General features: G+C 65.0%; 56 protein-coding genes and 1 tRNA gene (1 of these 57 cut by a window edge). 33 read left to right on the top strand and 24 right to left on the bottom strand.

Features of this window, described 5'->3' with window-relative positions; genetic code table 11:
• Positions 1-246 precede the first annotated feature (246 nt).
• Both Q0982_RS04790 and Q0982_RS04785 read left to right on the top strand, forming a co-directional pair.
• Positions 247-1,449 (top strand): MFS transporter, encoded by a 1,203-nt coding sequence (locus tag Q0982_RS04790; RefSeq protein WP_299392338.1) that lies wholly within the window; start codon positions 247-249, stop codon positions 1,447-1,449.
• A 43-nt stretch (positions 1,450-1,492) separates the two neighbouring features.
• Positions 1,493-1,894: a VOC family protein gene (locus Q0982_RS04785; RefSeq protein WP_322096948.1), complete on the top strand. Its 402-nt coding sequence runs from the start codon at positions 1,493-1,495 to the stop codon at positions 1,892-1,894.
• A 61-nt stretch (positions 1,895-1,955) separates the two neighbouring features.
• On the opposite strand, the gene Q0982_RS04780 is transcribed toward Q0982_RS04785, so the two are convergent.
• The 4 genes from Q0982_RS04780 to Q0982_RS04765 are packed head-to-tail and all read right to left on the bottom strand — an operon-like array spanning position 1,956 to position 5,811.
• A complete protein-coding gene (locus tag Q0982_RS04780; protein WP_299392337.1) occupies positions 1,956-3,242 on the bottom strand; it encodes an O-acetylhomoserine aminocarboxypropyltransferase in 1,287 nt (428 codons plus the stop codon).
• 14 nt (positions 3,243-3,256) lie between these two features.
• On the bottom strand, positions 3,257-3,760 hold the full coding sequence (locus Q0982_RS04775; RefSeq protein WP_299392334.1) for a CoA-binding protein: 504 nt from the start codon (positions 3,758-3,760) through the stop codon (positions 3,257-3,259).
• Positions 3,761-3,778: 18 nt separating this feature from the next.
• Entirely contained in the window at positions 3,779-4,951 is a 1,173-nt protein-coding gene (locus Q0982_RS04770; protein WP_299392331.1) for a mechanosensitive ion channel family protein, read from the bottom strand.
• 53 nt (positions 4,952-5,004) lie between these two features.
• Positions 5,005-5,811 carry an enoyl-CoA hydratase gene (locus tag Q0982_RS04765; protein ID WP_299392329.1) on the bottom strand — a complete coding sequence of 269 codons (807 nt, stop codon included), beginning with the start codon at positions 5,809-5,811 and terminating at the stop codon, positions 5,005-5,007.
• A 56-nt stretch (positions 5,812-5,867) separates the two neighbouring features.
• On the opposite strand from Q0982_RS04765, the gene Q0982_RS04760 reads away from it, so the two are divergent.
• The 3 genes from Q0982_RS04760 (at position 5,868) to rpsI (ending at position 7,547) form a co-directional block, all read left to right on the top strand.
• Complete coding sequence (locus Q0982_RS04760) at positions 5,868-6,395, top strand: PaaI family thioesterase (protein ID WP_299392326.1); 528 nt, start codon at positions 5,868-5,870, stop codon at positions 6,393-6,395.
• A gap of 193 nt (positions 6,396-6,588) precedes the next feature.
• Positions 6,589-7,053 carry a 50S ribosomal protein L13 gene (gene rplM / locus Q0982_RS04755; protein WP_299392323.1) on the top strand — a complete coding sequence of 155 codons (465 nt, stop codon included), beginning with the start codon at positions 6,589-6,591 and terminating at the stop codon, positions 7,051-7,053.
• 2 nt (positions 7,054-7,055) lie between these two features.
• Positions 7,056-7,547 carry a 30S ribosomal protein S9 gene (rpsI, locus tag Q0982_RS04750; protein ID WP_299392320.1) on the top strand — a complete coding sequence of 164 codons (492 nt, stop codon included), beginning with the start codon at positions 7,056-7,058 and terminating at the stop codon, positions 7,545-7,547.
• 185 nt (positions 7,548-7,732) lie between these two features.
• Here the strand turns inward: rpsI and Q0982_RS04745 are convergent, their stop codons facing one another.
• From Q0982_RS04745 to Q0982_RS04735, 3 genes are all read right to left on the bottom strand, one after another.
• Entirely contained in the window at positions 7,733-8,416 is a 684-nt protein-coding gene (locus tag Q0982_RS04745) for a DUF1826 domain-containing protein (RefSeq protein WP_299392317.1), read from the bottom strand.
• A gap of 32 nt (positions 8,417-8,448) precedes the next feature.
• Positions 8,449-9,666, bottom strand: a complete 1,218-nt coding sequence (zigA, locus tag Q0982_RS04740) for a zinc metallochaperone GTPase ZigA (RefSeq protein WP_299392315.1) — start codon at positions 9,664-9,666, stop codon at positions 8,449-8,451.
• 456 nt (positions 9,667-10,122) lie between these two features.
• On the bottom strand, positions 10,123-10,500 hold the full coding sequence (locus Q0982_RS04735) for a hypothetical protein (RefSeq protein WP_299392311.1): 378 nt from the start codon (positions 10,498-10,500) through the stop codon (positions 10,123-10,125).
• 314 nt (positions 10,501-10,814) lie between these two features.
• Between Q0982_RS04735 and Q0982_RS04730 the strand changes: the two genes are divergently transcribed.
• The 5 genes from Q0982_RS04730 to Q0982_RS04710 all read left to right on the top strand — a co-directional run bounded on the left by Q0982_RS04730 (position 10,815) and on the right by Q0982_RS04710 (position 15,963).
• The gene (locus tag Q0982_RS04730; protein ID WP_299392308.1) at positions 10,815-11,372 is read left to right on the top strand and encodes a gamma carbonic anhydrase family protein; all 558 of its coding nucleotides are present in this window, start codon (positions 10,815-10,817) and stop codon (positions 11,370-11,372) included.
• 224 nt (positions 11,373-11,596) lie between these two features.
• On the top strand, positions 11,597-12,574 hold the full coding sequence (locus Q0982_RS04725; protein WP_299392306.1) for a tripartite tricarboxylate transporter substrate-binding protein: 978 nt from the start codon (positions 11,597-11,599) through the stop codon (positions 12,572-12,574).
• A 43-nt stretch (positions 12,575-12,617) separates the two neighbouring features.
• On the top strand, positions 12,618-14,102 hold the full coding sequence (locus Q0982_RS04720) for a tripartite tricarboxylate transporter permease (RefSeq protein ID WP_299392303.1): 1,485 nt from the start codon (positions 12,618-12,620) through the stop codon (positions 14,100-14,102).
• 20 nt (positions 14,103-14,122) lie between these two features.
• A complete protein-coding gene (locus Q0982_RS04715) occupies positions 14,123-14,560 on the top strand; it encodes a tripartite tricarboxylate transporter TctB family protein (protein WP_299392301.1) in 438 nt (145 codons plus the stop codon).
• Positions 14,557-15,963 (top strand): phenylacetate--CoA ligase family protein, encoded by a 1,407-nt coding sequence (locus Q0982_RS04710; protein WP_299392298.1) that lies wholly within the window; start codon positions 14,557-14,559, stop codon positions 15,961-15,963. Before Q0982_RS04715 ends, Q0982_RS04710 begins: the two co-directional genes overlap by 4 nt.
• Before the next feature lies 1 nt (position 15,964).
• Here the strand turns inward: Q0982_RS04710 and Q0982_RS04705 are convergent, their stop codons facing one another.
• Both Q0982_RS04705 and Q0982_RS04700 read right to left on the bottom strand, forming a co-directional pair.
• Positions 15,965-16,846, bottom strand: coding sequence for a class I SAM-dependent methyltransferase (locus tag Q0982_RS04705; RefSeq protein WP_299392296.1), 882 nt, complete (start codon positions 16,844-16,846; stop codon positions 15,965-15,967).
• A 34-nt stretch (positions 16,847-16,880) separates the two neighbouring features.
• A complete protein-coding gene (locus Q0982_RS04700; RefSeq protein ID WP_299392293.1) occupies positions 16,881-18,686 on the bottom strand; it encodes an alpha/beta hydrolase in 1,806 nt (601 codons plus the stop codon).
• Between the two features lie 203 nt (positions 18,687-18,889).
• Here Q0982_RS04700 and Q0982_RS04695 point away from each other — a divergent pair, with 203 nt between their 5' ends.
• The 7 genes from Q0982_RS04695 to Q0982_RS04665 all read left to right on the top strand — a co-directional run bounded on the left by Q0982_RS04695 (position 18,890) and on the right by Q0982_RS04665 (position 26,457).
• Complete coding sequence (locus Q0982_RS04695; RefSeq protein ID WP_299392290.1) at positions 18,890-19,675, top strand: OmpA family protein; 786 nt, start codon at positions 18,890-18,892, stop codon at positions 19,673-19,675.
• A 118-nt stretch (positions 19,676-19,793) separates the two neighbouring features.
• A complete protein-coding gene (locus Q0982_RS04690) occupies positions 19,794-21,014 on the top strand; it encodes an LL-diaminopimelate aminotransferase (RefSeq protein ID WP_299392287.1) in 1,221 nt (406 codons plus the stop codon).
• Positions 21,011-22,333 (top strand): homoserine dehydrogenase, encoded by a 1,323-nt coding sequence (locus tag Q0982_RS04685; RefSeq protein WP_299392284.1) that lies wholly within the window; start codon positions 21,011-21,013, stop codon positions 22,331-22,333. The genes Q0982_RS04690 and Q0982_RS04685 overlap by 4 nt, the downstream gene beginning before the upstream one ends.
• 82 nt (positions 22,334-22,415) lie before the next feature.
• Complete coding sequence (gene glpX / locus Q0982_RS04680; protein WP_322096952.1) at positions 22,416-23,384, top strand: class II fructose-bisphosphatase; 969 nt, start codon at positions 22,416-22,418, stop codon at positions 23,382-23,384.
• Between the two features lie 5 nt (positions 23,385-23,389).
• On the top strand, positions 23,390-25,213 hold the full coding sequence (gene recJ / locus Q0982_RS04675) for a single-stranded-DNA-specific exonuclease RecJ (protein ID WP_299392279.1): 1,824 nt from the start codon (positions 23,390-23,392) through the stop codon (positions 25,211-25,213).
• A 160-nt stretch (positions 25,214-25,373) separates the two neighbouring features.
• Positions 25,374-26,291 (top strand): DUF1194 domain-containing protein, encoded by a 918-nt coding sequence (locus Q0982_RS04670; protein WP_299392275.1) that lies wholly within the window; start codon positions 25,374-25,376, stop codon positions 26,289-26,291.
• A gap of 90 nt (positions 26,292-26,381) precedes the next feature.
• A tRNA-Glu gene (locus Q0982_RS04665) sits at positions 26,382-26,457 on the top strand.
• A gap of 72 nt (positions 26,458-26,529) precedes the next feature.
• Here Q0982_RS04665 and Q0982_RS04660 read toward each other — a convergent pair.
• Complete coding sequence (locus tag Q0982_RS04660; protein WP_299392271.1) at positions 26,530-27,093, bottom strand: GNAT family N-acetyltransferase; 564 nt, start codon at positions 27,091-27,093, stop codon at positions 26,530-26,532.
• 84 nt (positions 27,094-27,177) lie between these two features.
• Positions 27,178-27,438, bottom strand: a complete 261-nt coding sequence (locus Q0982_RS04655) for a hypothetical protein (RefSeq protein ID WP_299392269.1) — start codon at positions 27,436-27,438, stop codon at positions 27,178-27,180.
• A 406-nt stretch (positions 27,439-27,844) separates the two neighbouring features.
• Between Q0982_RS04655 and Q0982_RS04650 the strand changes: the two genes are divergently transcribed.
• The 8 genes from Q0982_RS04650 to Q0982_RS04615 all read left to right on the top strand — a co-directional run bounded on the left by Q0982_RS04650 (position 27,845) and on the right by Q0982_RS04615 (position 34,555).
• Positions 27,845-28,759 carry a branched-chain amino acid ABC transporter permease LivH gene (locus Q0982_RS04650; RefSeq protein ID WP_299392266.1) on the top strand — a complete coding sequence of 305 codons (915 nt, stop codon included), beginning with the start codon at positions 27,845-27,847 and terminating at the stop codon, positions 28,757-28,759.
• A 3-nt stretch (positions 28,760-28,762) separates the two neighbouring features.
• Positions 28,763-30,097, top strand: coding sequence for a high-affinity branched-chain amino acid ABC transporter permease LivM (livM, locus tag Q0982_RS04645; protein WP_299392264.1), 1,335 nt, complete (start codon positions 28,763-28,765; stop codon positions 30,095-30,097).
• 83 nt (positions 30,098-30,180) lie between these two features.
• Positions 30,181-31,026: an ABC transporter ATP-binding protein gene (locus tag Q0982_RS04640; RefSeq protein WP_299392411.1), complete on the top strand. Its 846-nt coding sequence runs from the start codon at positions 30,181-30,183 to the stop codon at positions 31,024-31,026.
• A 7-nt stretch (positions 31,027-31,033) separates the two neighbouring features.
• Entirely contained in the window at positions 31,034-31,744 is a 711-nt protein-coding gene (locus tag Q0982_RS04635; RefSeq protein ID WP_299392409.1) for an ABC transporter ATP-binding protein, read from the top strand.
• A 39-nt stretch (positions 31,745-31,783) separates the two neighbouring features.
• Positions 31,784-32,131 (top strand): DUF6867 family protein, encoded by a 348-nt coding sequence (locus Q0982_RS04630; RefSeq protein WP_299392262.1) that lies wholly within the window; start codon positions 31,784-31,786, stop codon positions 32,129-32,131.
• A 178-nt stretch (positions 32,132-32,309) separates the two neighbouring features.
• On the top strand, positions 32,310-33,413 hold the full coding sequence (locus Q0982_RS04625; protein ID WP_299392259.1) for a branched-chain amino acid ABC transporter substrate-binding protein: 1,104 nt from the start codon (positions 32,310-32,312) through the stop codon (positions 33,411-33,413).
• A gap of 127 nt (positions 33,414-33,540) precedes the next feature.
• A complete protein-coding gene (locus Q0982_RS04620; RefSeq protein ID WP_299392257.1) occupies positions 33,541-33,990 on the top strand; it encodes a hypothetical protein in 450 nt (149 codons plus the stop codon).
• Positions 33,991-34,141: 151 nt separating this feature from the next.
• The gene (locus Q0982_RS04615) at positions 34,142-34,555 is read left to right on the top strand and encodes a hypothetical protein (protein WP_299392254.1); all 414 of its coding nucleotides are present in this window, start codon (positions 34,142-34,144) and stop codon (positions 34,553-34,555) included.
• A gap of 164 nt (positions 34,556-34,719) precedes the next feature.
• Here Q0982_RS04615 and Q0982_RS04610 read toward each other — a convergent pair whose 3' ends face one another.
• Positions 34,720-34,935 (bottom strand): hypothetical protein, encoded by a 216-nt coding sequence (locus tag Q0982_RS04610; protein WP_299392252.1) that lies wholly within the window; start codon positions 34,933-34,935, stop codon positions 34,720-34,722.
• Between the two features lie 734 nt (positions 34,936-35,669).
• Between Q0982_RS04610 and Q0982_RS04605 the strand changes: the two genes are divergently transcribed.
• Positions 35,670-37,025, top strand: coding sequence for a tetratricopeptide repeat protein (locus Q0982_RS04605; protein ID WP_299392249.1), 1,356 nt, complete (start codon positions 35,670-35,672; stop codon positions 37,023-37,025).
• 86 nt (positions 37,026-37,111) lie between these two features.
• Here the strand turns inward: Q0982_RS04605 and Q0982_RS04600 are convergent, their stop codons facing one another.
• Positions 37,112-38,575, bottom strand: a complete 1,464-nt coding sequence (locus Q0982_RS04600) for a hypothetical protein (protein ID WP_299392245.1) — start codon at positions 38,573-38,575, stop codon at positions 37,112-37,114.
• Between the two features lie 356 nt (positions 38,576-38,931).
• On the opposite strand from Q0982_RS04600, the gene cobU reads away from it, so the two are divergent.
• Complete coding sequence (gene cobU / locus Q0982_RS04595) at positions 38,932-39,465, top strand: bifunctional adenosylcobinamide kinase/adenosylcobinamide-phosphate guanylyltransferase (RefSeq protein WP_299392407.1); 534 nt, start codon at positions 38,932-38,934, stop codon at positions 39,463-39,465.
• A gap of 27 nt (positions 39,466-39,492) precedes the next feature.
• Here cobU and cbiB read toward each other — a convergent pair whose 3' ends face one another.
• The 5 genes from cbiB to ppa all read right to left on the bottom strand — a co-directional run bounded on the left by cbiB (position 39,493) and on the right by ppa (position 43,174).
• Positions 39,493-40,491, bottom strand: a complete 999-nt coding sequence (gene cbiB / locus Q0982_RS04590; RefSeq protein ID WP_299392242.1) for an adenosylcobinamide-phosphate synthase CbiB — start codon at positions 40,489-40,491, stop codon at positions 39,493-39,495.
• Positions 40,492-40,544: 53 nt separating this feature from the next.
• On the bottom strand, positions 40,545-41,045 hold the full coding sequence (locus Q0982_RS04585; RefSeq protein ID WP_299392238.1) for a hypothetical protein: 501 nt from the start codon (positions 41,043-41,045) through the stop codon (positions 40,545-40,547).
• Position 41,046: 1 nt separating this feature from the next.
• A complete protein-coding gene (locus Q0982_RS04580) occupies positions 41,047-41,493 on the bottom strand; it encodes a hypothetical protein (RefSeq protein ID WP_299392235.1) in 447 nt (148 codons plus the stop codon).
• A 107-nt stretch (positions 41,494-41,600) separates the two neighbouring features.
• Positions 41,601-42,635, bottom strand: a complete 1,035-nt coding sequence (locus Q0982_RS04575) for a D-cysteine desulfhydrase (protein WP_299392233.1) — start codon at positions 42,633-42,635, stop codon at positions 41,601-41,603.
• Positions 42,632-43,174: an inorganic diphosphatase gene (gene ppa / locus Q0982_RS04570; protein WP_299392230.1), complete on the bottom strand. Its 543-nt coding sequence runs from the start codon at positions 43,172-43,174 to the stop codon at positions 42,632-42,634. Before ppa ends, Q0982_RS04575 begins: the two co-directional genes overlap by 4 nt.
• Before the next feature lie 397 nt (positions 43,175-43,571).
• On the opposite strand from ppa, the gene Q0982_RS04565 reads away from it, so the two are divergent.
• The 3 genes from Q0982_RS04565 (at position 43,572) to Q0982_RS04555 (ending at position 47,165) form a co-directional block, all read left to right on the top strand.
• Complete coding sequence (locus Q0982_RS04565; protein ID WP_299392228.1) at positions 43,572-45,785, top strand: PAS-domain containing protein; 2,214 nt, start codon at positions 43,572-43,574, stop codon at positions 45,783-45,785.
• A 200-nt stretch (positions 45,786-45,985) separates the two neighbouring features.
• Entirely contained in the window at positions 45,986-46,477 is a 492-nt protein-coding gene (locus Q0982_RS04560; RefSeq protein WP_299392225.1) for a PAS domain-containing protein, read from the top strand.
• A 214-nt stretch (positions 46,478-46,691) separates the two neighbouring features.
• Positions 46,692-47,165, top strand: a complete 474-nt coding sequence (locus Q0982_RS04555; RefSeq protein WP_299392222.1) for a polymer-forming cytoskeletal protein — start codon at positions 46,692-46,694, stop codon at positions 47,163-47,165.
• Between the two features lie 22 nt (positions 47,166-47,187).
• Here Q0982_RS04555 and Q0982_RS04550 read toward each other — a convergent pair whose 3' ends face one another.
• The 3 genes from Q0982_RS04550 to Q0982_RS04540 form a co-directional block, all read right to left on the bottom strand.
• Entirely contained in the window at positions 47,188-48,120 is a 933-nt protein-coding gene (locus Q0982_RS04550) for a fatty acid desaturase (protein ID WP_299392220.1), read from the bottom strand.
• 15 nt (positions 48,121-48,135) lie between these two features.
• Entirely contained in the window at positions 48,136-48,978 is an 843-nt protein-coding gene (gene fghA / locus Q0982_RS04545; protein ID WP_299392217.1) for an S-formylglutathione hydrolase, read from the bottom strand.
• 209 nt (positions 48,979-49,187) lie between these two features.
• A complete protein-coding gene (locus Q0982_RS04540; RefSeq protein WP_299392215.1) occupies positions 49,188-50,297 on the bottom strand; it encodes an S-(hydroxymethyl)glutathione dehydrogenase/class III alcohol dehydrogenase in 1,110 nt (369 codons plus the stop codon).
• A 167-nt stretch (positions 50,298-50,464) separates the two neighbouring features.
• Here Q0982_RS04540 and Q0982_RS04535 point away from each other — a divergent pair, with 167 nt between their 5' ends.
• The 3 genes from Q0982_RS04535 (at position 50,465) to Q0982_RS04525 (ending at position 52,528) form a co-directional block, all read left to right on the top strand.
• The gene (locus Q0982_RS04535) at positions 50,465-51,199 is read left to right on the top strand and encodes an aldolase (protein ID WP_299392212.1); all 735 of its coding nucleotides are present in this window, start codon (positions 50,465-50,467) and stop codon (positions 51,197-51,199) included.
• A 16-nt stretch (positions 51,200-51,215) separates the two neighbouring features.
• Positions 51,216-51,596 (top strand): VOC family protein, encoded by a 381-nt coding sequence (locus tag Q0982_RS04530; protein WP_299392210.1) that lies wholly within the window; start codon positions 51,216-51,218, stop codon positions 51,594-51,596.
• An 89-nt stretch (positions 51,597-51,685) separates the two neighbouring features.
• On the top strand, positions 51,686-52,528 hold the full coding sequence (locus tag Q0982_RS04525) for an alpha/beta hydrolase (RefSeq protein WP_299392207.1): 843 nt from the start codon (positions 51,686-51,688) through the stop codon (positions 52,526-52,528).
• A 14-nt stretch (positions 52,529-52,542) separates the two neighbouring features.
• Here the strand turns inward: Q0982_RS04525 and Q0982_RS04520 are convergent, their stop codons facing one another.
• The 3 genes in view from Q0982_RS04520 to Q0982_RS04510 are tightly spaced (each overlapping or abutting the next) and all read right to left on the bottom strand, a layout consistent with a single transcriptional unit that may run on beyond the window.
• Entirely contained in the window at positions 52,543-54,165 is a 1,623-nt protein-coding gene (locus Q0982_RS04520) for a molybdopterin-binding/glycosyltransferase family 2 protein (protein ID WP_299392203.1), read from the bottom strand.
• Positions 54,162-54,902 carry an XdhC family protein gene (locus tag Q0982_RS04515; RefSeq protein ID WP_299392202.1) on the bottom strand — a complete coding sequence of 247 codons (741 nt, stop codon included), beginning with the start codon at positions 54,900-54,902 and terminating at the stop codon, positions 54,162-54,164. The genes Q0982_RS04520 and Q0982_RS04515 overlap by 4 nt, the downstream gene beginning before the upstream one ends.
• Positions 54,899-55,001 carry the end of an XdhC family protein gene (locus Q0982_RS04510; protein WP_322096947.1) on the bottom strand. It continues 239 nt past the right edge of the window, so only the last 103 of its 342 coding nucleotides appear in the window; its start codon lies beyond the right edge, outside the window — the gene reads right to left on this strand; it ends in the stop codon at positions 54,899-54,901. Before Q0982_RS04510 ends, Q0982_RS04515 begins: the two co-directional genes overlap by 4 nt.

Raw genomic sequence — 55,001 nt, 5'->3', positions numbered from 1 at the left:
CCGGCGGCTGCTCCGGGCGCTTCGCTCTGCGTGGAAATGTCTGTGCCATCGGTTGCCAGTCTGGCGCCTGATCTGGGCCGTAGAAGGTCCGGATCATGGCCCGGCCGTGGCGGATTGGGGCGCAATGGTGGCAGCTGTAATCGGGCTGTTGAGGCTGTCACTGCATGGCAGGTTTGCAGGGCCACGACTTGTCGTCACCGGGATCGATGTATACACCGGTACCCTGGACGGATAAGGGGAGCCGCCGTGAGGGCCGGGTCGGCACAACTGACGCTGCTGTTTTCGTGCTTGGGCCATGCCTACATGCACCTCTTCACGGCATTTTATTTTGTGATCGCCCTGACCCTGGAGGCTCAGTGGAGCATACCCAACCATGAGTTGATAAAGCTCTGGGCTTTGGGGTCTCTGCTCGTGGGCTTCGCGGCGTTGCCGGCCGGGTGGCTGGGAGACCGCTGGTCCACCCCCGGCATGATGACGGTCTATTTCGTCGGCCTCGGCCTTTCCGGCATTCTCTGCGGCCTCGTCAGCACCACCAGCGCGCTGCTGCTCGGCTTGACGTCCATCGGCCTGTTCAGCGCCATTTATCACCCGGTCGGCATCGCTTGGCTGGTGCGTAGCGTCAAAACGAAGCGCGGCATGGCGCTGGCGGTGAACGGGATCTTCGGGTCGCTGGGCGTCGCTTCCGCCGGCCTTGTGGCCGGCCTTCTGATCGATGCGATAAGCTGGCGCGCTGCCTTCATCGTCCCCGGGGTCATCTGCCTGGTCACCGGGCTGGCGCTTTTTGCAGCTCTGCGCCTTGGCTGGATTGCCGATGGGGACGGGGAGCAGGACAGCGATCCGCCGCCCAGCCGGAACGACATGGTGCGGGTCTATGCGATCCTTCTACTCACCATGGCGGTGATGGGCCTGATGTTCCACGCAACCCAGGCCTCTCTGCCGAAGGTCTTCGACCTGCGGCTGCGCGACCTGGCGGGGGAGGGCGCCTTCGGAATCGGCCTGCTGGTGGCGGTTGTCTACACCGTGGGCGGTCTGATGCAGCTCGCCGGTGGCTGGCTGGCCGACCGCTACTCCCTGAAGCTCATCTACCTGAGTGCCTTTGCCTTTCAGATCCCGGTCATGGCGCTGCTGGCCGGCGCCGGCTCGACGCCTCTCATTGCGCTGGCCATCCTCACGGTCCTTCTGAGCTCGGCTGCTCTTCCGGCGGAAAACATGCTGCTGGCGCGTTACACGCCGCAGCGCCACCGCAGCCTCGCCTACGGGGTCAAGTTTGTTCTGGCCTTTGCCATTGCCAATCCGGCAATCTTGCTGGCGTCCTGGGTTGAGGGACGCACGGGCGAGTTTGGCTGGCTCTATGCCCTCATGGCCGCCGCTGCTGCAGCGGCGGCTCTCGTGACACTGTTCCTGCCGAACAAGAGACCGCAGCCAAGCATGGCTGTGCCGGCGGAGTAGAGGAATCGCCAAGTAGACGTTTCAAGAGCGAGTTTGTACCCCTATGACTTCTGTGCCTGTGGAGCTTGATCGTTTCGACCACTTCGTCCTGACGGTTCGCAATGTTGAAGAAACCTGTGCCTTCTATGAGAAGGTTTTCGGCATGCGCCGAGTCGATTGTGGCGAGGGGCGGGTCGCGCTTCACTTCGGACGCCAGAAGATCAATCTGAATCCCAACCCCTCGCCGATCCTACCGAAAGCCGCCGTGCCGGTTCCCGGCTCCGCGGACTTCTGTGTGGTGACGGAGGTCCCGCCGCGCGAGGTTCTCAAACGCCTGCAGGCCTGCAGCGTGGGGATCGAGGAGGGGCCGGTGGCAACCACCGGCGCCCTGGGCGAGATGAGCTCGGTCTATTTCCGCGACCCTGATGGCAATCTGGTGGAAGTCGCCTGCTACGAGACGGGCTGACCCCGCCGTTCCGGCCTCCCACTCTTCGCTGTGAGGGGAAGTTACGCTGCGTTGGCCGGGCTTAGTCTGTGGTGAGGGCCTGATCGAGATCGGCAAGCAGATCTTCGACGGTTTCCAGGCCGATCGACAGGCGGACCACCTCGGGCCCGGCGCCGGCCGCCTGGCGCTGCTCTTCGGTCAGCTGGCGGTGGGTGGTGGAGGCCGGATGCAGGATCAGCGAGCGGGTATCGCCGATGTTGGCGAGGTGGGAGAACAGCTCGCAGGCTTCCACGACCTTCACGCCGGCCTCGTAGCCGCCTTTGACGCCGAACGTGAAAACCGAGCCGGCACCGCGCGGCAGGTACTTCTGTGCGGGCCCGTGATAGGGGCTGGACGGCAGCGCGGCTGAAGACACCCAGTCGACGGCGGGATGGCCTTCCAGAAACTCGGCGACTGCTTTGGCGTTGGTGCAGTGCCGCTCCATGCGCAGGCTCAGCGTCTCGCAACCGAGCAGGGTCTGGAAGGCATTCATCGGCGCCATAGTCGCGCCGAGGTCGCGCAGGCCGACGGCATGGGCCTGCATGGTGAAGGCCATGTCGCCAAAGGTCTCATAGAAACTGAGGCCGTGATAGGCAGGCTCCGGCGCGGCCAGACCCGGAAAGCGGTCGCTGGCCGACCAGTCGAAACGGCCGGAATCGACCACCGCGCCGCCCATCGAGGTCCCGTTGCCGGAGAGAAACTTGGTGGTCGAGTGCACCACCAGGTCGGCGCCCCAGTCGAAGGGCTGGCAGAGGTAGGGGGTGGCCATGGTGTTGTCCACCACCAGCGGAACGCCGGCCTCGCCAGCGACTTCCGCCAAGGCCTCCAGGTCGCTGACCACACCGCCCGGGTTGGCCAGGCTCTCGACGAAGATGGCCTTGGTCTTCGGGGTGAGTGCCTGGCGCACGGTCTCCGGGTCGTCGACGTCGACGAAGTCGACCTGCCAGTCGAACTTCTGAAATGTCTTGCCGAACTGGGTGATGGAGCCGCCGTAGAGGCGGTTGGAAGCGATGAAGCGGTCGCCCGGCCCCATCAGCGCGAAGAACACCAGCATCTGGGCCGCATGGCCGGAAGCGCAGCAGGTGGAGCCGCGCCCGCCCTCAAGGCTGGCCAGACGCTCCTCCAGGGCGGCCACCGTCGGGTTGGTGAGGCGCGAATAGATGAAGCCGAAGGTCTGCAGATTGAACAGCGAGGCCGCGTGGTCGGCATCGTGAAAGACGTAGGAGGTGTTCTGGAAGATCGGCGTCTGCCGTGCCCCCGTCACCGGCTCCGGCTGGGCGCCGGCGTGAATCATGCGGGTTTCGAAGCCCGGGGTCTTGCTGGATTTCATGGGTCAGGTCTTCTTCATGACAACCGCACGCGCCGGCGCTTGGCAGAGATGATGCCGGAGTTGAAGCCGCCCCAGGACAGCTCCGAATGCAGGCGCCCGAACTCGATCTTCGGGCAGCGGTCCATGACCACGGTCAGCCCGGCCGCCTCTGCCTTTGCCGCCGCCTCGACGTTGATCACGCCGAGTTGCATCCAGATCACCTTGATGCCCTTTTCTCCGGCGACGGCGATGGCCTCCTCGGTGATCGGTCCGGCGGCGGCCGAGTTGCGGAAGATGTCCACCATCTCGAACCTGCCCGGAATCTCGGCCAGCGAGGCATAGACGGTCTCGCCCAGGATCTCCGTGCCGGCGGCACCCGGGTTGACCGGGATCACCCGGTATCCCTTTTCCTGCAGGTACTTCATCGCAAAAAAGCTGGGCCGGTTCCACTTGGGCGAGGCGCCGACCATGGCGATGGTGCGGGTACCCTGCAGAATCGCCAGGAGGTCTTTGTTGCTGTAGCTGGGAAGCGCGCTCATGGGGTCTGGTCCGCCGCTCTAGTCCGCTGCCCGCGCAGCGACGGCTGCCGCTGCCTCGCCGTCGTCCTGCGGTGGCACAAAGGGTTCCGGGCGGTCGTCCGGCAGGCTCTCGACATAGAGCGACTGGCTTGGGAAGGCAAAGCCGCTGCCGGCGCCTTCCACGACCTCTTTGATGTGATAGGCCAACTGCTCCTTGATCTCCAGCCACTCGCCCCAGTTCGTCGTCTTCGTGAAGCAGTAGAGCATGATATCGATCGAGGAGTCGTTGAAGCTGTCGATCCGCACGAAGGTCGAGACCTCGGGCGGTTGGGCGAAGGCTTCGTTGCCGATGACGTAGGACTCGATCCCGTCCCGGATCTGCCGCAACTGCTCCACCGTCGTCCGGTACTCGACGCCGATCTTCCAGTAGATCCGCCGATGCGTCATGGCAGAGAAGTTCGTGACCGCGTTGTCCGACAGCTTGGCGTTGGGAACGAAAACAGGCGCTTTGTCGAAGCGGCGCACGCGGGTCGAGCGGAAGCCGATGGTCTCCACCGTGCCCTCGACCACGCCGTCGACGCGGATCCAGTCTCCGGGATGGAAGCGCTTTTCCGCCAGCACCAGGATCCCGGCAATCAGGTTCTTGAAGAGGTCCTGGGCGCCCAGCGCCACCGCGACGCCGAAGAGACCGAGACCGGCGATGATCGGACCGACTTCGATCCCCCAGATCTCCAACACGGTCGCAACGCCGATGAAGACGATGCCGATCTTGGTCGCCTTCACCAGCCATTCGATCATCGGCCGCGTGAAGATGCGCTCCAGCCGCTTGAAGAGGAAGGAGAGGGGGCCGATGGCGTTGAAGAAGCCCCAGAAGATCGTCAGGACCACCAGCGAGCGCAGGAAGTTTTCCGCGATCAGCTCGAAGGTGCCTTCGGGACCCAGGTACTCGATCGCGAAGAAGGCACCCATGACGACGGGGATGAAGCGTACCGGCTGTTCGAGCGCGGCGATCAGCTCGTCGTCGAAGCGCCCTTCGGTCTTTTCGACGAAGCGCTTGAAGCGGGCCAGGATGATCGTCGTGAACAGGCGCCGGAAGATCAGGAACAGCAGGAAGATGCCGAGGGCGATCAGCAGCCGTCCGATCTCAATTCCAAGGAAGCCCTGGTTCCAGACATCCAGGACCAGGGCCCAAAACTCTTGCAGTTGTTGCATAAAGGAAAAGGCTTTCTGTCGGCGGGTGGCTGTCGGCGGATGGCCTGCGCCGGTTAGCGGCCCTGCCAGTCGGGCTTGCGCTTCTCGATAAAGGCGTCGATGCCTTCCTCGGCATCGCGGGCCAGCATGTTGGTGGTCATGACCTGGCTGGTGTAGGCATAGGCCTCCACCAGGCCGTACTCGATCTGTCGGTAGAAGGCTTCCTTGCCGGTCTTCAGCGTCAGCGGCGACTTCGCGGCGATCTTCTGTGCCATCGCTGAAGCAGCCTCCGGCAAAGTGCTGTCCGGGACGGCGCGGTTGATGAGCCCATAGCTGGCGGCGGTTGCCGCATCGATCATGTCGCCGGTCAGCAGCATCTCCATGGCCTGCTTGCGCGGCACGGCCCTGGAGAGGGCGACCATGGGTGTGGAGCAGAACAGGCCGATGTTGACGCCGGGGGTGCCGAAGCGTGCGGTTTCGGCGGCGACCGCCAGGTCGCAGCTCGCAACGAGCTGGCAGCCGGCCGCGGTGGCGATGCCGTGAACCTGGGCGATCACCGGCTTCGGCAGGGTCGTCAGGCGGACCATCAGCTTGCTGCACTGCTGGAACACGGCCTGGAAGAACGCCCGGTCCCCGCTCTGGGCGCGCAGCTCTTTCAGGTCGTGGCCGGCACAGAAGCCCTTGCCCGAGCCCTCCAGGATCACCGCCCGGGTGCCGGCCTCTTCGGCGATGTCGTCAAGGCAGGCAAGCAGCTCCGTCATCAGGGCGACAGAGAGGGCGTTGTAGGCCTGCGGCCGGTTCAGGGTCAGGCGAGCTATCCCGCCGTCGTCGGAACGGAGGAGGAGGGCAGGATCGCTCGCACGCGCGGCTTCGGCTGACATCGCTGATCGTGGTCCCTTTTGATGTGCATGGACGCGCTCTTGTGAGCAGGCCGACTTTGGCGCTTTCGCCAAGCCGATATCAAGCGCTATTACAGTCTTCTAATCCCATGATATCCAAGAAGGAAGGTGCCATCCAGATGGACCACGACAGGCAGGCCCCCCAGATCACGCTCGACGCCTTCAACCGGCTGCTCGAGGAGACGGCGCCTTTTCAGCGGATTTATGGCTTCATCACCGAGGAAATCGGCTTCGGGCGGGCGCGGGCGCGCATGCCGGCCACCGACGATCACGTCCGCCCGGGCGGGACGATCTCGGGGCCGGCCCAGATGGCGCTTGCCGACTTCACCGTCTATGCCGCGGTGCTTGGGGCCATCGGCAATGTGCCTCTGGCGGTTACCACCAATCTCTCGATCAACTTTCTCCACAAGCCCAGGCCGGGGGATATTCAGGCCGAATGCCGCCTGATCAAGCTGGGCAAGCGCCTGGCGGTTGGGGAGGTTTTTGTGACTTCTCAAGGTGTTGAAGGGCCTATCTCGCATGCAACGGCAACCTATTCGATCCCGCCGCGCGACCCGGAGGCCTAAGCGTCAGGTAGCGGCGAAGCTGCCTTGCAAAGCAATATCTTGAAATCAGGTATTATAATACCGTATTGCTAACATATTCTCTCTTCAATGTTTTTTCTGATTGACAGTCAGCCAGCCGCTTTATAGAAACAGCGCGCCGAAGGGCGGGCCTGTCCGCGCCTTCTCCATCATCATTGAAGAAGTGGTTGGCACGATGAAAACCTATTCCGCCACTGCGTCGGATATCGACAAGAAATGGATCTTGGTCGATGCCGATGGCGTCGTGCTCGGGCGTCTTGCCTCGCAGGTCGCGAAGATTCTGCGTGGCAAGCATAAGCCGAGCTTTACGCCGCACATGGACTGCGGCGACAACGTGATCGTGATCAATGCCGGCAAGGTGAAGCTCACGGGCAAGAAGACCAGCGACAAGGTCTACTACTGGCACACCGGTTATCCGGGCGGGATCAAGCAGCGGACCGCCGGGCAGATCCTGGACGGGGACCACCCGGAGCGGGTCGTCATCAAGGCGGTGGAGCGCATGATCACCCGCAACCGCCTGGGCCGTCAGCAGATGAAGAACCTGCGGGTCTATGCCGGCAGCGAGCATCCCCACGAGGCCCAGCAGCCCGAGACCCTGGATCTCGCGGCGATGAATGCGAAGAACAAGAGGAGCCAGTGACCATGGCGGATGAAACCCAGACCCTGAGCGACCTGAGCGACCTGGGTGAGGCGACGGGCGTGGCCGCGGACGCGGCGCCTGAGGTTGCCGAGCCCCAGCGCGACGCTCTGGGCCGTTCCTACGCCACGGGCAAGCGCAAGGATGCGGTGGCCCGGGTGTGGATCAAGCCGGGCAGCGGCAAGGTCACGGTCAATGGCAAGGATCAGGCGGTCTACTTCGCCCGTCCGGTGCTGCGCATGATCCTCGACCAGCCCTTCGTGGTGGTGGATCGGGCCGGGCAGTTCGATGTGGTCTGCACGGTCAAGGGCGGCGGCCTTTCCGGCCAGGCCGGCGCTGTGCGCCACGGCATCTCTAAGGCCCTGACACTTTACGAGCCGGGGCTCCGTCCGGTGCTGAAGCGTGGTGGCTTCCTGACCCGCGACTCGCGTGTGGTCGAGCGCAAGAAGTACGGCCGGGCCAAGGCGCGCCGGAGCTTCCAGTTCTCCAAGCGCTAACCGCGCAAGAACAGCAACGTCACTGTACTGTACGGCGTTCCCAGGAATTGGGGACGCCGTATCTTTATGTCAGTTCCTGTTGCCGTTCGTCCGTCGACACCCAAGGCCCGGTGTCGACCAAGGGCCCAAATGAAACGCTATGCGTCGCCGGGCACGCGAACTGAGTGATTGGAAGGCGCAGGTTTTCAGGCCTTGACCCACGGTTCCGGCGACACATCCGTTTGCATATTGAGGCAGAGAAACAGCCGGGTACGCCCAGTTCCGGCGATCGGCGGCGAACGGTGAACGATCCCACTGTTCGGGCCGGCACGGTTGCCCTTGAACAGCGCGACATCGTGATCCCCGAGGCGCTCCAGCGGACCGTCAAAACCCCTTTGTTCGGCTACGGCGCTCTCGGCGTGCGCCATTTGGACCCACTCCGTCGTTGGTCCGCGATAGGTTGTGACGAGGCGCGCCTCCACGGTGTCGCGATGAAACTTCCAGCAGGCATCGTGATCGACACGCTCCAGCCGAACATCAACCCAGTCGCTGCGGGTGATGTCCGCAAATGCGCTGACGAGATCGCCAATGTCTTCGACCAGGAGATCGCGCATTTCGCCCGGAACGAGCCCAGATTTGTCCAGCAGCGGCACGAGAGCACACTGCAGATCGTCAGGTCGAACGAGGATCCTTAGGTGAGGAAGACCTACAGCGTCTAAGCGATCGATCCAGTCCCTGAAACACGAAGGAAGCGAACGCTGCCAGATCACAAGTTCGGTGGCGGGCTCATTGATGGCGGCGAGGCCGTCCAGTGTATCAACAGCCCTCACTCCGGCGGTCAGCGCGGCGGCCTGACGGGGGGGGCCAAGTTCCTGGGATGCTTGAGCCATGCTGAACTCCACCGGACCTTTCCGAACAGGTCTCACTCCGCTGCTTGCGCGCGCCGCCACGCCGGGAAAGGATCCGGCAAGTCGGGGAGCGCATCGGGTCCACCTGCGAGGTGCTCGGGCAGGAGGCAGGCGTCGAGCCGTGCCGTCAGTTCCGGCCAGTCGATTCCGCTGCCGATGAAGACGATTTCCTGCCGCCGGTCGCCCCAGGGCTCCTGCCATTGCGCCTGCATGTAGGCGCGCGCGCTTTCATGGTCCGGCCAGCGTTCCTTCGGCACGGCAGCCCACCAGATGCCCAGTGGATTGACCGATGACAGCGCGCCCGCGAGGGAGAACTCGGCCACCCAGTCGGGACGCGTGGCGATCCAGAAATGCCCCTTGGCGCGGATAACGCCGGGCAGATCACCGTTCAGCACAGCGTGAATGCGTTCCGGGTCGAATGGACGGCGGGCGCGGTATACGAAGCTCGTGACACCGTATTCCTCGGTCTCCGGCACATGGTCCTCGTAGCCGTAGAGCTCCTTCGCCCACATTGGGTGCTCGTGCGCCTTCTCGTAGTCGAAGAGTCCGGTATCGAGGATCTTTTCCGCGGGAACGTCGGAATGGTTGGTCTCGATAATCTGTGCATCTGCATTGAGGCTGCGGATGATCTTGCGTGCGGCGTCAACCTGATGAGGTTCTGCATCGGCGACCTTGTTGAGGATGACCACATCGGCGAACTCGATCTGGTCCGTCAGAAGATGCACAAGCGTGCGGTCGTCTTCCTCGCCTACGGTCTCGCCCCGATCACGCAAGAAGTCGTGGCTGGAGTAGTCGCGCAGCAAATTCACCGCATCGACGACAGTCACCATGGTGTCGAGACGCGCGACGTCCGACAGGCTCTCGCCCTCAGCATCGCGGAAATCAAATGTGGCTGCGACGGGCAGGGGTTCGGAGATGCCGGTTGACTCGATCAACAGGTAGTCGAAGCGTCCCTCTCCGGCGAGGCGTCGCACTTCGGCGAGCAGGTCATCACGCAGAGTGCAGCAGATACAGCCGTTCGACATCTCTACCAGTGTTTCGTCGGTACGGCTCAGTTCTGTGTCCGCGCGCACCAAGTCGGCGTCGATGTTCACTTCCGACATGTCGTTGACGATGACGGCGACGCGTCGGCCATCGCGGTTGTTGAGCACGCGGTTCAGGAGTGTTGTCTTGCCGGCGCCGAGAAACCCGGAGAGTACGGTGACGGGCAGGCGGGTGGCTTCAGCATTCATAAGTCATGCCTCGTTCGTTTTGGGCTCGATTGCATGAGCGCGTTTCGTCGCGCCCTGGCGCGCGATGTCGAGGAGGGAGCAAGGGAGACTTCCACCGCCGTTCCATCGTGCGGCCCTCAGATCGGCCGATTCCTCTGCCGTAGATACGTTATGTTATAACGTAATTCAAGAGTGCGTGGCGACCTGGGCTTGCGGTGCGCGATAACGCTGGAGATCGAATCGAAAGGGGTTGAGCCGAAGTATTTGATCTGCTCTTTGGAGGAAACTACTTATAGATAACGATAAGAGATCAATACTTGAGTTAGTGAAGTGCTGCGCCGCGCCGGGCTCACCTTCACCACCTAACACCGCCGGCGTCACAGCGGTGCGTTTTCTCTTTGGGCTCGCTCTCGCCCCACCCTGGCATCGTCGGGAAACTCTAGGCGCCGCTCGCTTCGTCGGTCCGCAAGCAGGCGTCTAACGCTCGACGCAGTCGCCCCCGGCGCAGTCGTAGCGGGCCTTCAGATAGTCGATCAGCTTGTCGCGGTCACCCAGGATGGCTTTCGCGTCCTTGGCAAGCCCGCCGCAGGCGGCCCCCCGGATACCGTCGTAGGACCCCCAGTCCCTCAATCCCTTCTGGCCATAGGGGGTCAGCACGGAGAGTTCGCGCATGCTGGCGTGGAGGCTGTACATTCGGCAGACGTTCATGGCGCCGGCGATGTTGCCGATATAATACTCGAGCTTCTGCATCTCGTCCCACTGCGAGGGCGGGCCGAGGTCGGCGGCCTGGGCTGCTGCGGGGCCGCCGCAGGCAAATCCAATGGCAAGGCAGCCTAGAGTGGCCAAGGTTTTCACTCGAACTCTCCCCATGAGCCTCCCCCAAGAGTGAACTTTTCCAAACAAGCCGCCGTTGTCCGCCGGCCGTCAGCACGCGGGCAAGATATCACGTCTGGAAACTGCCCGCTGCTTTTTTCAACGCCCGGCTGTATCGGCTGCGCCCGCCCGGCGGCTCAATCGTCATCTCGCACCGGATGGCTGTGTCCCGCGGCAGGTTTGACCTGCCGGGCCACTCCGGCTATCTCCGGGACCGCAGTGCTTTTCCGCTCACCGGCGCCGGATGGCGGCTTTCCAGCTTCCACACGGCACCGCAAGCTCGATGGACCACACATATGGCCGGCAACATCATCGCCTACCGGGGCATCCTCCCGAAGATTCATCCCGACGCCTTTGTGGCCGAAACCGCAGCGGTGATCGGTGACGTCGAGATCGGTCCGGGGTCGTCGGTTTGGTATGGCTGCGTGCTGCGCGGCGATGTGAACATGATCCGCGTCGGCGCCGGATCAAACCTGCAGGACGGCACGATTGTTCACGTCAATCATGACCGGACCGGCGACTACCGGGAAACGGGCGGCGGGATGCCGACCGTGATCGGCGACAATGTCACCATCGGCCATCAGGCGCTGATCCATGCGTGTACGGTCGAAAGCGGGGCTTTCATCGGCATGGCCGCGGTGGTCATGGACGGCGCAGTGGTGGAAGGACAGGCCATGGTGGCAGCCGGGGCCCTGGTCACGCCGGGCAAGCGCGTCGCCCGGGGCGAGCTTTGGGCCGGCCGCCCGGCAAAGCCGATGCGCGCCTTGAGCGAGGCCGAACTGGCGGACCTGCCCTATCTGGCCAGCCATTACCAAGAGAACGCGGCCGATTATCTGCGCGAACGCAAAGGCTGAGTCAGATAGGTCTATGGTTTGGTTCGGCTCACGGCTGGGGCCGACGCTTTTGGGGCCGACGCATTTGATCCGGTGACAGCCGTCGCCGCAGTATGGTTAAAGCTTCCTTAGCGTCCGGTCCCTAGGCTGCCGGGCGGTGGATCCGTGGGGACCAAAGTGGGGGACTAGCAGTGTTTCGTTTACCGGCGGTTTTGCTCGGGGCCTTGGTTGCGCTTTCGGGGTTCATGAGCGACGCAGCCGCGGAGACCGCGGCAGAGTTTTACAAGGGCAAGGTGGTCAAGCTGGTTGTCGGCTATGGCGCCGGCGGTGGCTACGACACCTATGCGCGGCTCCTGGCGCCGCACCTGGAGGCGCAACTGGGCGCGACTGTGATCGTCGAGAACCGTCCCGGCGGCGGCGGCAACCTGGCGCTCAACCGGCTGATGACGGCCAAGGCCGACGGCCTTACCCTGATGCTGATCAACGGCCGTGCCTCGACGGTGAGCCAACTGGTGGGAACCGAAGGGGTCCGTTTCGATCTGACCCGGCTGACGGTGCTGGGCCGCGTCACATCGGAGCCCAGGGTTATCGTCTTCAGTGCGGCTTCGCCCTACCGCAGCCTCGCCGATGCCCAGGCCACTGCCGAAGTCATCAAGTGGGGAGCGGCGGGCCGGACCGACTCCCTGGCCAGTGTCGCCGCCATGGCGTCGACAGCGCTGGATCTCAATTCCGAGATCATCATGGGCTACAAGGGCTCGAAGGAAGCGGGTCTGGCGGCGATCCGCGGCGAGGTCGACGCACTCGTCCTCTCGGAAAGTTCAGCCGCCAAGTACGCCAAGGGCGGGATGGTCATCCCCATTGCGGTGTTCGGCCGGGAGCGTTCGGAGATTCTACCCGATCTGCCGACCGTCTTTGAGGTTGCATCCTTCGGAGACAATGCCGCCTGGTGGGTGGACTATACCGAACAACTCACCAAAATCGGCCGCATCTTCGTTTCGACCCCTGATGTTCCCGAGGATCGCACCGGGTTTCTGCGGCAGGCCGTACAGGCAGTGCTGGAAGATCCGCAAATCGTCAGCGACATGGCGGCACAAAGGCGCCCGATACGGGCGGAAACCGCAGAGGTGGTTGAACAGTACATCAGCGGTTCTCTTGCGGCTCTCGATGAGGTCACCCTGGCGCGGGTCCGCAGCGTGGTTTTGGAAGAGTATTTCCCGGACTAGGCCGCTGTCCGAGACTGCGTCTTTACCCGAACGGCACGGCTGAATGCTGGCGGACTATCTTCAGGGACTGCAGCTTTTCCTCGACCCGGCGGTTCTGCTGCTGATCGCAGCGGCCGTTCCGGTCGGCTTGCTGCTCGGCGTGCTCCCCGGCATGAGCGGGCTGACGGCACTGGCACTGCTCCTCCCGTTCGTGTTCGGCATGGACCCGATGGCCGGCCTGGCGTTTCTTCTGGCCGCCCATGCCGTGGTCTATACCGGCGGGGCGCTCACGACGATCTTGCTGGGGATTCCGGGGGCGCCACCCAATGCGGCCACGCTGGCGGATGGCTATGCCATGAGCCGGACCGGTCAAACCGGGCGTGCCCTCGGCGCCGCCTTCGCGTCCTCCGGACTGGGCGGCTGCGTCGGTGTGGTGGCACTCGCCGGCCTCTTGCCCTTCCTCCAGCCCATCGTGCTGACGATCGGCTCGCCGGAGACCTTCTTTCTGGCCTTGATGGGTATCGTCTACATCGCCGTCCTGGGCCAGGGCAATCTGACCAAAGGGCTCATCGCCGGAGGCTTGGGCATCTTCCTGGCGATGATCGGCGAGCAGCGGATCACCGCCGTGCCCCGCTTCTGGCTGGGGTTCGACTATCTGCTCGACGGCATCAAGATCGTTCCACTGGTCCTGGGGCTGTTTGCGATCCCGGAGATACTCGACCTCGCGCGGGGCAGGACACTTGCGCACCAGGCCAATGCTGAGCGTCCGCGCTGGGCCGAAATCCGCCAGGGCATGGTCGATGTGCTGCGCCATAAGCTGCTGTTTCTGCGCTCCTCGGTCATCGGTGTCGTCGTCGGGATAATCCCCGGGATCGGGGGCGACACTGCGCCTTTCCTGGCCTACGCCTCCGCGAAGCAGACGTCGGCGCGTCCGGAGCGCTTCGGCAGCGGCATCGTCGAGGGCGTCATCGCGCCGGAAAGCAGCAACAACGCCAAAGAGGGCGGCGCGCTCGTGACGACGCTCGGGCTCGGCATTCCAGGCAGTGCCGGCATGTCGGTGCTGATCGGCGGCTTCCTGATTCTGGGACTGGAACCCGGCCCGGACTTTCTCGCCGAGCACATGGACATCGCCGTTGGTCTGGCCATCGTGCTCGCCGTCGCCAACCTGCTGGCCGTGATCGTCATGCTGCTGCTGTCGCAGTTTCTGGTGCGGATTGTCGAGGTGCCGGGCACCATCCTCGCTCCGGTTCTGCTTTCGCTGGTGGTCCTGGGCGCCTACGGCTACCAGAACGATCCCATGGACGTGGTCTTCGTCTTTGTCTTCGCGGTGCTTGGCTGCGTCATGCGGGCGCTCGACTACAGCCGCCCGGCGCTGCTGCTCGGCTTCGTCCTGGCGCCGCTGTTGGAGACCTACCTGCACATCTCACTCAGGGCCTACGGGCTGGACTTCCTGTTCAGGCCCGGCGCGCTCTTCATCGCTGCCTTGATTGTCGCGGGTCTTCTCTGGCCCTTGATCCGTCAAAGACGAAACGGGGGCGCGCAGCGATGAGGCGGCTGGAACTCGCGTGCTTGGCAGGGGTTGCGCTCGCCACGGTCGCGCTCTGCCTTCTTGGCTGGCTGGCCTACGATTACTCAGCCGTCGTCCTGCGGCTGCCCGTGATGGTGACGGCGGCGATGCTGGTTGTGATCGCCGCACGCGCAGTGGCGCTGCTGCGTGGCCCGGCGCCCGGGGTCGAAGCTGTTGCGGCGCCGCACAGCCAGCCTGAACTCAAGGACGGATGGCCCAAAGCCGTGCTGTGGCTGCTGGCGGTTTTGCCCGCGGTCGTACTGCTGGGCTATCCCCTCGGTCTGGGGCTTTACGTCCTGGCGTTCGTCCGGCTGCACGGACACGGCTGGCGCACGGCGGTTGCGGCCGGCCTGGCGATATCCGGCTTGAGCTATCTGGGCTTCGTACTCCTGCTCTCCGTTCCCTTACCGCTGATGCCGCTATGGATGGAGGCGCCATGAGCGTCTTTCGCCCGCCAACGTCGTTTTATGAGGGCATCGCCTGGCCCGGTTTTCCGTCGACGGCCGCCGCCGTCAGGCTGGCGCTCCTGCGTCAGATGGAGGAAACGCAGTGGCTTTCGCGGCGAGCCATTCTGAGCCGGCAATTGCTGCAGCTCTCCCAACTCCTGCGTCACGTCTGGGCGACGGTGCCCTACTACCGCGATCGTTTGGAGGAAGCCGGGATCGTCCCCGACCGTGCCCTGGACTACGACACCTGGCTGAAGCTGAAGCCGCTGCAGCGCGGAGAGGTGCAGAGCGCTGGCGAGGCGCTGGTCAGTACCGCGGTGCCAAAGGAGCACGGCTCAATCGGCGAGGCTTCCACCTCGGGATCCACGGGCGAGCCGGTGCGCGTGCTCTCGACCCAGGTCACATCGCTGATCTGGGATGTCGTGACCCTGCGCGAGCATCTCTGGCAGCAGCGCGATCTCTCGGCGAAGATGGCGGTGATCCGGCGCATCTCGGGCGGCCGGGCAGCCTATCCGGGGGGGCTTCATCTGGAACGCTGGGGCCGTGCCGTGGGCAGCGTCTTCGGGACGGGCCCCTTGGTTGCGCTTGAGATCGAGACCAGCATCGCGAACCAGGTGGAGTGGCTGCAGCGCGAGGAGCCTGCCTACCTGCGCGTCTATCCGACGAACCTCCTGTCACTGGCCAATCACTGCATCGCCAAGGGCATTGCTCTACCCCGGCTCAAGCAATGCCTGACGTTCAGCGAGCTGCTCCGGCCCGAGGTCCGCGAGGCTTGCCGTGAGGCCTTCGGTGTGACGGTTGCAGATGCCTACAGCTCCCAGGAAGTCGGCTATATCTCGCTTCAGGCGCCGGGGTATGAGCACCATCTGGTTCAGGCCGATTGCGTCCTGGTTGAGGTGGTCGACGAGGACGGACGGCTGTGTAAACCCGGCCAGGTGGGTCGGGTGATCGTCACCGCCCTGCACAACTTCGCCAAACCGTTTCTGCGCTACGACATCGGCGACTATGCCGAGGTCGGGGAGCCCTGTCCGACCGGACGCCAGTTGCCGGTTCTGAAACGCATCCTGGGCCGAGAGCGCAACATGCTCATTGACGCTGCCGGCGGCGAGTACTGGCCCGCCTTCGGCGTCCGGGGTTTGCTGGCCATCGTGCCGGTGCGGCAGTTCCAGCTCGCGCAGACCGGCCTCGGCGAGGTGGAGGCACGCATGGTGGTCGACGAGCCGCTTGCGCCGGAGAAAGAGGCGGAGGTCGCGGCGCATTTCCGCTCCCGCCTGCCGGAGGGCTTTACGGTGGTCCTGAAGTACGTTCGGGACATCCCGCGCAGCGCCGGCGGAAAGTTCGAGGACTTCGTTTGCGAGATCGAGCGGCCGGAAGCGCCAAAGAGCTCTGGCCCTTAACTTAAGGCCTGCGTGCGATGATCCAGGCGTACTCACGTTTCTCCGGCGGGGTCGGTCCGGAGAAGTGGTGGCTGTCGTCGACGCCCAGGCGGCCGAAGCGCTGCTCCTCGATAACCAGTCCGGCGTCTTCGAACAGCGTAGTGATCTCGGCGCGGGAGCGGATCACGTTCGAGACCACGGTGCCGGAGTAGGCAAACGCCATCTCCCCCAGGGTCTCCGGCGCGATGTCCAGCAAGTCCCGGTGGTCTTTTGCAGCCTCTTCGACCCGGCGCCGGTGTTCGGCCCGCCGTTCGGCGTTGTAGCGCACCTGCGCTGGATGATGGGCGGGGCTGATCGCATTGATACAGAGCACCTGGCCGCCGGGTCGCAGCAGGTCGTGCCATCGCCGGGTCAGCAGAGGGCGGTCTTCCGCGCGCACGAGCCCCAGCAGCGAATGCACGCAGATCATGTCGAAGCGGGTCTCGGACTCGTAGGTCAGCAGATCGGCCTGCCGGGTCTCGACCTTGAGGTGGCGCTTTTCGCCATACCATCGGGCCAGCTTCAGAGGGGTCTCGCAGCGGTCGACCAGGGTAACGGCCGGCTCTGCCCCCATCTGCCGAAACGCAGCAGCCACAATGGCCAGCAGCCCGTAGTCAGCGGAACCGGACAGCAGCACCCGGCGACGCAACGGATCGGCCGCGATCCTCTGCAGAGCCTCTGTGTAGAGGTGGGCATGGCGGTCGAGAGTGGTCACCACGCCGATGATGCGCAGGTACTGCCAGATCGCATGATAGGCCTCGCAGCCTGCGCCGCTGTTGCCATCGCGCCAGCAAGCTTCGGCCGCCCAGGCTCGCGCCAGCGGCGCCGAGGCAATCAGCAGGTCCCGGTCGACCGGTTCCGTCATGACAGTTTTTTGCAGGACCAAGCCTTGGCAGCCGCTAGTCGTGCGCCTTGACTTTCACGTAGCTGCCCGGCCCGTCTTCGAGGACCTTCAGCTTGCCGTCTCCAGGCTTGCGGGCCGGCACCTGGCCCCCGCTGAAGCGGCCGATCCACTTGTTCCACTCGGGCCACCACGACCCGGCATGCTCGGCGGCCCCGTTGATCCAGCTCTCCGGCGACTTCGGATTCTTGGCGTTCGTCCAGTAGCCGTACTTGTTGGCCTCCGGCGGGTTCACGACCCCGGCGATGTGGCCGGAACCGGCGAGGATGAACTTCACGGGCCCGCCCAGGAGCTGGGTGGCGGAGTAGGTCGCCTTCCAGGGGGCGATATGGTCTTCCCGCGTGGAGATCAGGCAGCCCGGCACCTTGATTTTCGACAGGTCGACGTCGACCCCCTTCAGTGTGATGCCGCCGGGTTCGACCAGCCGGTTCTCCTGGTACATGTTGCGCAGGTAGAAGCTGTGCATGGCCGCCGGCATGCGCGTCGAATCGGAGTTCCAGTACAGCAGGTCGAAGGGGAAGGGGTCCTTGCCCATCAGGTAGTTGTTGACGACGAAGGACCAGATCAGGTCGTTGGCGCGCAGCATGTTGAAGGTGGTGGCCATGTCGCCGCCTTCGAGATAGCCCTTTTCGCTCATCTTCTCTTCGAGCGCGGCCAGTTGCACCTCGTCGATGAAGACGCCCAGTTCCCCGGCGTCGTCAAAGTCCATCATCGTCGTGAAGAAGGTCGCCGACTTGATGCGCTCGTCCTTCTTCGCCTGCATGTAGGACAGGGTGCAGGCCAGAAGCGTGCCGCCGAGGCAGTAGCCGATGACGTTGGCGTCCTTCTCGCCGGTCGCCTTTTCGACGGCGCTGAGGGCGTCGAGCGGGCCTTCGAGCATGTAGTCTTCGAAGGACTTGGCGGCCAGCTTCTCGTCCGGATTGACCCAGGAGATGACGAAGACCGTGTGGCCTTCGGCGACGGCCCAGCGAATGAAGGAATTTTTGGGCCGCAGATCCAGGATGTAGAACTTGTTGATCCACGGCGGAATGATCAGCAGCGGCCGCTTGTTCACCTGCTCGGTCGTGGGCTCGTACTGCAGGAGCTGCATCAGGTCGTTCTGGTAGACCACCTTGCCGGGCGTAACGGCGATGTTTTCGCCCAGCTCGAAGGCCTCCGTGTCGGTCATCCTGATCTTGAGCCGGCCCTTGCCGCGTTCGAGGTCGTCGAGCAGGTTCTCCAGGCCCTTGACCAGGTTCTCGCCGCCGGACTCCAGGGTCTCGCGCAGGACCTCCGGGTTGGTCATGAGGAAGTTGGACGGCGCCATGGCGTCGACGAACTGCCGGGTATAGAAGTCCACTTTCTGCGACGTCTTGTCGTCCAGGCCCTCGACGTCTTTGACGGTGGTCTGCATCCAGCGCGCCGTCAGCAGGTAGGACTGCTTGACGAAGTCGAAGAGCTCGTTCTCGTCCCATTCGGGATGCTTGAACCGCCGGTCGCCGCGCTCCGGCTCGGCCACCGGCGAGGCCTCCTGGCCCATCATCCGCTGGGCGGTGGTCTGCCAGAGACGCATGTAGTCCTGCCAGAGGGACATCTGCGCCTGCACCAGCTTGGCCGGATCGGCCATCATGCGGCTGGTCATCTCCATAAAGGCAGCGCCGATGTTCATGGGGTCTAAGGCGGAGGAGCCGCCATTGCCGTCCTTGTACTGCCGCTCCAGGAACTCATTCACCAGTTTCTGGCTGCGCTCGGCGATTCCGGCCACCGATTTGGAGATTTCCACCGGGTCGGGCAGTTTGATGTCGGGGGGCTGTTGCTCCGCCATGACGGCTTCCTTATCCTACCGGGAACTGTGGGCCTGAGCCCGGGGTAGGAATCCGGATTCAGGCTGTCGGCGCCGCAAAAACGCCCCGCAAAGTAATAGGGGGGTAGCGCCGATTCAATAGCAGAAAATCCCGCCTCACACATGGCGGTCGGGCCCTGGACGCCGCAGAATCCGGGCTCTTGGCGATGCGAGGAAGAGACGCGATGACAAGGTTGCAGAATGCCGGCGGAACGCCCCTGAGGCCCGGTCCGCAGCGTTGGGCGAAGGGTTTTGCCGGCTTTGCCATGGCCCTGGCGCTGGCTGGTTGTGCTGCCCTGGACGATGCCACCAAGTCCCCTGAGGAGCTGGCGGCCGAACAGCCGCAAAGGGTTACCACGTCCGGTGGAAAGGATGAATTTCCTAGCCTTTCCGAGGTTCCGCGGGAGCCACAGCCGTACAGCTCGCCGGAAGACCGCCAGCAGAGGGTGGCCGAGCTCTCCGCAGACCGCGACAGCGCGACCTTCACCGAGGTCCCGCCGCTGGAAACGGCAGCGTCGGCCGATCCTTTCGCCAACAGCCTGATCATCTCCTCCGGCTCGGTCACCCGCGGCAGCCAGGTTGCCGCTCTTGAGCCGCAGTCATCGGCAAGCGATGCCGGGCAACTGGCGGCGATTATCTTCTTCAGCCACGGGTCGGTCGATCTGGACGGCAACGACCGTGCCGTTCTGCGCGACCTCGTGACCCTGCATCAGCAGCGCGGCGGCAGCTTGCGGGTGGTGGGCCACGCCAGCAGCCGGACCCGCAATACGACGCCGGATGAGCATCAGGTGGCCAATTTCGAGATGTCGCTGAAGCGGGCCGACGCGGTCTCGGCAGAGCTGCAGCGCCTGGGTGTGTCCACTGCGGCCCTGAAGACCGAAGCGCGGTCGGATGCGGAGCCGGTGTATCACGAGTTCATGCCATCGGGCGAAGCGGGCAACAGAAGGGTCGAAATCTTCCTGGAAAAGTAGCGGGCCCACCGGTACAAGAGGCGCGGACGAGGCCCTACAGACATCCCGGCTTTGCGGCCCGCCGGGGAGCCCCAGCAAGCGGTCCAGGCAACGATCCGGCACCACAGACCAAGATCCAATGTCCCAGGACTTCCACCGTATAAAGCGCTTGCCGCCTTATGTCTTTGCCGAGGTGAATGCCTTGAAGTCCAAGGCGCGCGCGGACGGAAAGGACATCATCGATTTCGGGATGGGCAATCCGGACCAGCCGCCGCCCAAGCACGTCATCGACAAGCTGGTTGAAACCCTGAACGATCCGCGGGTCCACCGCTATTCCACCTCACGCGGGATTCCCGGTCTGCGCCGGGCCCTCTGCCGCTATTACGGTGAGCGCTTCGGCGTTGAGCTCGACCCCGAACGCGAGGTGATCGTAACCCTGGGATCCAAGGAGGGGCTGGCCAACCTGGCCCAGGCGATCACCAGTCCGGGCGACATCATCCTGGCGCCGAACCCCAGCTATCCGATCCATGCCTTCGGCTTCATTATTGCCGGGGCGGCCATCCGCAGCATCCCTGTCGGACCCGAATTCGACTTCATGGAACAGTTGGAGCGCGCGGTGCGCCACTCCGTGCCCAAGCCTTCGGCGCTGGTGTTGAACTATCCCGCCAATCCGACGGCGGAGGTCGTCGACCTGGACTTCTATGCTGCGGTGGTGGACTTCTGCCGCGAGCACGATATCTACGTGATCTCCGACCTAGCCTATGCCGAGGTCTACTTCGACGGTGCGCCGCCGCCGTCGATCCTCCAGGTGCCGGGCGCGCGGGAGATCGCGGTTGAGTTTACCTCGCTCAGCAAGACCTATTCGATGCCGGGCTGGCGCATCGGGTTTTGCGCCGGCAACGCCGATCTGGTCGCGGCGCTCAGCCGCGTGAAGTCCTACCTCGACTACGGGGCCTTTACGCCGATTCAGGTGGCGGCTACGGCGGCGCTGAACGGACCCCAGGACTGCATCGACGAAATGCGCCAGCGCTACCGCTCGCGCCGTGATGTGCTGGTCTCCGGTCTTGCCGCTGCAGGCTGGCCGATCCCCAGTCCGCCGGCGACCATGTTCTGCTGGGCGCCGCTGCCGGAGGCTCTGAAGGAGATGGGCTCTTTGGAGTTCTCCAAACTGCTGCTGGAGGAGGCGCAGGTGGCCGTGGCGCCGGGCATCGGCTTCGGCGAATACGGCGAAGGCTTCGTGCGTCTGGGCCTGGTGGAGAACGAGCAGCGCACCCGGCAGGCCATCCGCAACATCAGGTCTTTCCTGCGGTCGTCCGGCATCGGGCCCGCCGATCCCAAGGTTCGGAACATCGCATCTTGACGGAACCTCTGCGCATAGCGGTCGCCGGCCTCGGCACGGTCGGTGCGGGAACGCTTCGGCTGCTGGATCAGAACGCTGTCGCCATCGCTGCCCGGTCCGGGCGCGGGATCAGCGTGGCTGCGGTCTGTGCGCGCGACAAGGGCCGGGACAGAGGGATCGATCTGTCGCCCTACCAGTGGTTTGACGATCCGGTCGCGATGGCCCGGGAGGCAGATGCGGACGTCGTGGTCGAGTTGATCGGCGGGGCCGAGGGAACGGCGCTGGAAACGGTCAAAGCGGCGCTTTCGCAGGGGCGGTCGGTCGTGACGGCCAACAAGGCGCTGCTTGCCCACCACGGAACCGCCCTTGCACGGCTTGCAGAGGACCGGGGCTGCACCATCGCCTACGAGGCTGCCGTCGCCGGCGGCATCCCGATCATCAAGGGCCTGCGCGAGGGCCTGGCGGGCAACCGGATCAGCCGCGTCTACGGTATCTTGAACGGCACCTGCAACTACATTCTCACGCAGATGTCGGCTGCCGGAGGCGGGGCAAACGCGGGTCCGGTACAGGACTTCGCCGACGTCCTGGCCGACGCCCAGCGCCTGGGCTATGCGGAGGCGGACCCCAGCTTCGATGTCGATGGCGTCGACACCGCGCACAAGCTGGCGATCCTGACGGCGCTGGCCTTCGGCTGCGAAGTCGACTTCGATTCCGTCTACGTGGAAGGCATCCGCAACGTCTCTGCCCTCGACGTGGCCTACGCAGAGGAACTCGGCTACTGCATCAAGCTGCTGGGGGTGGCCCAGCAGGTGAACGGTGCGGTGGAGCAGCGGGTCCACCCCTGCATGGTGCGCAAGGGTCGGCCCATCGCCTCGGTCGACGGTGTCTTCAATGCCGTGGTGGCCGACGGCGACTTCGTCGACACCACCATGTACGAAGGCCGCGGGGCAGGGGCCGGGCCAACGGCCTCTGCGGTCGTCGCCGATCTCATCGACCTGGCGCGCGGCACGGCCCCGCCGGTTTTCGGCATTGCGTCCACGCAACTGCGTCAGTTGCCCACGCTGCCGATGGAGCGGCACACCTGTGCCTACTATCTGCGCTTGCTGGTACTCGACAAACCCGGCGTGATCGCCGATGTCTCGGCGGTCTTGCGGGACGCTGACATCTCCATGGAGTCGATGCTTCAGCGCGGGCGTGCGGAAGGCGAGGGTGAGCCGGTTCCGGTCATCATCATGACACATGAGACCAGCGAGGCGTCGATGCAAGCTGCGCTGGCGCGAATCGCGGCGCTCGATGCCACCCTGGAACCGCCGCAACTGATTCGTATCGTGGATTTTTGAGCACTTCATGACCGGCGCTGCCCAAGGCGTGGTGCGGGGCACGGTCCGAAAGGAAGAGGCAGCGATGGCAACCAACAGTGCGATGGATCGAAACCTGGCCCTGGAGACCGTCCGCGTTACGGAGGCGGCCGCCCTGGCGGCGTCGCGGCTGATGGGCCGCGGCGACGAAAAAGCCGCCGACCAGGCTGCGGTCAATGCCATGCGCCAGTCGCTGAACAGCCTGGGCATCGACGGCACCGTGGTGATTGGCGAGGGCGAGCGTGACGAGGCGCCGATGCTCTACATCGGCGAGAAGGTCGGCAGCGGCGGGCCCTCCATCGATATTGCGCTCGATCCCCTTGAGGGTACCACCATCACGGCCAAGGGCGGGCAGAACGCCATGGCCGTCATTGCGATGGCCGAGTCCGGCAACTTCCTCAACGCGCCGGATACCTACATGTCGAAGATCGCCGTCGGCGGCGGGCTGCCGGGCGATCTGGTCGACCTCGACGAGGAGCCGTCCACCAATCTGGCAAACCTTGCCAAGGCCAAGCAGGTCGAGGTTTCCGATCTGGTGGCCTGTATCCTGGATCGGCCACGCCACAGCGAGTTGATCGTCAAGGTCCGCGAGGCGGGAGCGCGGATCATGCTGATCGGCGACGGCGATGTTTCCGGGGTCATGGCCACGAGCAGCCCGGAAAGCGGCGTCGACATCTATATCGGCGTTGGCGGCGCGCCGGAGGGTGTTCTGGCCGCCGCGGCGCTGCGCTGCATCGGCGGTCAGTTCCAGGGGCGGCTCGTCTTTCGCAACGACGAAGAACGGCGCCGTGCGGATCGTTGGGGCATCACCGACTATGACCGGAAGTACAGCCTGGACGATCTGGCGAGCGGCGACGTCATGTTCGCGGCCAGCGGCGTTACCGACGGTTCGATGCTGAAGGGCGTGCGCCGCTACCACGGCGGGGCCATGACCCACTCGGTGGTCATGCGGTCGAAGTCGGGGACCGTGCGCTATGTCGAAGCGCATCACAACTTCCAGCGCAAGACCTGGTACGACGAGCTTGGCGTTTAGCGGCCATGGCGGCCGGGCCATCGAATGCCGCAGCGGCACCGACGGGGGAGGCCCGGCGCGACTGTTTTCTCGGCGTGGAGCGGTCGCTTGCCGGCAAGCGCTGGGAAGAACGCCTGGGCGATGGACGCCTTGCCCTGGCCCTGGCCCAGCAGTTCGGCCTGCCGGAGGTCGTTGGCCGGGTACTCGCCGCCCGCGGCATAGGCCCCGATGAGGCCGAGCGTTTCCTGGCGCCGACGCTGCGCGACTATCTTCCCGATCCCTCGGCCTTCCAGGATATGGACCGGGCGGCGGCGCGTCTGGCCGCGGCGGTGCGCAACGGCGAGAAGGTTGCGGTCTTCGGCGACTACGATGTCGACGGAGCGACGTCCTCGGCGCTGCTGTACCGCTTCTTTGCAGCCCTTGGGATGGCGTTGGAGATCTACATCCCCGACCGCCTGGCCGAAGGCTATGGCCCCAACGCTTCGGCGCTGAAGCGCCTGGCGGACAGCGGGGTCACCCTGGTCGTCACGGTCGACTGCGGGATCACCGCCTTCGACGTGCTGGAGCCCGCTGCCGCCGAGGGGCTCGACATCCTGGTGGTCGATCACCACGCCGCCGAACCGCGTCTGCCTGCGGTGGCAGCCGTTGTGAACCCCAATCGCCTGGACGATACCAGCGGGCAGGGGCAGCTGGCTGCGGTGGGTGTCGCCTTTATGCTGGCAGTTGCCGTAAACCGGACTCTCCGCGACGAGGGTTGGTATGCGCAGGCCGGCCGGCGCGAACCGGATCTTCGCCAGTGGCTTGATCTCGTCGCTCTCGGCACCGTCTGCGATGTGGTGCCTTTGACCGGCGTCAACCGGGCGCTGGTGGCCCAGGGCCTGAAGGTCATGGCCCGGCGCGGCAATGCAGGGCTCGCCGCGCTCTGTGATGTCGCCCGCATTAGCGAGGCGCCGGGCACCTATCACGCGGGCTATCTGCTCGGCCCGCGGGTGAACGCCGGCGGACGGGTCGGTGCCGCACCGCTGGGCGCGCGGCTGCTGTGCTGTGACGAGCCTGCGGCTGCAGTGCCCATGGCCGCCGAGCTGGACGGCTACAACAGCGAGCGCCGGGAGATCGAGGCCCAGGTCCTCGATCAGGCCATTCTGCAGGTGGAGGAGACCGGACCGGGCGACGGGCTGGTCGTGGCCGCGGCGGAGGGCTGGCATGCCGGTGTGATCGGCATTGTCGCCAGCCGCCTGAAGGAACGCTACAACCGCCCGGCGCTGGTGATCGCCCTGGACGGCACGCTCGGTAAGGGTTCCGGCCGCTCGGTCCCGGGGGTCGATCTGGGCGCCGCGGTCATCGCTGCACGCCAGGCCGGGCTGCTGGTCAACGGCGGCGGCCATCCCATGGCCGCAGGGCTGACGGTCACGCGGGACAGTCTCGCGGAACTGACTGCCTTTCTGGGACAACGGCTGGCGCAGCGCCTGACGGAGATTGCCTATCGGCCCGCGCTCGGCATCGACGGCGCGCTGCAGCCCAAGGGCGCGACCCTGGAGCTTCTCGAGGCGCTGGAGCGCTGCGCCCCCTTCGGCGTCGGCAACGTCCAACCGCGCTTCGCCCTGCCATCGGTGAAGGTGGCCCAGGCCTCCGTCGTCGGTGAGAATCATGTCCGTTGCTACCTCTCGGGGGCTGGGGGCGGGCGGCTGAAAGCTATTGCCTTTCGCGCCATGGACAGCGCTTTGGGCCCCGCGCTGCTGCAGACGGCGGGGCTTCCGCTCCATGTGGCCGGCCGCGTCCAGGTGGACCGCTGGGGCGGCGTTGAGACCGTGCAGTTTGTCATCGAGGACGCAGCGCCGCTGACCTCTTGATTCTCAAGGTAAATTAGCAATACACGGCGCAAAGGGCCGGTGTTCAATTTCCGGTCAGACAAGCTATTCCGCGCGACAGCGGGCGCTTTGGGCGGTTAAGCTCTTCGTCATGGTAACGCGGCTCGACGGTTTCCCGAGATCAGGCAGGATCGCTGCGGCTTTGCGCGCCGGACTGCTTGCCATCCTCCTGACCACAGTTCCGGCCGCCGCAGAGGCGGTGGAACCCCAGGCGGTGGAACCCCAGGCGGTGGAACCCCAGGCGGTGGAACCCCAGGCAGGCGGCCACGCCTATTCCGCAGCCGCGGCGCTTGCCCAGGCCGATGCGGGCGGCGGCCAGCCCGTCGACCTCGAACTGGTGCTGGCGGTTGACGCTTCTTCTTCGGTCTCTGCGGAGGAGTTCGATCTGCAGATGCGCGGCTTTGCCGATGCGTTCCGCCATCCAGCGGTCGCTTCGGCGATCCGCGCCACCGGGGAGCTCGGCGTGGCGGTGGCCATGATCCAGTGGTCGGACAACCGGCGCCAGCATATGGCGATTGACTGGCAGCACCTGACCACGGCGGATTCGGCGCAGGCGTTCGCCGAGATCATCGATACCACGCCACGCTTTCTGGACGGCGGTGGTACGGCCATCGGCGGGGCCATCGATTTCGCGGCCCGTGCGCTCGACCGCAACGGTTTTCAGGGCGTACGCCGCGTTATCGATATCTCCGGGGATGGACGGGCCAATCAGGGCGCCCAGCCGTCGAAGCTGCGCGATCTGGCGGTTCTGCGGGGCATCACCATCAATGGCCTGGCGATCCTCAATGAGGACTCCTCGGTCGATGCCTACTACAGGACTTCGGTGATCGGCGGGACCGGCGCCTTCGTGATGACGGCCAACAACTACGAAGACTTTGCCGCTGCCATGCTGGAGAAGCTGATCAAGGAGATTGGCGCTGTGCCCATCGCCGAGGGGCCCCCTGAGAGACCCCATGAGCAGCCGGGCGGGGCCTACGGCCCGCCGCAGTTGGCCGAGCGGGAGGCAAGGGAAGAGCCGGTGGCGCCCGGCGACCAAGCCGTGGATCCGCCCGGCTATTAGCATCCGCTTTTGCAGCCATGGCTTTCAGCCGCCGGACTGCCGAGATTGGCTTGCAATCCGGTGGGCGAGGGGCTAAATCCTCTGCCCGACGACCCCTTCGTCTAGTGGCCTAGGACATCGCCCTTTCACGGCGAAAACACGGGTTCGAGTCCCGTAGGGGTCGCCACTCTTCCTCCCAAGACCGCAGTTCGCTGGCGTTCGACCTTGGCCGACGCGCAGCCAGACTGCCGCCCTGGCCTTAGCGCCCGCCGGACCCGGCCGGCGCCTTGGCGGCCTGTTCCAGAACGCCCTGTACGATCCCCCGGGTGTCGTTGAAAAGCTCCATCATCACCGTCAGCGGGGTCGGCTGGGCCGGCTGGATGCGGGCCTCCAGATCGCCATCGACCATGGTGAGCCGTCCGGAGAACTTCTTTGCGATTCGCTGGATCGGCCGGTTTTCCGGCAGGCACAGCAGAAAGACCGTGCGGATTCCGCGGTTGCGGGCAACCAGCAGGGCCTCGGCGACCAGCCGGGTGCCCAGGCCCTGGTTCTGGTAGGGACCTTCCACGGAGACTGAGAGTTCCGCCGCGCCGGTCCACCAGGCACCCGCGCGGCGCAGTTCGACAACCCCGTGCAGGTCCTGCCCGTCGACCGCGCCAATGGCCCAGGTTTCAGACCAGTCGATGGCTTGGACGAAGTCGGCCAGGCCCTGGTCGCTCACGCCGTGGCCGAACCGTAGGCGTCGTTCTTCCAGGGAAAGACGGCAAAGATGATGCGTCAGCTTGTCGGCCTCGACAGCCGACAGCTTGCGAACAAGCGTCATTGTGACTCCAGCGCCGCAGCACAAGCCCTCCGCGATGGAAGGGCCCAGGCGCGGCTCTTCTGTGATTCCCGACAGCGTGTGGGACTAGGCCTGAACCGCCTGCCCGGGTGCGGTTTGCGCTACGGCGCCGGCCTTCGCAGCCGGGCGCTTTGCCGGCCAGAGGCGGGCAAAGAGGGCCTTCAGCGCGGCAGCCACCGCCTCGGCCTGCATTCTGCGGCCTTCGGCGATATGCCGCTCGATGCGGGCGCGGTCAAATGCGTGGTCGAATCCGGCGCTCATGCGGTCGATGGCCCAGCCTTCCGGCGCCGGCGAATTCGGGTTCTCTGCGTGGCTTTGGTGCGTCATCTCGAAACTTCCTTTTAAAACGGCGTTTCTTTTTGAGCACCTCCCTAAACAGCACTGATTGTTGCAGTGCACAGTTAAAATAGTATTGCGATTCGAAAGTCTTGCAAGAAAATTGCTGCGACGCATTAGAGCTATGCGCAGGCTGCGTGGCTGGCCGGAAACCAGACTTTGCGGCGTCTCAGGGGCGGGCTGGCCACGGCCTGCTGGGCACCGGGGCCCTGCCGCGCCTTTGCGTTTGACCGCTCTGGGATTTGTCGTAAGGTGCGCGGCTGAAACCGTTACAGGGGGGCGGGACAGGCCGGTGCGCGTCGCTGCCGCAGAGCAGAACGCCGGTGGGTTCAGCCAACGGAACAAGATCTGAGCAAACAAAAGCCGGGGCGGGCGGAAGCCGCGGCGGACAGGGGTTATGGAGTACTTCGTTCAGCAGTTGATCAACGGGGTCACCCTGGGGGCGATCTACGGCTTGATCGCGATCGGCTATACGATGGTCTACGGGATCATCGGCATGATCAACTTCGCCCATGGCGACATCTTCATGATCGGCGCTTTCGTCGGCTTGATCGCCTTTCTCATTCTCGGACTTGTCGGGATAACCTGGGTGCCGCTGGCGCTTCTGATCGTGCTGGTGGTCGCGATGCTGTTGACGTCGGTCTACGGCTGGACGGTCGAGCGCATCGCCTATAGACCCCTGCGCGGATCGCACCGCTTGGCGCCGCTGATTTCGGCCATCGGCATGTCGATTTTCCTGCAGAACTATGTGCAGCTTTTGCAGGGCGCGCGGGTGCGCCCCATGCCGCCGGTGATCCAGGGGGGCATCACCCTGATGGAAACCGAGACCTTCGTGGTCCAGCTCAGCTACGTCCAGATCATGATCGTGCTGGTCACCGTGGCGCTGATGGCGATCTTCGCCACCATCATCGCGCGCACGGCGCTCGGCCGTGCGCAGCGCGCCTGCGAGCAGGACCGCACCATGGCGGCGCTGCTGGGCATCAACGTCGACCGGACGATCTCCCTGACCTTCGTCACCGGTGCCGGGCTTGCCTCGGTCGCCGGCATTCTTTTCCTGGTCTACTACGGGGTGATCGACTTCTACATCGGTTTCCTGGCGGGCATTAAGGCCTTTACCGCGGCTGTTCTGGGCGGCATTGGGTCGCTGCCCGGCGCCATGCTCGGCGGGCTCCTGATCGGCCTCATCGAGACCTTCTGGTCCGCCTACTTCACCATCGAGTACAAAGACGTGGCGGCCTTCTCGATCCTGGTTCTGGTGCTCATCTTCCGGCCCACCGGTCTGCTCGGGCGTCCGGAAGTGGAGAAGGTCTGAGCCATGGCTGTCGAAGCAGGCAAGCGCGCCGCCCTGGAAGGCACCGTCGATTTCCAGGCCATCTTGAAGGAAGCCGGTCTCGCGGCGCTGGTCGCCTTCGGCCTGGCGATTTCCATCGTCGGTGTGCGCACGGTGACCATCCCGGGCGGCCTCGGCCTGGAGTACCGCTGGGAGTGGGTGGTCATAGCCGTCGTCGGGGTCTTCCTCGGACGCTTTGCTCTGGCTTATCGGCGCGAAACGCGCAGTCCGGGCCGGCGGGCCGAGCGCGAAGAGGCGATGGACCGGATCGGCGCGCAGGTCCAAAGGATGGCCAAGGTTGCCGGCCCGCTGCTGGTTGTTCTCGCCATCGCCCTGCCGTGGATGCCGTTCTCGAACCGCTACATCGTCGATATCGCCACTCTGGTGGTGATGTACATCATGCTGGGCTGGGGGCTGAACATCGTCGTCGGCCTGGCTGGGCTGCTCGACCTCGGCTATGTCGCCTTCTATGCGGTCGGGGCCTATTCCTATGCCTTGATCGCGGTCTATTTCGATCTCTCGTTCTGGATCTGCCTGCCTCTGGCCGGGCTCTTCGCAGCCACCTTCGGCGTTCTGCTCGGGTTTCCGGTGTTGCGCTTACGCGGCGACTATCTGGCGATCGTGACCTTGGGATTTGGCGAGATCATCCGCGTCGTGCTGTTGAACTGGTACGAGTTTACCCGGGGGCCTGACGGGATCTCCGGCATTCCGCGCCCCAGCTTCTTCGGCCTGCCGTTCTCGCGCCGGGTGCAAGAGGGTGAGCAGTCCTTCCACACCTTCTTCGGCCTCGATTTCTCTTCGATGCACAGGATCGTGTTTCTCTACTACCTCATCCTGGCCCTGGCACTGATCACCAACCTTTTCACCATGCGGATCCGCAAGCTTCCGGTGGGGCGGGCCTGGGAGGCACTGCGCGAAGACGAAATCGCCTGCCGCTCCCTTGGCATCAATCCCACCAACACGAAGCTGACCGCCTTTGCCATCGGTGCCATGTTCGGCGGCTTCGCCGGATCGTTCTTTGCGACGCGCCAGGGCTTCATCTCGCCCGAGAGCTTCACCTTCGTTGAATCGGCGGTGATCCTGGCCATCGTCGTCCTGGGTGGCATGGGCAGCCAGATCGGCGTCGTGATTGCAGCCGTCGTCCTGATCGGCGGGACCGAGTTGTTCCGCGAACTGGAGCAGTTCCGCATGCTGGCGTTCGGCGGACTGATGGTGCTGATCATGGTCTGGCGGCCGCGCGGGCTTCTGGCGCACCGTGATCCGACCATGCTTCTCGACACCGATTCTCCCAGCGCTACCGCGGGCAAGAGTTCTCCATGAGCGTGGCAACCGCAGAGACGGCGAACCACGATCTCACCATCCCGAGCGGCGCCAGGGCGCTGCTGACTGTCGAGCATCTGACCATGCGCTTCGGCGGTCTGGTCGCCGTCGACGACGTGTCCTTTGCCGCCGGCGATGCCGAGATCACTGCGATCATCGGGCCGAACGGCGCCGGCAAGACCACGCTCTTCAACTGCCTCACCGGCTTCTACAAGCCGACGGTCGGGCGCCTCACGCTGGACCGCGGTGAGAAGCAGTTTCTGCTTGAGCGCATGGACGACTTCCGCATCGCCCAGCAGGCGCACGTTGCGCGGACCTTTCAGAACATCCGGCTGTTTCCGGCTATGTCGGTGCTGGAGAACCTGATCGTCGCCCAGCACAACGCACTGATGCGCGCCTCCGGCTACACCGTCTTCGGCCTGTTCGGTATCGGCGGCTATCAGAAGGCCGAGCGCGAGGCGATAGACTGGGCACGCTACTGGCTTGAACAGGTGCGCCTCGTGGAGCGTGCCGACGACAACGCCGGCGACCTGCCCTATGGGGCGCAACGGCGTCTGGAGATCGCCCGTGCCATGTGCAGCCGCCCGGCGCTGCTCTGTCTCGATGAGCCGGCGGCCGGCCTGAACCCGCGCGAGTCCGCAGAGCTGAACGAGTTGCTGCTCTACATCAAGCAGCAGCACAAGATCGGTCTCTTGTTGATCGAGCACGACATGAGCGTGGTGATGGAAATCTCCGACCACATTGTGGTGCTGGATTATGGCCGCAAGATTTCCGACGGAACGCCAGCCCACGTCCGCGCCGACCCGGCCGTGGTCCGCGCCTACCTGGGTGAAGAGGAAGACGACGAGATCCCGGCGGAGGTCGCGGCCGATCTGGCAGAGGACCAGGATCCGGGGGCCGATGGCAGCGGCGAGGTCAGAGGCGGCTGACATGGCTATGCTTTCGATCGCGGGTGTCCACACCTTCTACGGCAACATCGAGGCGCTGCGCGGCGTCGATCTGGACGTGCAGCAGGGCGAGATCGTCACCCTGATCGGCGCCAACGGTGCGGGCAAGTCGACGCTGCTGATGACCGTCTTCGGCAACCCGCGGGCGGCGCGCGGGACGGTTCACTTCGACGGCCAGAACATCACCAGAAAGCTGGCCCACGACATCGTACGCATGGGGATCGCGCAATCGCCGGAGGGGCGGCGCATCTTCCCGCGCATGACCGTCATGGAAAACCTGCAGATGGGGGCCACGGTCGCCTCGCCCGAGCATTTCCAGGACGATCTGGAGCGGGTCTTCACGCTGTTCCCGATCCTGAAGAGCCGTCAGCAGCAGCGCGGCGGAACGCTGTCGGGCGGCGAGCAGCAGATGCTGGCCATCGGCCGCGCCCTGATGAGCCGGCCGCGGTTGCTGCTTCTGGACGAGCCCTCTCTGGGGCTGGCGCCGCTTATCGTGAAGCAGATCTTCTCGGTCCTGAAAGACATCAACAAGAGCGAAGGCATGACCATCTTTCTGGTCGAGCAGAATGCCTTTCACGCCCTGAAACTGGCCGACCGCGGCTACGTCATGGTGAACGGCAACATCACCCTCAGCGGTACGGGCGACGAGCTGCTGGCGATGCCGGAGGTGCGGGCGGCCTACCTCGAGGGAGGTCACTGAGCGCATGTTGAGCGGCCATCGCGCTGGGAGGGCTTCGCCATGATCCCGATCCTCGGCACCAGCCTTCCGGTCTTCATCGGCGTGACCGTCGTTCTGGTCGGCGGCGCGGCCTATCTGACGGGCCAGGCGCTCAGCGCCCATTGGCGCCCGGCCTGGCAGGTGGTGGGCTACTCGCTGCTGCTCGGCCTTGCGGACCGCTTTGTCATCTTCAGCCTGTTCGGCGGCGAGCTGCTGTTGCTGAGCGGCTATGTGATCGACACGGCGGTCATCATGGCCATTGCCTTGCTCTCCTACCGCCTGACGCGGGCGCGCACCATGGTGGCGCAATACCCTTGGCTGTACGAGCGCGCGGGGCCTTTCGGCTGGCGCGCGCGTCAAGATGGTTAACGCGAAATCGTTGGCCTAAAAGAGATTGCGGGCCTCAGCGGGCCTGCCTAAGCTGTCTGCCGAAATGGCGTGACAATGCTGTGGAATGACCTCAACCTTCCACAGAAGTAAAAGGCTCAAATGAGCCTGAGTATTGAGACAACAGGGATTTCAAGCTAGACGGGAGGGTACTTCCAAAATGCGTAAATTCACTTCGGTGCTCATGGCCGCGGCGGCGGTCACGGCTTTGACGGTCACGGCGGCGCGCGCCGAGATCGTGATCGCCACGGCCGGACCCATGACCGGCCAGTACGCCAGCTTTGGTCAGCAGATGAAGGCCGGCGCCGAGCAGGCGGTTGCCGACATCAATGCGGCCGGCGGTGTGCTGGGCCAGCAACTGGTCCTGGAAGTGGGCGATGACGCCTGCGATCCCAAGCAGGCGGTGGCCGTGGCCAACCAGATGATCAACAAGGGTGTCGTCTTCATGGCCGGGCACTTCTGCTCCGGCTCTTCGATCCCGGCTTCGCAGGTCTACGAGGAAGAGGGAATCCTGCAGATCTCCCCGGCTTCGACTAGCCCAGTTCTCACGGAAGAAGGCGGCGATAACGTCTTCCGCGTCTGCGGCCGCGACGATCAGCAAGGCCAGGTGGCCGGTGCGTTCCTGGCCCAGCAGTTCGGCGCCAAGAACATCGCCATCGTTCATGACAAGACACAGTATGGTAAGGGGCTGGCGGACGAGACCCGTAAGAACCTGAACTCCGCCGGTGTGACCGAGGCGCTCTACGAAGCCTACACAGCCGGTGAGAAGGACTACACGGCGCTGGTGTCCAAGCTGAAGCAGAACAGCATCGACGTGCTCTATGTCGGCGGTTACCACACCGAAGCCGGCCTGATGGTTCGTCAGATGCGCGACCAGGGCATGGACACCCTGCTGGTCTCCGGTGACGCCCTGGTGACCGACGAGTATTGGTCCATCACCGGCGATGCCGGCGAGGGCACCCTGATGACCTTCAGCCCGGATCCGCGTAAGAACCCGGTTGCTGCCCCAGTGGTCGAAGTGTTCCGGGGTAAGGGTGTCGAGCCGGAAGGCTACGTGCTCTACACCTACGGTGCGATCCAGGCCTGGGCGCAGGCGGTCGAGAAGGCCGGCACGGTTGATCTCGATCCGGTCATTGCGTCGCTGCGCAGCAACCAGTTCGACACGGTGCTCGGCAACATTGGCTTCGACGAGAAGGGCGATGTGACCGCACCGGGTTATGTGTTCTACGAGTGGAAGGACGGCACCTACGATTATCTGCAGTAGGCCGCGCTTCCAGCGTTCATGAGAACGGCCCGCCGGTTCGGCGGGCCGTTTTCCTTTGGCTGTCTTCCGTCGGATAGGCCCCGCCCGGTTTGACGGTCCGGTAAGGCTTTGCACCTAGGCTTCGGCCATGCACCGCGTCCGGCCAATTCTCGTCTCCGTACTCACACTGCTTCTCTTCGGCGGCGCTCATCCGGTATTTGCCGCTGAGGGGCATCTGCCGGTCGGCCCGGAGCGCGCGCAGCTGCGTGGGGCGCCCCCGGCGCCATCCCTGCCGCGCCGGCCGGTCAATCCGCGGCAGGGCTCCCACCTGCTGCTTGAGGACGACCGCCGGCTCGACCGCTTCGACCTGGACTACGGCCTGACCGAGCTCTGCCGCCTCGGCCGCTTTCGCCAGAAGCGCGATCGCTTTCTGATTGTGCGTCTGGGTGAGTACACGCATGGCGCGGTGGTCGGCGGCCACTGGGCGCTTTACGACCCGGAAGGCCTCGCGGTGCCGGACCTCGTTTATGCCGTGCGGGGTCAGGATACGGCCCGCTGCCGCGTCTATGTAATCCGGCATCTCGAACCAGGATTATAGTCCGATCACTGGCTCACCCGAGGGCTGCTGTGGGCATACCTTTGGGCAATGGCGGCAGGCCCCGGCAATCTCTCTGGCCGGTCATTAACGGCTTCCTAAGCTGCTCAATTCATACTGTTTTCCTGTCGGTACCGAACCAATGCGAGACTCCATGGCCAGCACCGAGGTCGCTCTGCAGCGCTTGAAAGCCCGGTTTTCTGTCCGTTTTGATCACCCGCGGGTGCTGCTTGCCCTTGCGATAATCACCTTCGGCGTGACCGCCTACGCCCTGCAGGCGAGCAGCCGCAGTGGCCCGGCAAGCGAGCCGGCCGGTCCGAGCTTTGCCCAGTGGTTGGAGATCCGTGGCTTTTCCGGCGTACCCGCGTCCACGCAGGACACCGGTATCGGCGAAGCGGGGTCTGCTGACGCGGCACCCTGGCAGCAGCAGCAGATCTGCGGGCGGATGCAGGAAATCGTCGAAGCGGCCTGCAGCTTCGAGAGCGCGGACCGCGATTCAGAGATGTATTGGGGCTGTGTTTCGAGGGAGCAGAAGTACACGCTCTGGAGCGCGTACGGCTGCAGCTGAGCGTTGCCGCTGCAGGACCGCTTAAAAGCACAGCCGCTTCGGGACAGAAAAGCGAAGGGCCGCCTCTCGGCGGCCCCTTTTCTTTGAGAACTCCCCCGGAGGGGGAAGTGGGAAGTCCTCGGATGGCGTGACCGCCACGCTGGCGGCAGCGGCCGTGCGCCAAGCTAGTGCAATGTACCCGTGTGAATGACCGCGTTGCTGCGGTAAGCCAGCCCGTGGGAGGTGGCCATAAAGGCACGCTCCTGATGCTGGCGGTGGAGCGCCGTCAACTCGCGCCCCAGGCTCTGAAACAGCGTGGCTTTCCAGGAATGAAGACGGCTCGACTTAATGGCCGCAGGGGACCGTCGTCCAACGCCCTCGACGCCCTTTCCGGCGGGCATAGCTGCCCGTCCGCCACCCCGGTTCGTTTTTGTCGTTGTTTGGGTTGTCATGAACTACTCCCGTTCGCACCACCGGGACCAAATCCCGCATCGCAGAACCGCCAGAGTAAGTAACGAATATTAATCGAAGGTAAAGGGGCCGCCTATTTCGTAAAGAATCCCGGCGCGAACACAGTCTTGTCACAGCTCTGATCAAGTTGTGATCAATATTCGTCTGAATTTTAGATAAAGCTGTGGAGAAGCGGCCACCCGCGAGCGGACGGCTGACTTGAGGCAGTTGCACTCTCAGTGCGGCTGCGCACCATCCCTGCGGATCGCGCCTGACAGCCTTTCGCCTTGGCGCGACTAGGTTTCGCTGCGCCAGGTGTCGGTCGTCAGGAGGCGACGATCGGCGCCTCGATCAGGCTGGAGAGGCCCCAGAGGGCGAAGTAGGTGAAGAGAATGAGACGTAAAAGCATCTTGCTTTGCTTCCTATCGACTACTTGTCAACAAGCCTAGGATTCCACAAAGCAATTAAGAATGAGTTTTACCACAATTCATTTCTTTTGCTGTTTTCACGGCTGAGAGGCGGCAAAGGCGGTTCCTTCAAATGTTTTGAATGCCTTAGCCTTCCCTTAAGCACCTGAATCTAGACTTATCCCGGTTTCTTTTTTGGTCGAACAGGAGAGGGGCGACCGGTCCAGGGCCCGCACGGGGTTCTCTGGCGCCACCGCCCCACGATGCGGAGAACCGGGATGATACAAGGATCAACTGGCCGCCCTTTGCTGCGGATGCTGGCGGTAATCGGGCTAGCGGGCCTTGTTGTCGGCTGTGCAAGCGCCGGCAACGGCCCTGCCTATGCACCCGCGGGATTTGGCAAGGACGATGCCAGCCGGGCGGCGCGCATGGTGCGCTACTGCGATCGCCTGGCAGAGGAGGGCAAGTACCTGACGGCCCTCGGGCTCTGCGCACGGGCGCACGAGATTGACCCGCAAGACCCCGAAACAATGATGCGTATTGCTGGCCTGTTGCAGACCCTGGACCGCGACGACGCGGCCGCGCAGACCTACGCGGCCCTCCTGGCGGAACATCCGGGCCACCAGGAGGCGCTCTACAGTCTCGGCAAGGTCTACATGGAGTCCGGCGAAACCGGCATGGCGGCCGTCCAGTTCAACAGGGCCATGGTCACCAATCCCGAGGACCCGCGCCCTTACAACGCCCTTGGCATCATCCGCGATCAGGCGGGCGAACACCAGGCGGCGCAGGATCTCTACCGCCTCGCCCTTGAGCGCAGCCCTGGCTACTTGTCGGCGCGCAACAACCTTGGCCTCTCGCTGGCCCTGAACGGTCAGCGCGACGAAGCGATTGAGGTGCTTGCGGAGGCGGCGGTCGAGCCGGGCGTGGACGAGACCGTGCTCAGAAACCTGGAAGCCGCCTACGCTTCGACGGCAGCGATACTGCCCGTGCCGGGTCCAGGTTCGGCCCCCGCAGCGCGTCCGTCGGCCCCAAGGTCGCCCGACGCCGCGCCGCAGGCGGTCATGCCGGCACCGAAGCCGGTGGTGGTGGAATCGCTTGAGGGCGGACCGGCTGATGGCGGCGACAGGCCGCCCGCTGTGCCCGAGCAGCCCATTCCCCTGCTGGTTCCCAGCACTGCGGGCGAAGGGGAGCAGACCAGTTCCGGATCGCCGCAGAGCCAGGGCCGGCCAGGACGGACCGAGGACGACGAGCCGTTCTCCGTGATCGCCGATGCTGTTGCCCGGCTGCTGGAACCCCCGGCCTGGGCGGACTTCGAGCCTGGCGCCTTGCTGGCCCAGTTGCCCCCGGCGGCGCCTAAGTCGGCTGCGCAGCCCCTGCCCATGACGTCGCCCCTGCCCATGACGTCGCCCCTGCCCGTGACGTCACCCCTGCCGGTGACGCCGCCCCTGTCAGTGGCACCGCCCCTGTCGGTGGCACCGCCTGAGCCCGCGGTTATCGAGGAACCGGAGGCCGAGCTGGCACCGGCTCCCGCTGCGCCGACCGAAGAGGACTTCAGGTCTGTCGAGCGGTCACCGAAGTCCGATCCCTATTATCTGTCCCTGCTGGTGCTGCGCACCGGCCAGGCCAACGGCTAGCGGGACAGGCTCTCAAAGCGAAAGCCCCGGTCGCTCACGCGTCCGGGGCTTTTCTTTGCCCTTCTGCAGGCTCCGCTCTGGCAGCCTCAACGCTGGCAGGTGATTTCCTCGAAACCGTCGCAGAGGAACTTGTCACAGATCGCGCCGCTGCCGATGAACACAGTGGGATAGAGCGCGCCGATGTTCTCCTCGCGGGCCCAGCGTGCCGCACTGCTGAAGCCTTTGTTCTGGCACCAGGCATTGGCGGCCGGATCGCCACAGCCGCTATCGCCGTCGATGCAGAAGTTCAGGCGATAGACCTGGTGCACCGGGAAGCGGAAGGTCTCCTCTGCCGCCGTCGTCGGCCCTCGCGGTGCGGGCGGGGCGACCGGCGCCGGCTGGACCTGCGGCTGAGGGGCCGGCTGCAGGGCCTGCTGAGACGGTTGTGCAGGCGGCTGGCTGGGCGCCCCCGGAGGGGCGGGCTGCAGGCCGCTGCCCGGCGGCTGTGCGAGCGGCTGCTGCGTGCGTTGGGGGGCCGCCGGCGTTTGTGGCGCGGCCGGGGTCTGTGCCGCCGGGGTCTGTGTCGCTGTCTGTGCTTGTGTCGCTGCCGGGGGCGGTGTCGGCTGCAGCCCGCCGCTGGCGGGCGCCTGATTGACGGCCGGGGTCTGTGGGGCCGGGGTGCTCGGCGCCAGGCTGCCGCTCGCCGCCGGTGCCGTGGAGGCGACCTGAGCGGCCTCAAGATAAGGATCGAGCGGGCCGCGCTGATATCGGATCAAAACGGATTTGGCCCGGCGGTCGAAATCGAAGTCCTTGAGCTTATGGCGCGCAGGGCGGCCGTCCTTCTGGCTTGTCAAGGTTATGGAGGTGCCGCTGCAGCCGGGACCGTCAAAAATGGTCGCGGTGAAGCGGTGGTCGACCCCCTGGTAGCGGGTATCGAAGTTTTCGGGGAAGAGGGCGATCGCCTCGCTCAGGCGCACGAAGCGCGGGGCATCGGCACCCGCGCCGTGGCTGCTTGCCGGCTGCGAGAGGTCGGTGCAGGCTTCGCGCTGCGGCGGATTGGGGATCGGGACGAACAGGCGGTTGAAGTAGCTTTGTTCGTCAGAGCGCTCGCAGGCGCGATTGTAAAAGCTTCGGCGCTCCAGCAGCAGGAAGCCCGGGGGCGGTCCCAACTCCCGCCGATAGGCGATCAGTGACGAATAGTCGTCATCCTGCATCTCGGCTGCTTCGTAGGTCCCAGCGCCTACCGCGGCGCGCGGCGGTTCGAAGTCGGCGGTCCGGCCGAGCCACCAAGCGCGCGGGTTTTCGCGGGTCCCCAAGTTCCGGCCGCAAACGTCGTCGCGGCTGGCAAAGTACGGGCGCTGGAACAGAATCACACCGAGGCCGGGGTCGACCTTCATCGAGGCGATTTTTTCGTTGAGCTCGTCACCGACGAAGGGGATGGCCTGATAAGGCGCGTCAGGCGCGAGGGTCAGGGTTTTTGACTGCCCGCTGAAACCAGACCCGGTGAAAAACGTCGCGCCGGCCGCTCCGGCTGCGGCTTCCTGGGCCGCGGCTTCCTGGACGGCAGCCACACCCGGCGCCAGGCAGGACACTGCGACGGCCGCCAGGCAACACTCCTTCAGCGTTGCCCGTCTTCCGTGCGCATTTGATCTTCCAGTACCAAGAACTCTCATACAACGACCCCCAACTTCGGCGGTTTGCCAACTTCGATGGATTGACAGTCTTTGTCCGCCATAGGTTCTCTGGCTGCTCTCATGTGACAGCTCTCATGTGACAGCGCTCTGCCCGACGTGTTCCTTGATGGGACTGCGAGAACCCTGAGGCCGCCGAGGGCCGCAGGATGCTGCATTTGGGCTGTCTCTCACCCCGGCATCCCACTAAGTTTGCGGCCAGCACTTTCGCGAATCCCAGCCACAGCTTCAAGACTATGACCTCTCTTCCACTTCCGCCAGTGACACTGGTGCTTGGCGGCGCCCGGTCGGGCAAGTCGCGCTACGCCGAGGGCCTCGTCGAAACCCAGGCCGGCCCCTGGGTCTACCTGGCCACGGCCACGGCGGGGGATGCGGAAATGGCGGCCCGCATTGCCGAGCACCAGCGCCGCCGGGGTGGTCGCTGGCAAACGCGTGAGGCCCCGTTGGATCTGACCGGGGCCCTGGCCGCGGCGGCAAAGCCCGATGCCACCATCTTGGTCGACTGCCTCACTCTTTGGCTGACCAATATCTTGCTGGCCGATCTTGATGTTGAAAATGAATGTGAAAAACTGATTGCGGCGCTTCCCGGCCTCGATGGTCCGGTGGTTTTCGTCTCCAACGAGGTCGGCCTGGGCATTGTGCCCGAGAATGCCCTCGCACGGCGCTTTCGCGATGCGGCGGGCCGGCTCAACCAAGCGGCGGCCACAGCGGCCCAGTCCGTGGTTTTCGTGGCTGCCGGGTTGCCGCTGGTGATGAAGGCGCCGGCCTGAAGCGGGTGCTGCCCGGGACCTGCGCCGTCAGACCAGGAGCAGCGCCGCGATGACGCCGCCGAACAGAAGGGCTCCGGCAGTCAGGTAGAGGTCGAGCACCCGCCCCAGGTCATCGGCCGTCATGTCCCGGCGGCCGTCGCCCATCCAGCTATCCTCCACCGTATGCCCGCCGTAGACCCGCGGACCGGCCAGGGCGAGCCCCAGGGCCCCCGCCAGCGCCGCTTCCTGCCAGCCGGCGTTGGGCGAGCGGTGTCGCGGGGCATCGCGCAGCATGGTGCGCCAGCCAGCCCCGGCGCTTGCCTTGGGCAGGACCAGCGCGGCGGCGACCATCAGCAAACCTGCCAGGCGCGCGGGGACCAGGTTTGCCGCATCATCCAGCTTGGCCGAAGCCTTGCCGAAGGCCTCGTAGCGGGCGCTGCGGTGGCCGATCATGCTGTCCAAGGTGTTGATGGCCTTGTAGGCCAGCAGCCCCGGCAGTCCCAGGACCAGGAACCAGAACACCGGTGCCACAAAACCATCGGAGAAGTTTTCAGCCGCAGACTCCGCTGCCGCGCGGGCCACGGCCGCCTCATCGAGGGTCTCGGGATCACGGCCGACGATGTGCCTCACGGCCTCGCGGCCGGCCGCAAGGCTTTCCGCCAGCCCCGCCGCGACCGCGCGAACCGCATCGTAGAGCCCGCGGAAGGCCAGCAGGCTGCTGGCCAGGATTGCTTCAAGCACCCAGCCGAACGGCAGGTCCGCGAGCAGGTGGTGGATCGCTGCGCCCAGAGCGCCGAACGATCCGACCACGACAGCGGTGCAAAGAACCCCCTGCGCAATGCGGCGGCCGCGGGGCAGGGTCTGCCGATTGAGCACCCGGTCCAGCATGCCGATCACATGGCCGATCAGCACCACCGGGTGGGGAACCAGGCGATACAGCCAGCGCGGGTCGCCGGCGACCAGGTCGATCACCATGGCAAGCAGGAGGACGGCGAGGACGGGCGCTGCGGTGACGCCCGGTCCATTGATCAGAAGATCCCAAAGCACGGCGCTATCTTTGCACCGCCGCGCTGACCGGCGCCATCGCGCAGTTCAAGAGATCAGCCGGCTTTGGCGGCTGGGGAGACTTCGGTCTGAAACGCGGTCTGCCCCTGAAGACGCAGGTGCGCCGCCAGCACCTTCCGCAACAGGGTTCCGAGCTGAACGAAGTTGGGGCCGCTCTGTTCCTGAAAGCCCGACATCTCGTTTTCGTCGAGGTCACCAGCCGCAGTGGCTTCAACTAGAGCCAGGCAGAGAGTCTGCTGTGCTTTTGTTTCCTCCACATTGAGGAGTCCCGCAAGAAGCGGGGTGACGCGATCATCGCCAGGATCGTTGCGGAACACGACCCTGCAGTAGGCATCGGCGGCCTCGCGATGCTGCGGATTGAGGCGGAGGTCGTTCAGTACATAGTTGAGGTCACCTCTCGCGGCGCTCTCTGGGCCCGCAGAGGGCCCATCGTCCCTCGTAGTGCAACTGCCCAGAATGCCGGCAGCCTGCAGAACGACAGCGGCATTGCGTATCTGTACAAGAGGAAATCCCCCTGCACCGGCAGCGTGGATCATCTCAGCGCTCCGGTTCAGACAGCGGGTCGGCCAGGCCGGTGTAAACGAAGTGGAGCGCGCGGAAGAGTTCTCCCGCTGCGTGAAGTTGTGTGTCTCTTTCACGGCCCCGCAAGGCTTCGTTTACAGTCTCAGGAGTCAGCCTGCCTCGACTGACGGCTTCCACAAGCAATTCGCAAAACACCACCAAAGAATTGGTGGTCGGCTCCTGGAAAAACCCGGCGGCGATTTCGCGGAGCGACTCGCTTTCCGGCACGCGATAAACCAGCGAGATGCATTGGTTTCTTGCTGCCTCAGGCTCCAGCGTGTCGGATTGAAGAGTCTGCAGGTAGAGCAGTAAACGCTCGTTCTCCGGAGGCAGTTTGGCACTCTCGGCTGCGGACAAGGGTACAAGGGCCAGGACTCCGACCCGGAGGACAGTGAGCAAGAGCGCTCGTGGATTTCCGGCCATTCCTTACCTTCCAGTGAGTCTTCCCCACTTGCGATGGCTTCATGCTAGCAGGGTTCTGCAACCGATAGAACGTGCCGAGACTATCTGGGCCCATACCTTCTGCACAGTCATGCCTCCAGCGCGTCACGGTAGGGGAAGAGGGCGGGCATGCCGCCGGTGTGGAGGAAGACCACGGTCTCATCGGAACCGAAGGCGCCGGCCTTGATCATCCCGATGAGGCCGGCCATGGCCTTGCCGCTGTAGACGGGGTCCAGCAGCAGGCCCTCCAGGCGTGCAGTGCGCGAAACCGCATCCCGCATTTCCTCGGTGGGCAGGCCGTAGGCCGCCCCGGCATAGCCGGGCTGCAGCATCACCTTTTCGTCCGGAAAGCTGCCGGGCAGGTCCAGCTGGGACCAGACCTCGCCGGCAAGGCGCCGGACTTCCGCCGCTACAGCCGGCGGATTGGCATCGACGTCGATGCCGACGACCCGCACATCCGGGTCGAGGGCGGCGAAGCCGGCGGTGAGCCCGGCCTGGGTGCCGCCGCTGGAGCAGGCATGGACCACCGCGGCAACCTTTTCGCCCGCCTTGCCAAGCTGGCCGGCCAGTTCGACCGCCGCCGCCACGTAGCCCAGCGCCCCCACAGCGTTGGAGCCGCCGGTGGGAATCAGGTAGGGGTTCCGCCCGCTGCGGCGCAGGCTTTCGGCCAGGCTTTCCATGGCTGCGATGCGGTCCGTATCGCCGTCATGAAGATGCAGTTTGGCGCCGAACAGCCGATCCAGCTGGATATTGCCGCTCAGCTCATAGTCGGGTCCGCCCCAGGGGACGACCCGTGTCAGCACGAGCTCGCAGGCCATGCCCAGCTTTGCGGCCGCCGCGGCGGTCTGGCGCACGTGGTTCGACTGGATGCCGCCGGTGGTGATGACCGTGTCTGCGCCCTGAGCCTCTGCCTCTGCCAAGAGGAATTCCAGCTTGCGGGTCTTGTTGCCACCGAGGCCAAGGCCGGTGCAGTCGTCGCGTTTGACCAGGATCCGCGGCCCGCCAAGGTCCGCCGAGAGACGCTCCAGCGGCTCCAAAGGCGTGGGCAGATGGGCGAGACGGAGCCGCGGCTGCGTAGCAAGGCGGTCCTGCATGTCCTCGTGGAGCCCGACAACGGGGCTCATGATGCCGCGCGCTCGCCTTTCGCCCGGGCAATCGACTCCACGATGAGCTTGCTGGCCTCATCGGCCTCGCCCCAGCGCTTGATCGTCACCCACTTGTCCTTCTCCAGGTCCTTGTAGTGGCCGAAGAAGTGCGCGATCTGGTCGAGCAGGATCTGTGGCAGTCCGCGATAGGACGAGACGTTGGCATAGAAGGGGTGCAGATCGTCCACCGGTACGGAGAGGAACTTCTCGTCCTCGCCGGCCTCGTCCTCCATGATCAGCACCCCGATGGGGCGGACCCGGACGACGGCCCCGGGGATCACGGGCACGCTGTTGACCACCAGGATGTCCACCGGATCGCCGTCGTTGGCCAGCGTGTGGGGCACGAAGCCGTAGTTCAACGGGTAGTGCATGGCGGTGTGGAGAAAGCGGTCGACGAAAATCGCGCCGGAATCCTTGTCCATCTCGTACTTCACCGGATCGCTGCCCATCGGGACCTCGATGATCGCGTTAACGTCCCAGGGCGGGTTCTGGCCCACCGGGATCTTGCTGATATCCAAAGCTTTCTCCTTTCCCCGCAGGAAATTTGCCCCATTTTTGCCCTGCAGCAGGCAGGGGGACCTTTACCAATTGTTAACGCCGTCCCCCTATTAATAAACTGTTAGGATGAGACGCCACAGGTTCGCAAGAAACAACGATAACTATCAGATTTTATGTGATATTGAGTCCTTTGTCCGGTGCCATGCCAGGTCTGGTTTCCTATACCGGGGCCTGAAGGGGGAGGCGGCGATGCGGATCGAGGATACTTCGAACAGCAATTCTGCGCACCTGCTGGCTGGAGGAGCGTTCTGGAAGGGCGTCCGGGCAGGCGCGCGCCGTCAGGACGGTGCCGCCGCAAGGTGACGAAGAGCTTGGCCGAAAGGCCTGATGGTCCACAAGGTTGTGATGCAGACTGAGATGAGCTGGACAGAGACCACAAAGCGCCCTCTGCTGTCGCGCTGGCCCGCTGCCTTTATTGCGGCGGTGCTGATCGGCACGACGGCGCTTGTTCTCTACGTTGAAGCCAGCATTTCCCAGCTGAAGCAGGTGCTGCCCGTCGAGGTGCTGCGCCAGGAACGCGACGTCGTCTTCATCATTGACGATCTCGTCTATCTCCAGGACGCGATCCGTCAGGCCCGCGATCTGCCCGGCGTCGAGGGACGCCAGATCATCGTCGACCGCATCGAGCTGGTCGAGCGCCGCATCGAAGACCTTAACGAGTCCTACGAGTTCAGCAGTCAGATCGGCATTGCGTCGATGTACGCCACCCTCAAGCCGGTGGCCACCGACCTCAAGCTCTGGCTGACCGACGGCGTGCAGGGATTGCCGCCGGACTCCGAGGTGGTTCTGGAACTCGCCCTGGAGCGGGTCGGGGCCGCAAGGGTTGAGATCGCCAAGCTGTTCGGCGAAGCGAACAGCAATGCGCTTGCCATTCTCCAGGCTGAGGCCGCGAACCTGGAACGCTTCCGCGGCGCGTTGATCCTGGTGGTCATCGTCATTGCTTCGCTGACGGTCGTGCTGGTGGCCTTTATCTTCCGCGAGCGCCGCTCCGAGCTGGCGGCCGCCGCGGCGCAGCAGCGGCTGCGGGAATCCATCGAGTCCCTCGCCGGCGGCTTTGCGCTGTTCGACGCCAGCGAGCGGCTGGTGCTCTGCAACCGGCGTTACGGTGATCTCTACGCCGGCGCGAGGGACCTCCTGGTGCCGGGCATGCGCTTCGAAGAGATCGTCACCGCTGCGGCAGGGGCGGGAAACTTCCCGCAGGCCGGCGACCGTGCGGATCTCTGGGTGGAGGAGCACCTGCAGCACTTCCGCAATCCCGGCCCACCCTTCGAGATCGAGCTGCGCGATGGGGCGTGGTTCAGGGTCGCCGAGCGGCGCACCGCCGACGGCGGTTTCGTCGTTATCAGCACCAACATCACCGAGCTGCGCCGCCGCGAGTCCGAGCTGCGCAGCATCGGCGAGGAACTGCGCCACAAGAACGTTCTTCTGGACGCGGCCCTGGACAACATGGTGCAGGGCCTTGCCATGTATGACGTGAACCAGCGCCTGATCATCTGCAACCAGCGCTTCCTCGATCTCTACAGCCTGCCGGCCAGCATGGGGCAGCCGGGCACTGATCTGGTCGAGATCCTGGACTACACCGCCCAGCTGGAGGGGCTGACCAAGGATCAGGCCAGCATCATGCGGCAGCGGCGCATGGCGGCGGCGGCCAGCGCCCAGGAAACCAAGCTGCAGGACTTCCTGTCCAACGGGCGCGTGATCAACGTCTTGCACCGGCCGATGCCCGGTGGCGGAACCCTGGCGACTTACGACGATGTGACGGGCAGCTACAGCGCCGAACGCCAGCTCCGCAGCGCCAAGGAAGAGGCGGAACTGGCCAGCCGCGCCAAGTCCGACTTCCTGGCCAACGTCAGCCATGAACTGCGGACGCCCTTGAACGCGATCATCGGTTTCTCAGAGATCATCAAGGACCAGCTCTTCGGGCCCATGGGCAACCAGCGTTACCGCGAGTACGCGATCGACATTCACGACAGCGGCACGCACCTGCTGAGCCTCATCAACGACATCCTCGACCTTTCGAAGATCGAGGCCGGCAAGTTCGAGCTTCACGAAGAGCCGATCGACCTGGCAGCTGCCACCAAGGCGTCCTTCCGGATCATGCGCGACCGCGCGGAGGAAGCAGGCGTGGTTCTGACCCTGGACTTCCCGGCCCAGACGCCGCGCCTGCGGGCGGACCCGCGCGCGGTGAAGCAGATCCTGCTCAACCTGCTCTCCAATGCGGTGAAGTTCACGGATGCGGGCGGGCAGGTTTCGGTCGAGGCGCGGATGCTGGGCTCCGGCGGCTTGCGCGTCCAGGTGAAGGATACCGGCATCGGTATTGCCGAAGAGGACATCGCCAAGGCCATGGCCCCCTTCGGCCAGGTGGACTCCTCCCTCAGCCGCAAGTACGAGGGGACGGGCCTGGGGCTGCCGCTGACCCGCCGGCTGGTCGATCTTCACGGCGGCTGTCTGACCCTGGCAAGCAAGGCCGGGCAGGGCACCTCCGTCACCATCGACTTCCCGGACACCCGGGTCTGCACTGAAGAACTGGATTTCGACGACACGCCGCGGATCGTCGGCAAGTCCGCTTAAGAGACCAAGTCCGCTTAAGAGACAAGGTGCCGCAGGGATTGCCCATCGGCAGGCTGGCCGATGGGAGTGTGTACCTCTCCGTGTCAGCGGCACACAAAATGCTCGCCTTTGCCACAAGATGTAGTGTACTCTCCTCCCAACGGGGGTATATGAGGGGTACGGTCGTGGGGGAGGCCTTTGATCCGGCATTCCTTCCAGACATGAAGCTGCGTCAGCTTTATGTCTATTGGGAACAGTTAGGCGGGGCTAAGCGCCTGCCGTCCCGGCGCGATATCGACCCGGTTGAGATACCCACGCTTCTGCCGAACATCTTCCTGATCGATGTGGTCGGGGACGCTGAAGACTTCGTATTCCGCCTTGCCGGAACGCTGGTGGAGGATGCCTTCTCGATGCCCTTGAAGGGGAAGTCCATCGCGGAGATTCAAAAGCGCGCCGGAACGCCTATCCCGGTGGCCCATCACATCGAAGTTGCCCGCGGCGGCGGGCCGCGCTACCGCGAAGGCAAGATGCTGGTGCCCGGACGGGAGCATTGGGAGATCCATCGCCTGCTCCTGCCTTTGGCCAGTGACGGTGTGGCCATTGACGTTTTGATGGGAGCCGCCGTCTTCCGGCTCGGCGGCAAAGAGAGCGATCACCCGCCGGAGCCGCTCAGCCACCTGCGCCAGCCGGACCGGGTTTCCTACGGCGGATAGGGCTGCGGGCCCAGACAGCTGGCCCAGATAGTTGGCCCAGGCAGTTGGCCCAGACAGCCGGCTTTCCGTCATGCTGAAACCGCGGTTTCGCGCCGCCCGGTTTTTTCCCCACACGCATACCTTGTCAGCCCGCCCGGGCTGTGGTTGCCTAAGGCCATAACGATAACCGGTTCGCCCGATAGAGCGGCGGCCAACACGGGAGAACGTGGCGGCAATGGCCAAGACATTTCAACCGCGCCGGCCGGTCGCGCCGGCAGACGCGCCGCTGGGCGTAAGGCCCGCAGCGGGGGTCCTCGGGATCGCGAAGGCAGAGGCGGCGAGTCAGAAACCGGCGGCGGATGCGCAGGGCGACGGAACCCTGATGGTTGGGGCCGGCATCTTCGTAAAGGGCGAGATCGAAGCCTGCCAGACCCTGGTGGTCGAGGGCCGCGTCGAGGCATCGCTGGATGCCGCGGAACTGAAAGTGCGCAGAGGCGGGGTCTTCAAAGGCAGGGCCGCAGTCGACAGCGCCACAGTGACCGGCGAGGTCGAAGGCGACCTTACGGTGAGAGGGCTGCTGACCATCGAGCCTCAGGGGCGCGTCTCCGGCACCATCCGTTATGCCGAGGTCTCGATCCGCACCGGCGGACAGATCCGCGGCGACGTGGGTCTGATCCCGGCGCTCGTTGCGGATGAAGACGTCGCCTGACCTCTTCCTGGAACTCTGTGAGCTATAGCGTCGGCGTTTGCGCGCGCCTGCGTTTTTCCAGAAGCCGCGACACGATGCCCGCATTGACGGCGCAGTACCCCTTGCTGCGCACGGCGATCTGCGGCTTCAGCAGCGTATCGGCAGCCGGCAGGGCATGAAACGGCAGCGCCGGAAAGGCGTGATGCGCCGTGTGCCGGTTCATGTTCCAGCAAAGCCAGCGCAGCGGGCGTGCGGTCTCGGTGGTTCGGGAGTTTTCCATCATGTCGGGCGTCTGCGGGCAGCCGCTGTGCTCGGCCAGCAGAAAAAGCCTCAGGAAGGGCTGGCCGAGGAGCGCCGGCAGAATCCACAGTTCCAGCAACAGAGACGACTGCGTCCAGAGGCTGATTGCCACCAGGGTGCCATAGAGCCCGCAATGCCAGCGCGCCTCGCGAAGGATTGTGCCGCGCTGCCGGGCCGGCACGAAGGCCTCGTTCACGGTCCCGGATGCATGACGCAGCAGCGTGACAAGGCGCTCCTGCCAATAGGGCAAGCCGGAAACATGGAGCAGGTAGCTCGGCAAGCCCGTCATCGGCCGGCCCGCGAGTTCCGGGTCGCGGAGCGGGTCCTGGGTGAAGCGGTGATGCTCGAAATGGAAGGCGCGGAAGTAACCGGCGGGCAGGAACAGCAGAAAGCCGCAGACCGTGGCGACGGTATCGTTCAGCCGACGGCTGGCGAAGGCGGTGCGATGGATGGCTTCGTGCAGCGGCGCAAAGAGAAACACCAGGACGATGCCGTGAAAAAGTACCGCCGCTGCGAAGGCGACAGGGCCTGAAGCGAGAAGAACCAAACCGCCCGTGATCGCGAGCAGCCCGAGGTGACTTGCCGCCTGGAACAGCCCCCTGGCATCGCTGCGCTGTGCGAGGGCTTTCAGGGCCTGTTTGTCGACCGTGTCGTTGCGATAGACATCCTCTTCCATCGCCGGGGGGCAGTCCTAGCAAAGGACCTTCGCGTGGTGGCGCAGGTGATCCTCCACGAAGGTCTGGATGAAGTAGTAGCTGTGATCGTAGTCCGGCTGCATGCGGAATTCAAAGTGCTGCCCGGCCTCTTCACAGGCGGCCACCAGCAGGTCCGGCTTCAACTGCTCGGCAAGGAAAGGATCTTCCGCGCCCTGGTCGATGAAGATCTGGGCGTCCGAGGGCTGCTTGCGGATCAATGCGCAGCTGTCGTAGTCGGCCCAGGCCTCCCGGTCGGCGCCGAGGTAGCCGGTAAAGGCCTTCTGGCCCCAGGGGCATTCGCTGGGTGCGCAGACCGGCGCGAAAGCCGAGACGGAGCGGTAGACCCCCGGGTTCTTCAGGTGGATGGTGATGGCGCCGTGCCCGCCCATGGAGTGGCCGAAAATCCCCTGATGGCCCATGTCGGCGGGAAAGTGTTCGGCAATCAGGGCCGGAAGCTCTTGCGTGATATAGGAGTACATCTTGTAGCGGCTCGACCAGGGCGCCTCGGTGGCGTCGACGTAGAAGCCCGCACCGCTGCCGAAGTCATAGGCATCGTCCTCGCCGGGGAAGCCGCAGTTGCGCGGCGAGGTATCCGGCATCAGCAGCATCAGACCCAGCTCCGCGGCAACCCGCTGGGCGCCGGCCTTGACGGTGAAGTTCTCCTCCGTGCAGGTCAGACCCGAGAGGTAGGTGATCAAGGGTACCTTGGCGCCGCCCTTGGCCTGAGGCGGCTGATAGACGGCGAAGTTCATGGCTCCGCCGCAGAGCGCGGAATCGTGGCTGTAGAACCCCTGGGTTCCTTCAAAACAACGCTGCTGGCTGACGACTGAAAGATCCATATCTGCCCCAAGTGTTATCGCGCGGGACGGCTGGCCGCTCCGCTGTTCCCCCGCCGCCCGACGATCAGGCTGCAACCGCAGGCCTCTCAACCCGGCCTTGGCGACTCCACCTATGATATCGCCTTTGGCGGTCGCGCCATAGAGATGTGGCCCCGCAACCCTGCGGTGAGACCTGTCGGCGCGGACCGCTGTGTTGGTCCGGATGCGGCCTAGTAGACGACGACGCTGCGGATCGACTTGCCTTCGTGCATCAGGTCGAAGGCCTGGTTGATGTCGTCCAGCGGCATGGTATGGGTGATCAGGTCGTCGATGTTGATCTTGCCGTCCATGTACCAGTCGACGATCTGCGGAACGTCGGTCCGCCCGCGCGCACCGCCGAAGGCGGTGCCTTTCCAGACCCGACCGGTGACAAGCTGGAAGGGGCGGGTGGCGATCTCCTGGCCGGCCCCGGCAACCCCGATGATGACCGAGACGCCCCAGCCCTTGTGGCAGCACTCCAGGGCCTGGCGCATGGTGTTCACGTTGCCGATGCACTCGAAGCTGTAGTCGGCGCCGCCGCCGGTCAACTCCACCAGGTGGGCGACAAGGTCCCCACCGACTTCCTTGGGGTTAACGAAGTCGGTCATGCCGAACTGCTCGCCCAGCGCCTTGCGCGCCGGGTTCAGGTCGACGCCGACGATGCGGTTGGCGCCGACCAGGCGCGCGCCCTGAATGACGTTGAGGCCGATGCCGCCGAGACCGAAGACCACGACGTTCGCGCCCGGCTCCATCTTGGCGGTGTTGATGACGGCGCCCACCCCGGTGGTCACGCCGCAGCCGATGTAGCAGATCTTGTCGAAGGGCGCGTCCTCGCGGACCTTTGCGAGCGCGATCTCCGGCAACACCGTGAAGTTGGCGAAGGTCGAGCAGCCCATGTAGTGAAGCACCGGCTTGCCGTCGAGGGAGAAGCGGCTGGTCCCGTCCGGCATCAGCCCCTGACCCTGGGTCGTGCGGATCGCCTGGCAGAGGTTCGTCTTGGGGTTCAGGCAGTACTCGCACTGGCGGCATTCCGGCGTGTAGAGCGGAATAACGTGGTCGCCCTTTTTCAGGGAGGTGACGCCGGGTCCGGTATCCACGACGACGCCCGCGCCCTCGTGGCCCAGAATGGCGGGGAACAGGCCTTCCGGGTCGTCGCCGGACAGCGTAAAGGCATCGGTGTGGCAGATCCCGGTGGCCTTGACTTCGACAAGGACCTCGCCCTCCTTCGGGCCTTCCAGCTGAACCGTTTCAATCGACAAAGGCTTGCCCGCTTCCAGGGCAACCGCAGCGCGCACGTCCATCTTTTGTCGTCTCCCCCCAAGAGTGCTATGAGGAATGTTATTGGAATCGAAGGCTTTCCCGGCAGTCTAGGACGACAGCCGCGTATTCGCTATACCTGAAGACCGCCGAGGACGGCCGGCAAAGAGGACAGGCCCCCGAGTAGCGAGTCCTAGGGGAGAGAAGGAAGATGCTCATGGATGACTCTCTGCGCCAGGCGCGGATTGACCTTGCGGCCGCCCTGCGGCTGGCGGCGCGCTTTGCACTCAACGAGGGCATCTGCAACCACTTCAGCTATGCCCCGCCGGAGCGTCCCGGTTGCTTTCTGGTCAATCCTTTCGGCCTGCACTGGTCGCAGATGACCGCCAGCGACCTGCTGCTGGTCGACAACGACGGGAAGGTGCTGGAGGGCGAGCGCGAACTGGAGACCACGGCCTTCTGCATCCACTCGCGCATTCACATGCGCCATCCCCGTGCGGCCTGCGTGCTGCACACCCATATGCCCTATGCCACCACGCTGACCTCGCTTGAGGACACGCCGCTGGAGCCGATCAGCCAGAACGCGCTGCGCTACTACAACGACGTGGCTTACGACCAGAGCTACAACGGTCTTGCCGGCGATGTCGAGGAGGGCGACCGCATGGCCGCTGCCATGGGCGGGAAGCGGGTGCTCTTTCTGGCCAACCACGGCGTCGTGGTCGTTGGCGACAACATCCCCAAGGCCTTTGAGGACCTCTACTACCTGGAGCGGGCCTGCCAGCTTCAAGTGCTGGCGCACTCCACCGGGCGCCCCCTGAAGCGGGTCACCGACAACATCGCCGCCACCACCTTTACCAAGCCCGAGGCCGCCCAGCACTATGCCGAGGCACACTTCGAGGCGCTGAAACGCCTGTTGGATGCCGAGGACGCCAGCTACGTGAACTGAGGCCGGAGCGAACCCGATGCACAAGAGCCGCCTTGCCGCCATCGTGCTGGACTGCCGGAGCGACGACTACGAGCGCGACGCCGGCTTCTGGTCGGCGGCCCTGGGCCTGGATCTGAAGCCTCTCCCGGAGGGCCAGGATCCACGCTACCGCGACCTCGACACGCCGGAAGGCGAGGCGAAGATCCTGCTCCAGCAGGTCGACCATCCGAGCCGCGCCCACCTGGATATCGAGACCGACGACGTGGAGGCGGAGGTCAGACGCCTGGAGGGCCTGGGGGCCAAGAGAGTGGCCCAGGTCCGGACCTGGTGGGTGATGCAAGCGCCGAGCGGGCACCGCTTTTGCGTGGTCAAGCCTCAGAGACCGGATTTCCCAGGAAATGCAAAGGTTTGGCCGTAGTCGTTAGGCCGGGAAGAGTTAGTATTTTTCAATGCTTTGCCGCTAACCTCCCGACACGACGACGACCTTGCAAGGGATCGGAACAGGCATTGGAATCCACGGTAAAGGGCTTCTTCATGCAGCTGTTGTGGGGCGCACTGATCGCCTACTTCACCATCCTGGTGATCATGTTCCTGGCCCAGCGCAGCCTGCTGTACCCGGCCGGCAAGGAGACGCCGCGGCTGGCCGACCACGCGTTGCCCGACATGCAGGCGATCGAGACGGAGCCGGAAGCGGGCCTCAGGCTCACCCACTGGTTCCATCCACCGGCTTCGCCGGAGCAGCCCGTGATCCTGTACTTTCACGGCAATGCCGGCCATCGCGGCGACCGCGTCCCCAAGATGCGCCCGCTGATCGATGCCGGCTTCGGGCTTCTCATCACCGGCTACCGCGGCTACGGCGGTAACCCCGGCCGCCCGAGCGAGGCGGGCCTGCGGGCCGACGCCCGCTCGGTGCACGACTGGCTGCTGGAGGCGGGCTATGACAGCGATCAGATCGTCATCTTCGGGGAGTCGCTCGGGACCGCCGTATCGGTAGCGCTTGCCAGCGAGCGGCCCCCGGCCGCGCTGGTTCTGGAAGCACCGCCCAGTTCCATCGCCGACGTCGCTGCCGCCCATTACTGGTATCTGCCGGTGAGGCTTCTGATCCGCGATCCCTGGGATTCCCTGGCCCGCATCGGCTCCATTTCGGTCCCGCTCTTCCTGATGCACGGCGAGCGCGACCACGTCGTGCCGGTTCGCTTCGGGCGCAAGCTCTACGAGGCGGCCAACGAGCCCAAGCAGGCGATCTTCCATGACGATGCCATGCACACCGACCTCTTGGACTATGGTGACGTGGTGGAGGCGGTGATCGCCTTCATCCGCGACAAGGCGGCGCTGAAGGTTCAGCCTTAAGGGATAGGCGTCTCCTAGCCGCCGAGGGCCTGCAGCGCCTCGGGCGTGTCGATGTCGACCAGCACGGCGTCGTCGTCCATCGGCACCTCGCAGACCACCTCCGCATGCTCGCCGATCAGGGCGCGGGCGCCGACGTCACCGGCGACCTCCTGCATCTCGGCGAAGAAGCGCCGGGCGAAGAGAACAGGGTTGCCGCGCTTGCCCTGCCAGGTCGGCACGCAGATGGCGCGCCCTTCCAACGGGTTGAAGGCGGCGATCAGGCGGTCGACGATCTGCGGCGAGACGCGGGGCATGTCGCCGAGGCAGACAAGCACACCGTCGATGTCGTCCGGGAGAGCGGCGAGGCCGCGGTGCAGGGAGGAGGCGAGCCCGCTGGCATAGTCCGGGTTGTGCGCCAGGGTGAAGCGCCCCTCCGGCAGCGCCGCCTCGACGGCCGCATAGTCATGGCCGGTCACCACCGCCAGGGGCCTGGCCTGGGAGGTCAGCAGACACTCTGCCACATGGGCGACCATGGGTTTGCCGTCGACCGGCAGCAGCAGTTTGTTGTCCTTGCCCATGCGGCGCGACTGACCGGCGGCGAGCATAAGCGCAGCAACCCGAGGCGCCCGCGGTGGCCCGGTCTCAGTCTCCACTGCCTCGGCCCGGGGGAGGGGACGGCTGGCGATCTCCTTCAAGAGGCCGCCGGCGCCCATGCGCATGATGTCCTTGGGCGTGGTTTCGATGCCGGCGACGAGGCGCTGCAGGACCCAGTCGAAGCCGTTCAGCTTGGGCGAGCGGGCGCAGCCCGGCAGCCCGATCACGGCGCAGTTGCGCAGCTTGCCGACCATCATCAGGTTCCCGGGATCGACCGGCATGCCGAAGTGGTCGACCGCGCCGCCGGCGGCGGAGAGGCCGGCAGGCAGCACGTCACGCCGGTCGACGATGGCCGAGGCCCCGGACATCAGGACGATGTCGCAGCCGTCTTGCTCCAGCCGGATCAACTGCTCGGCCACGGCTGCTTCGGTGTGCGGGCAGCGCCGCTCGACAGCCGGCTCGCAGTCCAGCATCGCCAGGCGCTGGTTTGCCACGTCCCGCGTCTTGTCCAGCAGCTTGTCCTTGGTGCCGGAGAGGCTTGTCTGGATGAGCCCCACCTTGCGTGGCTTAAGGGCTTCGACGTGGATCATCGGCCCTTGCCGGCAGGCGACGGCCAGGCAGGCCTCCAGCACGTGCCGGGTGATGGCGAAAGGAATGATCTTTATGGTCGCCGCCATCTGCCGGGGGTCGACCAGATCGTAAGGGGGCAGGGTGGCGAGCGTGACCGACTCGTCGACCAGGTTCAGGGCGTCGATGCGCTCGCGTTCGGCCACCAGCACGCCCCGGGCCTGGACCATCAGGTTGCAGCGGCCGGTGAAGCTGGCGCTGGCGGTCAGGCCCTCGCCGCAGACGGCCCCCGCCAGGGCGGAGGCCGCCTCGTCCTCGTGGATCTCGTTGTCCTCAAGCTGCGCGGCGACGATCCGGTGGACCTGGGCTTCGCGCAGACTTGTGACGTCAGCTTCGGAGAGACGGCGCCCCTTCTTGTAGGCGATGCCCGGCGCCTTGATCGAATGGGCCAGGATCGCGCCGACCGCGTCGTCGACGGGCAGGTCGCCGAAAATCATTGTGCGGCCACGGCGCCGGGGTCCGGCGGGACGGCGCGCACCAGGGGCGGCGCCCCGTGCAGCGCCTGGGTCATCTGGGCGAGAATGGCGATGGAGATCTCCGCCGGGCTCTTGGCGCCGATCGCCAGACCGATGGGGCCGTGGATGCGCGCCAGGGCGCTGTCGTCTACCTCGGCCTCGCGGAGGCGCTCGAGCCGCTTGCCATGGGTTTTCTTGCTGCCCAGCGCTCCGATATAGAAAGCGGGCGAGGCGAGCGCCACGCCGAGGGCAGGGTCGTCCAGCTTGGGGTCATGGGTCAGGACCACCACGGCGCTGCGGTGATCCGGGTCGAGGTTGCGCAGGGCCTCGTCCGGCCAGCCGTCCACCAGGGCCACGTCCGGAAAACGCTCGGCATTGGCCCAGGCCTTGCGGGGGTCGACCACAAGAACCTCATAGCCCGCAAGCTGCGCCATGGGGACGAGGGCCTGGCTGATGTGGACCGCGCCGACCACAATCAGGCGCAGCGGCGGATTGTGGACATGGACGAAGAGGTTCTCGTCGGCCGCAAGCGGCCCGCTGCGGTCGGCTCGGATGGCCTCCTCCACCGCTGCCCGCAGGTCGTCCGAAAGCGCCAGGTCGCCCTGATGGGTGCCGGCAATCATCAACGCCTGCCGGCCGCCGGTGAGATCTGTGACCAGCGCCGTCGGCCGTTTTTCCGCGCGGGCGGTCTGTAGGGCTTCCAGAAGGGCGCGCTTCATTCAACAGCCTCGACAAAGACGCGGATGGTCCCGCCGCAGGCCAGGCCCACTTCCCAGGCCTGCTCGTCGGAAACCCCGAACTCCAGCAGCTTGGGCGGA

This window comes from Pelagibius sp. (genome assembly GCF_028281305.1).
GTDB lineage: Bacteria > Pseudomonadota > Alphaproteobacteria > Kiloniellales > Kiloniellaceae > Pelagibius.
The sequence above is the reverse complement of the archived record's forward strand: the minus strand, read 5'-3'. Positions and strand labels throughout refer to the sequence as shown.

What these genes read in the sequence shown, in the direction of transcription:
- Q0982_RS04785 (WP_322096948.1), top strand. Translation starts at nt 1,493, where the DNA reads ATGACTTCTGTGCCTGTGGAGCTTGATCGTTTCGACCACTTCGTCCTG.
- Q0982_RS04780 (WP_299392337.1), bottom strand. Translation starts at nt 3,242, where the DNA reads ATGAAATCCAGCAAGACCCCGGGCTTCGAAACCCGCATGATTCACGCC.
- Q0982_RS04775 (WP_299392334.1), bottom strand. Translation starts at nt 3,760, where the DNA reads ATGAGCGCGCTTCCCAGCTACAGCAACAAAGACCTCCTGGCGATTCTG.
- Q0982_RS04770 (WP_299392331.1), bottom strand. Translation starts at nt 4,951, where the DNA reads ATGCAACAACTGCAAGAGTTTTGGGCCCTGGTCCTGGATGTCTGGAAC.
- Q0982_RS04765 (WP_299392329.1), bottom strand. Translation starts at nt 5,811, where the DNA reads ATGTCAGCCGAAGCCGCGCGTGCGAGCGATCCTGCCCTCCTCCTCCGT.
- rplM (WP_299392323.1), top strand. Translation starts at nt 6,589, where the DNA reads ATGAAAACCTATTCCGCCACTGCGTCGGATATCGACAAGAAATGGATC.
- rpsI (WP_299392320.1), top strand. Translation starts at nt 7,056, where the DNA reads ATGGCGGATGAAACCCAGACCCTGAGCGACCTGAGCGACCTGGGTGAG.
- Q0982_RS04745 (WP_299392317.1), bottom strand. Translation starts at nt 8,416, where the DNA reads ATGGCTCAAGCATCCCAGGAACTTGGCCCCCCCCGTCAGGCCGCCGCG.
- zigA (WP_299392315.1), bottom strand. Translation starts at nt 9,666, where the DNA reads ATGAATGCTGAAGCCACCCGCCTGCCCGTCACCGTACTCTCCGGGTTT.
- Q0982_RS04730 (WP_299392308.1), top strand. Translation starts at nt 10,815, where the DNA reads ATGGCCGGCAACATCATCGCCTACCGGGGCATCCTCCCGAAGATTCAT.
- Q0982_RS04725 (WP_299392306.1), top strand. Translation starts at nt 11,597, where the DNA reads ATGAGCGACGCAGCCGCGGAGACCGCGGCAGAGTTTTACAAGGGCAAG.
- Q0982_RS04720 (WP_299392303.1), top strand. Translation starts at nt 12,618, where the DNA reads ATGCTGGCGGACTATCTTCAGGGACTGCAGCTTTTCCTCGACCCGGCG.
- Q0982_RS04710 (WP_299392298.1), top strand. Translation starts at nt 14,557, where the DNA reads ATGAGCGTCTTTCGCCCGCCAACGTCGTTTTATGAGGGCATCGCCTGG.
- Q0982_RS04705 (WP_299392296.1), bottom strand. Translation starts at nt 16,846, where the DNA reads ATGACGGAACCGGTCGACCGGGACCTGCTGATTGCCTCGGCGCCGCTG.
- Q0982_RS04700 (WP_299392293.1), bottom strand. Translation starts at nt 18,686, where the DNA reads ATGGCGGAGCAACAGCCCCCCGACATCAAACTGCCCGACCCGGTGGAA.
- Q0982_RS04695 (WP_299392290.1), top strand. Translation starts at nt 18,890, where the DNA reads ATGACAAGGTTGCAGAATGCCGGCGGAACGCCCCTGAGGCCCGGTCCG.
- Q0982_RS04690 (WP_299392287.1), top strand. Translation starts at nt 19,794, where the DNA reads ATGTCCCAGGACTTCCACCGTATAAAGCGCTTGCCGCCTTATGTCTTT.
- glpX (WP_322096952.1), top strand. Translation starts at nt 22,416, where the DNA reads ATGGATCGAAACCTGGCCCTGGAGACCGTCCGCGTTACGGAGGCGGCC.
- recJ (WP_299392279.1), top strand. Translation starts at nt 23,390, where the DNA reads ATGGCGGCCGGGCCATCGAATGCCGCAGCGGCACCGACGGGGGAGGCC.
- Q0982_RS04660 (WP_299392271.1), bottom strand. Translation starts at nt 27,093, where the DNA reads ATGACGCTTGTTCGCAAGCTGTCGGCTGTCGAGGCCGACAAGCTGACG.
- Q0982_RS04655 (WP_299392269.1), bottom strand. Translation starts at nt 27,438, where the DNA reads ATGACGCACCAAAGCCACGCAGAGAACCCGAATTCGCCGGCGCCGGAA.
- Q0982_RS04650 (WP_299392266.1), top strand. Translation starts at nt 27,845, where the DNA reads ATGGAGTACTTCGTTCAGCAGTTGATCAACGGGGTCACCCTGGGGGCG.
- livM (WP_299392264.1), top strand. Translation starts at nt 28,763, where the DNA reads ATGGCTGTCGAAGCAGGCAAGCGCGCCGCCCTGGAAGGCACCGTCGAT.
- Q0982_RS04640 (WP_299392411.1), top strand. Translation starts at nt 30,181, where the DNA reads ATGCGCTTCGGCGGTCTGGTCGCCGTCGACGACGTGTCCTTTGCCGCC.
- Q0982_RS04635 (WP_299392409.1), top strand. Translation starts at nt 31,034, where the DNA reads ATGCTTTCGATCGCGGGTGTCCACACCTTCTACGGCAACATCGAGGCG.
- Q0982_RS04630 (WP_299392262.1), top strand. Translation starts at nt 31,784, where the DNA reads ATGATCCCGATCCTCGGCACCAGCCTTCCGGTCTTCATCGGCGTGACC.
- Q0982_RS04625 (WP_299392259.1), top strand. Translation starts at nt 32,310, where the DNA reads ATGCGTAAATTCACTTCGGTGCTCATGGCCGCGGCGGCGGTCACGGCT.
- Q0982_RS04620 (WP_299392257.1), top strand. Translation starts at nt 33,541, where the DNA reads ATGCACCGCGTCCGGCCAATTCTCGTCTCCGTACTCACACTGCTTCTC.
- Q0982_RS04615 (WP_299392254.1), top strand. Translation starts at nt 34,142, where the DNA reads ATGGCCAGCACCGAGGTCGCTCTGCAGCGCTTGAAAGCCCGGTTTTCT.
- Q0982_RS04610 (WP_299392252.1), bottom strand. Translation starts at nt 34,935, where the DNA reads ATGCCCGCCGGAAAGGGCGTCGAGGGCGTTGGACGACGGTCCCCTGCG.
- Q0982_RS04605 (WP_299392249.1), top strand. Translation starts at nt 35,670, where the DNA reads ATGATACAAGGATCAACTGGCCGCCCTTTGCTGCGGATGCTGGCGGTA.
- cobU (WP_299392407.1), top strand. Translation starts at nt 38,932, where the DNA reads ATGACCTCTCTTCCACTTCCGCCAGTGACACTGGTGCTTGGCGGCGCC.
- Q0982_RS04585 (WP_299392238.1), bottom strand. Translation starts at nt 41,045, where the DNA reads ATGATCCACGCTGCCGGTGCAGGGGGATTTCCTCTTGTACAGATACGC.
- Q0982_RS04580 (WP_299392235.1), bottom strand. Translation starts at nt 41,493, where the DNA reads ATGGCCGGAAATCCACGAGCGCTCTTGCTCACTGTCCTCCGGGTCGGA.
- Q0982_RS04575 (WP_299392233.1), bottom strand. Translation starts at nt 42,635, where the DNA reads ATGAGCCCCGTTGTCGGGCTCCACGAGGACATGCAGGACCGCCTTGCT.
- Q0982_RS04565 (WP_299392228.1), top strand. Translation starts at nt 43,572, where the DNA reads ATGAGCTGGACAGAGACCACAAAGCGCCCTCTGCTGTCGCGCTGGCCC.
- Q0982_RS04560 (WP_299392225.1), top strand. Translation starts at nt 45,986, where the DNA reads ATGAAGCTGCGTCAGCTTTATGTCTATTGGGAACAGTTAGGCGGGGCT.
- Q0982_RS04555 (WP_299392222.1), top strand. Translation starts at nt 46,692, where the DNA reads ATGGCCAAGACATTTCAACCGCGCCGGCCGGTCGCGCCGGCAGACGCG.
- Q0982_RS04550 (WP_299392220.1), bottom strand. Translation starts at nt 48,120, where the DNA reads ATGGAAGAGGATGTCTATCGCAACGACACGGTCGACAAACAGGCCCTG.
- fghA (WP_299392217.1), bottom strand. Translation starts at nt 48,978, where the DNA reads ATGGATCTTTCAGTCGTCAGCCAGCAGCGTTGTTTTGAAGGAACCCAG.
- Q0982_RS04540 (WP_299392215.1), bottom strand. Translation starts at nt 50,297, where the DNA reads ATGGACGTGCGCGCTGCGGTTGCCCTGGAAGCGGGCAAGCCTTTGTCG.
- Q0982_RS04535 (WP_299392212.1), top strand. Translation starts at nt 50,465, where the DNA reads ATGCTCATGGATGACTCTCTGCGCCAGGCGCGGATTGACCTTGCGGCC.
- Q0982_RS04530 (WP_299392210.1), top strand. Translation starts at nt 51,216, where the DNA reads ATGCACAAGAGCCGCCTTGCCGCCATCGTGCTGGACTGCCGGAGCGAC.
- Q0982_RS04520 (WP_299392203.1), bottom strand. Translation starts at nt 54,165, where the DNA reads ATGATTTTCGGCGACCTGCCCGTCGACGACGCGGTCGGCGCGATCCTG.
- Q0982_RS04515 (WP_299392202.1), bottom strand. Translation starts at nt 54,902, where the DNA reads ATGAAGCGCGCCCTTCTGGAAGCCCTACAGACCGCCCGCGCGGAAAAA.